Here is a 53,895-nt window from a genome sequence, read left to right as displayed (position 1 = left end):
CATCGTGCTCGGCATCGCCATCCTCGGCAATGCCGTCAACCTGCTGCTCTTCACCGGTGGCCGGCTGACGCGCGGGGTGCCGCCGATCATTCCGGCGGGTCTCGAAACCTTGCCCGCAGGCGCGGCCAACCCGCTGCCGCAGGCCCTCATCCTGACGGCGATCGTCATCTCCTTCTCGTTCCTCGCCTTCCTGCTGGTGCTGACCTACCGCGCCTATCAGGACCTCGGCACCGACGACACCAACGACATGCGCGCCGCCGAGCCCGACGACCGGCCGCTGCCGCCATTGGGGTATTGAGGCGGATGCTGGTGCGGATGCTTGCCCTATGGCAAACCCTTTCTCGCGGTAGTGGAGGCGTCACCTGATGGCCGCCCCAACCACCGTCGATCTCTCCGATGCCCTGATTGCCGCCCCGGCGCCGCTCGCCCATTGGCTCGCCATCCTGCCGGTCGCCCATTGCATCACGCTCGGTGCGGTTCTGCTGATGCTCCGTGGCTATCCACGTGTGCAGGCCTGGCTTGCCATATCAGGGCTTGCGGGCCTGGCGCTGATCGATGCGGCGCTGCTCGCCAAGGTCGCAGCCGAAGGGCCGCTGACCATGGTCATGGGGCGCTGGCTGCCGCCCTTCGGCATCGCCTTCACCGTCGATCTCTTCGGTGCGCTGATGACCTTCACAGCAGCTCTTGCGGCGCTCGCCGGCGGCATCTATGCGCTGGCCGATATCGGTCAGAGCGGCCGGCGGTACGGCTTCTTCCCGCTGCTCATGCTGCTGATGGCCGGCGTCACCGGCGCCTTTCTCACAGGCGATATCTTCAATCTCTATGTCTGGTTCGAGGTGCTGCTGATCTCTTCCTTCGGGCTGATCATCCTCGGCTCCCAACGTGAACAGATCGACGGCGCGCTGAAATATGCGGTGCTCAATCTCATCGCCACGACGCTGTTCCTGATCGGCGTCGGCATCCTCTATGCTGCCTTCGGCACGCTCAACATGGCCGATATCGCCGCAAGAGCGAGGGATTTGCGCGGCACGGCACCGCTGATGACGCTGGCGAGCCTCTTCCTGCTCGCCTTCGGTATGAAGGCGGCCGCCTTCCCGGTGAATTTCTGGCTGCCCGCCGCCTATCATACGCCGCGCATCGCGGTCTCCGCGCTGTTTGCCGGCCTGCTCACCAAGGTCGGCATCTACGCGCTGATACGGGTGATCGTCATGCTGCTGCCGGTGGAACGCGCGGAACTGAGTCCGCTGATCGCGCTCGCCGCCGCCGCTACCATTGTCGTCGGCGCTCTCGGCGCTCTTGCCGAAAACGATATCCGCAGGCTGTTCGGCTATGTCGTCATATCGGGCATCGGCAACATGCTCGCCGGCGTCGCTCTCGGCGGCGTCAGCGGCCTTGGCGGCATCAGCGGCGCGGTCTTCTATGCGCTCCATTCCATGGTGCTGATGACCGCACTTTATCTTGCCGCCGGCGAGATCGCCCGGCGCGGCGGCGGCTTTTCACTGTCAGCCCTCGGCGGGCTCTACCGGCAAAGCGGCGGCTTCACCGCGCTCTCCCTGGTGCTCTTCCTGGCTGCCTGCGGCTTGCCGCCCTTTTCCGGCTTCTGGCCGAAAGTCATGCTCGTCAAGGCCTCGCTCGATAGCGGCGCCTGGTGGCTGGCGGCGGCGATTCTCGTCGGCGGTTTTTTGACGACGATCGCCTTCGGCCGCCTCTTCCTGCTCGTCTATTGGCGCCCGGCGGCGATGGTGCTCGCTCCGTCGAGGGCGAACTGGCGCACCGGCCTGCCGCTCGCCGCGCTGACGGCGCTGGTCATCGGCTTCGGCATCCTGCCGGAACGGCTGCTGGCGCTGTCGCAATCGGCGGCCGCCGGCCTTGTCGAACCAGGGGCCTATCTTCATTCGGTCTTCCCGGGAGGCGCGCGGTGATCGCCTTCCTCTTCAACCTGCTGCTGGCCATTGCCTGGGTCGCCGTCACCGGCAGCGCCTCGCTGCACAATCTCGTCTTCGGCTTCCTGCTTGGGGCCCTGGCGCTGGTCGTCATCCGCGACTCTTTCGGCGGCAAGGGGGGGCATATCCCTCGCGTCGGCCCGCTGCTCTCGCTCGCCGCTTTGTTCCTGAAGGAATTGACGCTGTCGGCCTGGAAGGTCACGGTCACCGTGCTCTCGCCCGATATGAAGCTGAAGCCCGGCATCTTCGCCTTCCCTTTGACGGTGACGAGCGATTTCGAGATCACCTTGCTCGCAAACCTCATCACCCTGACGCCCGGCACGCTTTCGGTCGACGTCTCCACAGATCGCCGCACGCTTTATGTCCACGCGCTCGATTGTTCCGATCCGGAGGCGAGCAAGCGTGACATCGCCAACGGTTTTGAACGCAAGATCATGGAGGCCTTCCGGTGATCACACCTGCCGCCATCGTCGCGGTCGCATCCTCGGCCGCACTCGTCATCCTCGGCCTGGCGCTGATTCTGACGGTCTGGCGCGTCGTCGCCGGGCCGACATTGCCGGATCGTATCCTGGCGCTCGACATGCTGACCGGCATCGCCATCGGTTTCATCGCCGTCATCGCGGTCAAAACCGGCTTTTCGCTCTATATCGATATCGCCATCTCGCTCGGTCTCGTCGGCTTCCTGGCGACGGTCGCCTTCGCCCGATTCGTGCTGGCGCGCGGCAACATCAAATCGCCGCCTTCCGCAGCTGCAGCAAAGGGTGGCGGGAATAAGCGCCGGGCAGGGGGCAAGACGCGATGATGGATTATCTCGTGGCTGCGATCACCGCTGCGTTGCTGATTGCCGGGGCGTTCTTTACGCTGGCGGCGGCGATCGGCCTGATCAGATTGCCCGATCTCTACATGCGCATGCACTCGGCCTCGAAGGCCGGTACGGTCGGCTCAGGCCTGCTGCTGCTTGCCGCCGGCCTCTATTCGCAAGATCTGGCGATTCTCGCCCGCGCCATTGCCGGCTTCGTCTTCTTCCTGCTGACGGCGCCGGTGTCTGCCCATCTGCTTGCCAGAGCTGCCCATCATTCGGGATATGATCTGGCTGCACTCTCGGTTCGTGACGATATGCCGGATCGCTGAGCCTGTGCTGTTTGGCGACTTTACCAGATTTATGCAAAACTTATGCACAGGAAGCTGTGAGTAAAGCTTGCCGGAAAGCCCTTCAATTCTTCATCTGTCATTTTTTCTCAAGAAAAACGACAAATAATAATTGGCCTTTTGGCCAAACGATGGTATTTGAAAATGCAAGTAGAGTTCTGATTGTGAATTGCAATCGTACTGCTTCCAAGTCCCTCAGTTTTGATTTTTAATGTCTAAACTGAGGCCGTCGCGTGGAGCATGACGTAGTGGTTTCCAGTCAGGCAGTATAAGAATAGGTATCGGTCTTCGGAATCTAGGGGTGGATTTCGCGTTTTTCGAAACAGAAGGTCGCTTCCTGTACTTTTGCTGTTCGCTTCTACGAGGCGGGTCTTTGACGTGTCAGTCAAAGACCGTTTGAGCATGCTAACAGGAGAAAGAATATGACGGATATAGCGACCGGCAATGCGCCGGAGCTGCTTGTGGAACTGACGGCCGACATCGTCGCGGCTTATGTCAGCAACCATGTTGTACCGGTCAGCGACTTGGCCAATCTGATTTCCGACGTGCATTCGGCACTGAGCAACACGTCCGTTCCGCAGCCTGCTGCGGCGATCGTCGAAAAGCAGAAGCCTGCAGTTTCTGTCCGCAAGTCCGTACAGGACGAGCAGATCACGTGTTTGGAATGCGGCGGCAACTTCAAGTCCCTCAAGCGTCACCTGATGACGCATCACAGCCTCTCGCCGGAAGAATACCGCGAGAAGTGGGACCTGCCGACCGATTACCCGATGGTAGCGCCCGCCTATGCCGAAGCGCGTTCGCGCCTGGCAAAGGAAATGGGCCTGGGTCAGCGCCGCAAGCGCGGCCGCGGCTGAGCTTTTTCGAAAGCGTCGACGACAAGAGCCGGGCCTAGTGCCCGGCTTTTCAATTTGTGGAACTTCGCTCTCGACACGGCGTCATGCCGTTGCTGTCCGGTTCGCGCAGGCGCGGCATCACCTTCGCCCCGTTTACGGGGGCCGAAGGATGGGTCGATACCCTGTGGCTCGAACCCGGTAGGTTAGAGTGAGGGGCTGGTCTCATGTTTTTGTGTGCCGTTTCAAGGCGAGGAAAATAATCTTTCCAGTATTTCGAGCTTGCGCAAATGATTCGTGCGGATGTCCAGAGAGCGTGCGCGATCCCGTCTTATGCTTTGCCGGCGGACTTAGAATGTATTCCTATACTATGAGAAAGTGTGAATATACTGGATTCACCAGAGCGGGCGCTTGCGAATCCACCGCCTGTTTGCTTCAAAGCCGATCGGCCATGATCGCGTTCAAGCCGCGACGCGGACTTTCGCCTCTTCGCGGATCCGGTTCACCATCGAGCGCAGTCCGTTCGAGCGCTGCGATGACAGGTTCTCCACCAGGCCAATCTTCGAGAAAATCTCGAAGGCATCGAGCCCGGCAATTTCCGATGCCGGCTTGCCGGAATAGGTGGCCAGCACGATGGCGACGAGACCGCGCACGATATGGGCGTCGGAATCACCCTCGAAACTCATGACCGGGTTGTCGGGATCGCCTGTCGTATGCGTCACCAGCCAGACCTGGCTGGCGCAGCCCATCACCTTGTTCTCGGAGGTGCGCTTCTCCTCGGCCAGGTCGGGCAGCGCCTTGCCGAGTTCGATGACATAGCGGTAGCGGTCTTCCCAATCGTCCAGGAAAGCGAAGTCGTCGATGATCTGGTCGAGGGATGCCATGGAGAAGCCTTTCACTGTTAAAGCAGTTCCAGCAAAAGTGCGCAGCGGTTTTGCGTCCGGAATGCGTGAGGAAATGCTCTAGATGTGCATATAGGTGAAAGACCGGCAGTTTTGAACCACTAAAGCAATTCCAGGAAAAGTGTGAAGCGGTTTTCCCAGGCAAAGCGCGAAGCGGTTTGGCCAGGAATTGCGCAAACAATAGAAAAAACGCCGTGAGGGATGGGCATCCTCACGACGCAGCAACATGCTGAATTAAACAGGGCAGGCACGTCAGGCATGGGGCATCTCCGCGTCATGCGGACCACCGATGCAAGCTGTAAAACCGAAAGGCACTGCGGGCGGGTGCCCGCGAAATTTCGTCAGATCGCCGGCTTTGGCGTCGGCAGCGGAATCGCGCCCGTTACCACCGTCTCGGCTGCGGCATCATCCTCGACGGGCGGGCGGTAAGGCATCGGCTGGTTGAGCGCGGCCTTTGCCTCGCGCACCTTTTCCTGGATGGTGGGTGCTGCCAGCGAAGGCATGTTGAGTGCGACCGGCGTCTGCGGTTCGCCAAGCTTAGCGGTCGCCGGCGCCTCGTCCTTGAACTGGCTGTCGAGAAGTTCATAGGCGACGCGGGCGCCCTCGCGGGCCCGGTAACCGAGTGCGGTGAGGGTTTCGCCGCCCTTGGCGCAGACCTCGGGTTTTTCCGAGCACATGCCGGTGAGATAGTCATAGGCGCCGCTGGCCGCGGTGAAGGCGTCAGAAAGCTGCAATTGCGGGCCGCTGGCGAACTTGTCGGAACTCTCCGTGCTGAAGACGGAGAGAAGCACGAGCACAAGGCCAAACCAGAAGGATCCTTTGATCAGAAACCACATTGTCGTTGCCCATCCTGTTTCCCGTCCGGTTCTTGTCGCCGAATCAGGCCGGTTGTCCGGTGTGTTTTCACCCTACCGCCAAGTTGCGAATGCCGCTTTTCGAAACTCACGCGCATTTGCGGCAAATTTAGTTCAAATTTTAGCGAACGGCATTTGAGGGACATTTTAGTCGAATGCGAGCGATCGGCGTTAAGCATCAGGGCAGGACCTCCTTGCAATTGCAGGGCTTTTGCCGGCTCGCCTTGCCACAGGAGTTAACGCAATGCTGAAATATGAGGAAAATCCGTCGCTTACCTGCTATTAACCACAAAAGGCAAAGACGCTTCCAGATGCCTCAAAACGGGAAATTCGGTCGTTTCAGGCTGTGAACTGCGCTTTTGCCTTATCCTTTCTTTAAGTCGCCAAGGCCTATTGTCCGGATCGATAGACAGCCTTTTGGGCGGGTATTGCGTGCGTGTATTGAGTAACATTGGCGGCTGGGTGACGGCCCTCGTAGACCGGGCAGCGACAAGCTGGCTCTCCCGGACCGGGGGCGGTGAAGCCGTGCGTCAACGCGAGCTCGCGATCCTGCGCCGCCTCGTGCTGTTCTCGTCGGTCGCTCTTGTCGCCGCGCCCATCGGTCTTTCGGCGGTCACCAGTCCGGCTGTCGCGCTGCCGGCCGGTGTCGCCATGGTCTGCGCCGCCTTTCTCTTTTCCGCCGTCGGCAGCATCGCGCTCGCCCGTCAGGGTTCGTCTGCCGGTATCGCCACGCAGTCGGCCGAGGATTTCTTCCTTGCCGCCACTCCCGGCCTCGTCTTCTTCCTCGACCCGCACGGCAGTGTGGCGACCGTCGGCGGCCGCGACCGGCGCGATTTCCTCGCCTGGATGCGCGATCCCAAGGGCAGGGGCTTTCTGGAGCAGGTGCATGTCTCCGACCGCATTCTTTTCCTGCAGGCGCTCGATGACATGCGCCGGGGCGAGGATGCGGCAAGCGTCGATCTGCGCCTCGATCGGCCCTCGGTCTCGCGCGATCAGCGCCAGTTCGCTTATCTTAGAATGGACATGACGGCCCGGCGCGATGCCGACGGCGAACTTGCCGCCATCATTGCCCAGCTGCGCGATGTCTCCGTCGAGCAGCAGCTGCGTGACGAAGCCCAGAACCGCGCGGCCGATGCCGAATCGGCAAACGACGCCAAATCGCGCTTCCTCGCCGCCGTCAGCCATGAGCTGCGCACGCCGCTGAACGCCATTCTCGGTTTTTCCGATATCCTGATCGGCGAATATTTCGGCAAGTTCGAAAACGACCGCCAGCGCGAATATGTCGGTCTGGTTCGCGAATCCGGCGCGCATTTGCTGTCCGTCGTCAACACCATGCTCGACATGAGCAAGATCGAAGCCGGTCGCTATGAGCTGATCCTCGAAGCCTTCGATATTTCGAGCTCCGTCAAATCTTGCGAATCGATGCTGGCATTGCAGGCCAAGACCAAAGGCCTCACGCTGACCAGCCGTATCCAGCGCGGCCTCGGCGAAATCGTCGCCGATCAGCGCGCCATCCAGCAGATCCTCATCAATCTCGTCGGCAATGCCATAAAGTTCACCGAGGCCGGCGGCGTCGTCTCGGTCGATGCGGCGGCGCGCGACGGCATCCTCAAGCTGACGGTCAGCGATACCGGCATCGGCATCCCGGCCGACAAGCTGGCCTCGCTCGGCCAGCCCTTCGTCCAGATCCAGAACGACTATACCCGGCGGTTCGAAGGCTCCGGCCTCGGCCTTTCCCTGGTCAAGGGACTGGTGGCGCTGCATGGCGGACATTTCGCCATCGCCAGCCAGCCGGGCGAAGGCACGATTATCACCATCGAGATCGCGGTGGACGGCTCGGGCGCCAAACACGCCGAAGACGCCGGCCATGGTGCGACTGTCGAGTTTCCGCCGCGGCTGAAGGGCGCGGTCAATACAGGTGCAGAACTGGAAGAGGGGCGCTTCGATGGCCGCGCGCAAGCGAAAATCGCCTAAGGGAAAAAGGGGACGGCAGCAGCCGGGCCTACTGATGTCAGGCGCCGCCGCCCTCGGCGGGCTCAGCCTGCAGGGCGCATCCGCGCTCGGCGGCGTCATCGGCCGCAATCCGTCGGTCGCCGGTGGCACGATCACCTTCGTCGTTATCTTCTCCTTCGTCGCCGCCAATGCGCTCTGGTATCAGCCGGGTCTGCATCCGCACCCGATCTTCCGCACCCGCGATCCCCAATCTCCAGCCGTGCTCGGCGCCCGCCGCCTGGCCGAGGAGCAACAGGGCGACGTCACCACCTTCCGGATCGAACGGCCGGAGGATGCCGCCACCACCAACGCGACGCCAGCGCCGGCGGCACCCGGTCAGCAGCCGAGCCAGCTCGTCATGGAGATCCAGCAGCAGCTGGTGCGCCGCGGCCTCTATAACGGCACCCCCGACGGCATCATCGGTCCGCGCACCAGTGCAGCCATCCTCTTCTTCGAGGAGACCGTCGGCATGGCCCAGACCGGCGATCCGACGCCGGAGGTGCTGGCGGCGCTGAAGACCGATGCATCAGGCCCTTCGACCGTGCCCGCCGAAAAGCCGGCCGAGGATGTGAGCTCGAAGGCGGCGGCGGAAGACCCGGTGGCAGCCGCGATCCGCAGCGCCGAAAAGACGGTCAAAACGTCTCCATCGGCCGCAAAGCAGGTTCCCTCTGGCGGACTCACCAATGTCGATCTGGTACTGAAGATCCAAAAGGGCCTTTCCAACATGGCCTATGCCAATGTCGGCGTCGACGGCGTCGCCGGCGAGCAGACCCGCGCAGCCATCCGGCATTTCCAGAAGCACTACAACCTGCCCGAAAACGGTGAGCCGACCGAGGCGGTGCTGAAGAAGCTCAAGGAAATTGGCGCGATCTAGCGGCTCCGCAGTTACCGAGTGGGCCTTCTCTCTACAACCTAAGTCTAAGGTGCGGCCGCTGTTTGCAACTTGTTAACCATGTTGCCTGAAGCTTTTCTGATTGAGGCGGGGGAGCGTCGGCATGCATGCGCTGAAGGCGATAGACGATCTGGCCGGAGAACCGGCGGTCGAAGCGGAAGGCCCTGATCCCGAGGCGTTGCGCCATATCCTGCTGCGCCTTGCCGAAGAGGCTTCCACCCTTGGCATCGATCTCGTCGATATCGCCGGCGCCATACAGGATATGGCGGGAATGTCGGCTCGGCATGCCTCCGCCTTCGATGATGTCACCCGTACCGCGCTTTCGATCGCCGAGACCAACCGCTCGGTCGCCGTATCGTTGCGCGAAACCGACCGCACGGCGGCAGAGGCTCGTCACATGTTGAAGGAATCGGCCGACCGTCTGACGGGCTCGGTCGCCGAGATCGGCCACATGGTTCAGTCCTCGAACGAGATCGGCACTGAGATCGCCGGCTTCTCCAAGTCGCTTGCCGATGTCGACAACATCGCCGAGGAGATCAGTACCATCGCCCGCCAGACCAACCTGCTGGCGCTGAACGCCGCGATCGAGGCGGCGCGCGCCGGCGATGCCGGCAAGGGTTTTGCGGTCGTTGCCGCCGAGGTCCGGGCGCTGTCGCTGCAGACATCGAAGGCGACCGGCTCCATCCAGCAGACGCTCGACGAACTGCGTGTGAAGATCGACCGGCTGTCGGCCGTCGGCAGCGATGCGCGCGACAGTGCGGCCGGTGTGCGCGACAAGTCGGAGGCGATGCGCGGGGTCTTCGAAAGCATGGAACATGTCATCACCCGCATCCTCGACAGTTCGACTGTCATGGCCAACACCACTGAGGCTGTCGATCTGCAATGCGCCGGCTTCGTCGGGAAACTCGGCGAGATGTCGGCCGAGGTCGCCGGTTCGAATGTCAGGTTGCAGCAGGCGGCAAAACGCGTCGACAGCGTCGTCGGCCTCTCGGAAACCCTGATCCAGCTGACGGCGAGCGCCGGCGTCAAGACCGCCGACAGCCATTGGATCGAGGAGGCGCAGTCGGTGGCGAGGCAGATTTCCGCCGCCTTCGAACGCGCCGTTGCCGAGGGACAGATCGGGCTCGATGCTCTGTTCGACCGGCGTTATCGGCCGATACCGGGCTCGGATCCGGCCCAGGTGATGGCCGCCTTCACGGAACTCACCGATCGCCTGCTGCCACCGATCCAGGAACCCGCGGCAGCTTCGGACGAGCGTATCGCCTTCTGCGCGGCAATCGACGAGAACGGCTATCTGCCGACCCACAACCGCAAATTCTCGCAGCCGCAGCGCCCCGGCGACGTCGTCTGGAACACCGCCAATTGCCGCAATCGCCGTATTTTTGCCGATCGCGTCGGCCTTGCCGCCGGCCGCAGCACCGCGCCCTTCCTCGTCCAGACCTATCGGCGTGACATGGGCGGCGGCAATTTCGTGATGATGAAGGATATCTCCGCTCCGATCACCGTCCGCGGACGGCATTGGGGTGGATTGCGGCTCGCAGTCAAAGTCTGACCCTCGTCAAACCCTGACTCCATGGGTCAAACACTGACCCTGCATTGCCGCCGCCGGCGCGCCGGTCTATACCGCGCCGATGAGATTACGCGCCGACATCTTCGTTTCCGCCCTCCTGCGTCGCGTCTTCGCTAGCGGCGATTTTGCCGCCGTCGAGAAAAAGGGGGCGGAGGAGGCGGGTGCGATCTTCATCCGCCAGCATTTTCGCGACGGCCTGGAAACGCTCTATGCGCCGGCGCCGCAGACCGCCTTCGACGAAGGCCAGGCCGGCGACCGGCTGTTCGAGATCCGCCTGTTGCGAGCCGAGCCGGAAGCGGTGCGCGCCATGCTGGAGCGTGAACGCAGGTTCGATCCCGATCTCTGGATCGTCGAGCTGGAGGCGGAGGAATTGGCAGACGTGATCCCGCTTGCCAAGGACGGCTGACAGCCGCCCCCTCGTCGGCTCAGCGATACCGCCGTCCCATGACGCGCATGTCGCGTTGCGGCGGCGTCTGGCGGATGAAGCGGTGGTTCGGCGTTTCCTGAGGGGGCGTCACATTCGGCGCCTCCGGCTTATAGGTGTAGCGATCGGCGCGCCGCCAGGCGTCCACACGGTCGTGGCATTCTTCCGGATCAAGTGCATCGAGCACCATCCAGCCGCGTGTGACGTTGTGCTGCTGTTCGGCAAGATGCGGAAAGAGCCTTTCGAGCACGAAGACGGCATCAAGAAAACCCATGCCGAGGCTGGTCAGCGTCGTGGCGAGCTGTTGGCCGGAAAGATCAAGCATGATGCGCTCGGCAAGCCAGCGGCTGGCCGACAGCGCATCGGCAAGGGCTGTTGCGAAATGCGCCGCCTCGCGGGAGCGGGCGAAGCGCACCAGCAACGCCTCCTGAATGTCGGTGAGCGTGCGCAGGCCGAGCCTGTCCTCGTCGGCACGGCCGAGATGACCGGCAAGCCCGAGAAGGCGCTCGCGCAACGCCTCTTCGTTGGCCACCCGCTGTTCCTCCAGCGCATCCGCCTCATTGGTTTCGGTGGGCGTCGGCGAAAGCGGGACTGCCGGCGATTCCGTGATCGGCGCCGAGGCGGCGGCCGATCGCGGCTGGGTCTGGCGCAGCGCCACCAGCGCATCGATGACCTTCGGCGAGAGTGAATCGCGGTTGACGATCGCCTTGACATGCGCAGCACCCTGCATGCGCGCGATGGTGATCAGCGTATCGTCGGCAATTGCCTTTGAGGCGGCAAGAAAAGGGGCGGCGATCTCGATCGGCTGATTGCCGATGAACAGCGCCACGGCGGCCGGCATGTTCTCGCATTGGGACAGGGCTGCGACCGCCTGGCGCTTGGCCTCGTCGGAGGAGGCTTGGAACAGCGGCATGAAAAGCTCGGCAAATTGGCGCAGTTCGGACCGTGTCGGATGCGACAGGTTCTCAAAACTGCTGACAGTCGCCATCAATACCACGTCCTTTTTCCTGACGGCCAAGGGGCCTTCTAGGTCTCGAAACCGGTCACGCACAACAATACCCCGAAAACGCAGAATAAGGGGACCACAGGCCGATATGCGCTGGCGGAACGCATGTCGGGCCATACGGTTATGAATAAATCCTACACCGGTACGGTTAATGCATGCTGAAGATTTTATTAAAATGTAACAGAAATATACACGCAACGCGTGTCGCGGCACGGTTGGCCGGCAATATCAGAACGCGCGGTTTGAAAGGGCGTTGGGCCGCCTGCGTATCGCCGCTGTGATTGCGGAAAAGTTCAGGCGATCCTGTGATCGCGCAGCGCGTGCAGCAGCTTTTCGCGGCTGTCGTAACCGGCTTGATAGAGGTCGAGTGCGGTGGATGCCGCAAACTGCGCCTCGACGCTTCTGATGTCGATGCGCCGTTCCGCGCACCAGTCGTCGAGCGCACTGCGCAGCACGTCGAGATCATCAGGCGAGAAAGAAGAATTCACCAGCAAAGACACCGCTTGCACTCCGCATTCCGGCAAGAGCGTGGATGATCCGCGATCGATCGGGGCCCGGAAACGTATGATCGATGAGAGCAACAATACGCGCATCTCAGTCGCTCGCAATTAAATATTTTCATGAAGCATTTTTGCAACACCGCCTTTTTCCGCGCGTGTAAGCTTGCCGCCTCAATGTCAACTATATGAATTGTTTCTAATTTTACGCGTCGATCTCCAACCCGGTCTTTCCGTGGGCGGCGTGAAACCAAATCAACTCTTCGCGCGTTACAGAGGAAGTGAGGTGAACTGTGTTTGGCATCCGCCGAATATTAGTAAACTGTTAACTGTCATCTGTCTCAATTCGGATAGGAACGACGCGATTTGAGTGTTTGGATCGTTGAAACTCCGCATCACGGTATTTCAATCAGGTGCCGTGGGAAAGGCGCGAATGCCCTCGGTCCGGTCATCCCGGTTCCGCAGGACGCGCCGGCCCGCACATTGGCGGGCAGGGTGAAATCCATCGCAAGTTCATCCGTCTCGGGCAGTGCATGGAGACGAGAATGGCAATAGTAGTCGCATTGGCGGATCGGCGGCCGCGGGCGCCGCGTCGTCCGGACAAAGAGCCCCGCGAAGCCAAGATCCTCTGGTTCACCGGCGTTCGCTACGAGCGCTTGGCCGAGAGCCCGAAACATCGTCCGGCGCCCGCGCCGCGCGTCAACAAGAAGTAACCGCTTGTTCAACCTCAGCGAGCGGTGAATTGCTCGCAGCCGGCTTCCGTGAGAAAGTTGCGCGCGGCCTCATTAAAGCTCGCCTGCGGCGCCAGCGTCCGCAGCACGGCATAGCCGTCCGGCCGTGCCATTTCCACCAGGATCGCCTGCTGCAATTCCTGCGGCAGGTTCTTGCGCAGGTCCGTCAACTGGATCGGACCGCCGGCCAGCACATCGAGCGCCCCGCCGACCGACGTCCTGTCGTTCATGCTGAAGACCTCATTGGAGGCGCTGTCATAGATCGCGATCGACCAGAAGGGCACATTGCCCTTGGCGGTGAAATGCACCGGCCCATCTTCGATGTCGAAGGAGCAGACAGCGGTGCGCACGAAGGGGTCGCCATTGGCAAGGCCGGCCTCGTCATACCGGTCGGCGAGCAGATAGAAATTGTTGAGGTCGCCCTCCGCCTCCACACGGGTCGCCGCATCCCTGCCGGTGAAATGCGGCAGCGACAGGATGATGACCAGATGCAGCAGGGCTGCGCCGAAAAGACCGGTGAGGATAGCGAAGAATATCCTAAGCATTGCCGCATCCGGTCTTGGTGAGCTTCGGCATGGCGAGGTCGATCACGCCGGAGCTGCCGGCGGTCGGGGTGTCGAACAGCGTCAGCACCAGCCGGAAGGTGCCGGCTTCCGGCAAGGCCAGCCAGTTGCCCGGTTGCGCGACGGCTGCGATCTCGATCGAGAAGCTGCTGTCCGGCTGGCGCAGCACCGTCCAGGAATTCAGCGCCGAGGGATGCCCGGTCTTCACCGCCGCCGGATTGCCGCCATTGTCGGCGGTAAAGAGGGTCCAGAGCCGGGCAGGCGGCGTCTGCCCGCTGATGCGGTAGCGGCAGTTGGCATTCAGCCGGCCGCCCTCGTCGTCGACGCTCGCCGTAAAGGTCAGGCCCTCGGCGCTGCCATAGAGCAGCTTGCCGGCGCGCGCCCGGTGCGACTTGGCGTAAGGGTCGGCTTCGACCGTCTGCAGCGCCGGAAACGCCTCCCAGGCGCCGAGCTTGATCGCCCCGAAACCCTGCGTCGCATCCAGCGCATAAAGCGAAATCATGATCCCGCCGCCGAAGGCGACGATCAGCGTGATCGCGATAAAGAGGGGGAATCGAAACACGTCAAGACCTTGGAAACCATATCGGATGAAAGGGTTACCACTGATTCTGGCGGGGTGGAATGGCGCGCCGCGACATAGGCGCCGATTGATCCCCGGTTGGTGGCGGCAGCCGGATGAGGGGCAGGCACCGAAGATCTGCCGGGTCGAGGATTTCTGAATCCGCGCGTGATGCCGCCAACTACTCCGCGCTCGCCACCTTCGCAGGCGCGAGCGGAGCGGCATTCTTCAGCTTCTCGCCGAGCTTCTTGAGGATGTCGGTCGATTGAACCGAGAGCATGCGCGGCCGGATTAGCTGCGGCAAACCGTCCTGCGGCTTGGCGGCGGCGGTTTTGGCGAGGTCCTTTTCCGAGGGCAGGGGGTTTTCGATGCCGGGAATGGCGCGCAGCGTCACACCCTGATGGGCATAGTCCATAGCGCGCTTGAAGGTCATCGCCGGCAGCGAGCCGCCGGTCATCTCGTTGGTCGAGGTATAGTCGTCATTGCCGAACCAGACGGCGCAGGTGTAGTTGCCGGTGTAGCCGACGAACCAGGCGTCGCGATAGGCCTGGGTCGTACCGGTCTTGCCGGCGGTCACAATGCCGTTGTCGAGGGCTGCCTTGCGCGCCGTGCCGACATAGGGAACGCGCGACAGCATCTGGTTCATATAGGCGTCGGCCTGTTCCGAGAGCACACGTTTCGGCGCCGGCTCGTCGCGGTCGAAATCATAGAGCACGTCGCCGTCGTAATCGAGGATCTGGGTGATGCCGTGGCGGCGCGACTGGTAGCCGCCGGCCGGGAAGGTGGCATAGGCCGTCGCCTGGTCGAGCACCGTCACCTCGGAGGTGCCGATCGGGATGGTGACGTCGTCGCGGATCGGCGTTTCGACGCCGAGGTTCTTCGCCATCGCCCGGATCGGCTGAATGCCGAGTTTTTCCTTGGCGAGCCGCACCGGCACGGTGTTGATCGACTGGGCGATCGCGGTCTCGAGCGTGATGCGGCCGGCATAGCGGTTGGCATAATTATGCGGGCTCCAATTGCCCCAGGAGATCGGCGCGTCGACGATCGTCGTCTGCGGCGTCATCCCGCTCTCCATCGCCACCGAATAGGTGTAGACCTTGAAGGAGGAGCCCGGCTGGCGCAGTGCCCTGGTGGCGCGGTTGAACTGGCTCTCGCCATAATCCCGGCCGCCGACCATGGCGCGCACGGCGCCGCCGTTTTCGATCATCACCATGGCACCCTGCTTGGCGTGATAGGCCTCGCCATATTCGCGCAGCGACGTTTCGACCGAATCCTCGGCCGCCTGCTGGATGCCCATGTCGATCGTCGTGCGCACGATCAGCGAATGCTGGTGGAAACGCGGTGAAAGCCGCTGCACCTCGTCGAAAGCCCAGTCGAGGAAGAAGTCAGGCGATTCCACTTCGTTGCGGTCGACGACGGTCGCCGGATTGCGCCGGGCGGCGATCACCTGGCCTTCGGTCATCAGTCCGCTCTGCACCAGATTGGTCAGCACTTCGTTGGCGCGGGCACGCGCTGCCGGCAGGTTGACATGCGGCGCATATTTCGCCGGCGCCTTGAACAGGCCGGCAAGCATGGCGGATTCGGCAAGGTTCACATCGGTGATGTTTTTGCCGAAATAGAACTGTGCCGCCGCGGCGGCGCCAAACGTACCGCCGCCCATATAGGCCCGGTCGAGATAGGTGGAGAGGATTTCCTTCTTGGAAAGGTTCGCCTCGAGCCACAGCGCCAGGAAGGCCTCGGTGACCTTGCGGTCGATCGAGCGTTCGTTAGACAGGAACAGGTTCTTGGCGAGCTGCTGGGTCAGCGTCGAGCCGCCCTGGACGACTTCGCCGGCGCGCGCATTCTCGCTCATGGCCCGGAAGAGGCCGATGAAATCGATGCCGAAATGGTCGAAGAAGCGCCGGTCCTCGGTGGCGATCACCGATTTGATCAGCGAATCCGGCAGCTCGTCGATCGGCACGGAATTCTGGTGGATGACGCCGCGATGGCCGATGACGTTGCCGTAGCGGTCGGTGAAGGTGACAGCGAAATCGCCGCGATTGCGCCAGTCCTCCTTGGTCGCCTCGAAGGCGGGCTGGGCGAGCAGCAGCATCAGCACCGAGCCGGCCGCTCCGAGCGTCAGCCCTTCGCCGGCAAGTTCGAAGACCATGCGCTTCCAGCCGCGCACGCGGAAGCGGCGGAAGAAGATGGTGATGTCTTCCCAGATCTCGGCGGCGCGGAAGCCGGCGTTCCAGACGGTCGAATCGATCCAGGAATCGATGCGCAACAGGATGTGACGGCTCTTCCTAGGCCGCTTGTCCGCCGCCCCGTTCGCCACTTTTCCGGGCTCGTTGTCTGGCCCGTTTTCTGGGTTGTCCGGATCCTGCACGTCCTGTATTCCCGCCTGATCGTGCTTCGGTCATCTCCGACGAAAGCGCAAGGCCCGCATATGGCCGCAAAGCTCTCCGATACCAGGAGAGAATTCTCCGAGTACCAGGAGTATATTGAAGAATTGATTGATTTTGCGGCTGATAACAAGAGAGATGCATGAGGGTCACGCGAATTTGCGGGCCGCTGTTGCAAGAAACGAACGATGAACGATCTGCCCTTCTGGAAGAGCAAGACGCTGGCCGAAATGACCGTCGCCGAGTGGGAAAGCCTCTGCGATGGCTGCGGCCTCTGTTGTCTCAACAAGATCGAGGAATGGGACAGCGGCGATATCTATTTCACCTCGGTGAGCTGCAAGCTGCTCGACGGCGAAAGCTGTCGCTGCTCCAGCTATGAGAACCGCTGGGACTTCGTGCCGGATTGTGTGCAGCTGACCAAGGAGAACGTGCCCGATATCGCCTGGCTGCCGCCCACCTGCGGCTACCGGCTGGTCAATGAAGGCCATGACCTCTACTGGTGGCACCCGCTCGTCTCCGGTGACCCGGAAACCGTTCATGCCGCCGGCATTTCCGCGCGAGGCCGCACGATCAGCGAAAACGAGATCGATATCGACGATCTCGAGGACTACGTCGTCGACTGGCCGCTGACCGTGGGTGAGGTAAAGGACGATGAGGAAGCCTGAGGCGGCCGGCGCTCCCGGCTTTCTGTTGCGGGGCGAGTGACGCATTCGCACTGCCGCCTCCCGTGCGAGATATAAAATTGGCGCCGGCCGCTGCTTGATTATTGAAAAGTGAGACCCCACTTGCGGTGCGACCCGCTGGTCCGGGCCCCTCTGGCGAGAGCTTCGGCACTCTTGCGATGTCGGACCTCTTCTCCGACAACCAGTGCCGACAGGGGACTATCCTTGAATCTCTCTTTTTTGTTCGTCGAGTGGCTGGGAACGCCGCTCTGGATGTGGTCGAGCTTTTTCGCCCTCGTCATCGCCATTCTGTCGTTCGATCTCGGTATTCTTCATAAGCAGAACAAGGAAATCGGCGTCGGCGAAAGCGTCAGGCTTTCCGCCCTCTATATCGCGCTCGGCCTCGCCTTCGGTGGTTGGGTATGGTGGTATCTCGGATCCGAGGCGGGCCTTGCCTATCTGACCGGCTTCGTCGTCGAAAAGACGTTGGCCCTCGACAATGTCTTCGTCATTGCCCTGATCTTCTCCTTCTTTGCCGTGCCGCGCATCTACCAGCACCGGGTGCTCTTCTGGGGCATTCTGGGCGTCATCCTGTTGCGCGCCATCATGATCGGCGTCGGCGCCACGCTGGTCGCCGAATTCGCCTGGCTTCTCTATATCTTTGCCGCGTTCCTGATCGTCACCGGCATCAAGATGCTGTTCGTCAAGGAGGCCGAGCCTGATGTCTCGAAGAACGTCCTCGTCCGCTTCATGCGCAGCCGCTTTAACGTCACCGACGAACATCACGGCGAGCGGTTCTTCGTCAGAAAGGCAAACCCCAAAACGGGAGGGATGACCTGGTTCATCACTCCGCTCTTCATGGCGCTCGTGATGGTCGAAGTGGCAGACGTCATCTTCGCCGTGGATTCGGTGCCTGCGATCTTCGCGATCACCACCGATCCGTTCATCGTCTACACCTCGAACATCTTCGCGATTCTCGGCCTTCGCGCCCTCTATTTCGCGCTGGCGGCGATGATTCATCGCTTCCGCTATCTGAAGCCCGCGCTTGCCATCGTGCTGATCTTCATCGGCTCGAAGATCTTCCTCGCCGATCTGCTGGGCCTGGAAAAATTCCCGGCCGCGCTCTCGCTCAGCATCACTTTCACGATCATCGCCGCCGGCGTGGTCTGGAGCCTTCTGAAGACGCGGGATCCGCAGCAGCCCGCCTGAGCGGGCTCTGCACACGCAAACGCTAACAAAGGAAGGAACCGGATATGATTTCGAATTTCATCGGCTGGATTTTTGCCCTCCTCGTCGTCGGTCCGCTGCAGGCTGAGATACAGGAGCAGGCTGAGCGCGCCCGGCTTCCCGTGGAGATCGTCCGCCAGTCCCAGGCCTGCCTGGCATCCCAGGGGCCGCAGCTCATCGAGCGCGCCGCCGGCGACTACGGCTGGGCGGCGGCCACAGTCGTCAGCATAGCGATCGGCTATACTGCGCCGGCAGAACTTCTCGACGGCAGCGACCCACAATGCGCAGCCCTTGCCAGCGCCCTGAAGGGAGCCGGCGAGGGTGCGTGACCGCGACCAGCTGAAAATGGACCGTGTGATTGATCACGACGGAAATAGACGACCGCGCGGTGTGGCCACCGCGCGGCTTCGGGAGATGCTGGAACTCGCCCGGGCGAAAGGCGGACTCTCCATCGGCGAGGCTCTGGAGGCGATGGGCCCGACCAGCATCGCCTTCACCATCCTGTTCCTGGCAATCCCGGCTCTAACCCCGATCCCCGGGCCGTTCGGAATGGTTTTCGGCACCGCGCTTGCGCTGGTCTCCCTCCAGATCGTCGCGGGTGGCCGGAAGGTCTGGTTGCCCGCTATCATCAGGGATCGCCGGGTTTCGTCCGTGGCGCTTGATCTTATCGTGGGTCACGCGGTCCCTGTGATCGCCCGGGTGGAAAAGCTCGTGCGCGCCGGCCGGCTGCAGGCCCTCACCGGCCGAACGGTACAGGCGCTTCTCGGCATTCCTGTCTTTCTGCTCGCCGTCGTGATCGCGCTGCCGATCCCCTTCGGCAATATTCTGCCGGTGTTGTCGCTGGTGGTGCTCGCCGTTGCCCTGATGGAGCGGGATGGTCTCGTCACCCTGATCGGACTGCTGCTCACATCGGCGACGATCGTCGCGACCGCCGCCTTGCTTTATTTTATCAAGGCGATGATCTTCACGGCCTCCTAGGCTGAATGGACAGGTACCGCGCCGAGGAAACGCCGCAACTCGGTCTCGACATAGGCAGCCACCGGCCCTTCGGCGCCAAAACCCCACCAGAGCAGCGAACCCTGCCATTGCGACAGCATCAGCCGGGCGATCGTCTCCGGCGCCTTCGCCGATCCGAAACATTGCGCGATATCAGCCATCAGCGCTGTTCCCCAGGCAGCACCCCGGGCGCGCAGCACCGGATCGCGGAAATCCTCGCGAAGCACCAGCAGTCCTTCGCCATAGGCGGCGGCATCGTCCCCGTAGTCCTGCGACAGGCCGACGAGCAACGCGACGGCGCCGTCCGGGGTTTTCGGCACGGTCCCGGCAAGTCGCGCCGTTTCCGCGTCAAGCCTGTCCCAGGCATAAAGCAATGCTGCGCGCAGCATCGCCGCCTTCGTTGCGAAACGCTGCACCAGCGTCGAGCCGGAAAGGCCGCTTGCTTTCGCCACCGCCGCAAAGGTCGCCGCATCCGGCCCCTGTGCCTGGATCAGCGCAAGCACCATGGCGAGAAGCTGTTCATCGGAAACTGTGCGGCGGCGCGGCATGAAATTCCTCTCGCATTCATGTTGAATGTAAACGATCATTCGTTTATATACAACCAACCCCGGAAACCCGGGGCGCTTTCCATTTCGGCGTGAGAGCCGTTTTAGCGTGGAGGATGGAGAAGTGACAGCGAACTTGCGGGAGAAAGTGGCGTTGGTGGCGGGAGCTACGCGCGGCGCCGGCCGGGGCATTGCGATGGAGCTCGGCGCCGCCGGCGCCACCGTCTATGTCACCGGGCGTACGACACGCGCGCAGCAATCCGAATATATGAGACCGGAGACGATCGAGGAGACGGCCGAGCTGGTGACCGCTGCCGGCGGCAGGGGCATTGCCGTGCAGGTGGACCACCTCGTCAATCAACAGGTCGAGGCGCTGGTCGCCCGCATTCGCGAGGAAGCCGGCCGGCTCGATATTCTCGTCAACGACATCTGGGGCTGCGAGAAGCTGTTCGAATGGGACAAATCAGTCTGGGAGCATTCGCTGGACAAGGGCCTGCACATGCTGCGGCTCGGCATCGAAACACATCTGATTACCGCCCACTACGCGCTGCCGCTGATGATCGAGCGGCCGGGTGGACTGCTGGTGGAAGTAACCGACGGAACGGCCGAATACAACGCCACGCATTACCGGCTTTCGCCCTTCTACGATCTCGTCAAGACAGGCGTCACCCGCATGGCCTGGGCGCATGCGCAGGATCTGGCGAAACACGGCGCCACCGCCGTGTCGATCACACCCGGCTGGCTGCGCTCCGAAATGATGCTGGATGCCTGCGGTGTGCGCGAGGAGAACTGGCGCGATGCGACGAAGATACAGCCGCATTTCGCCATTTCCGAAACCCCGCGTTTCCTCGGCCGCGCCGTTGCGGCGATTGCCGCCGATCCCGACCGCGGCCGCTGGAACGGCCAGTCGCTATCGAGTGGCGGCGTGGCGAAGACCTACGGCTTCGACGACATCGACGGTTCGCGGCCGGATTGCTGGCGCTACCTGGTGGAAGTGCAGGAGCCGGGCAGACCGGCGGATGTGGCGGGTTATCGCTAAAGCGAAACTGCGCGGGCTTTTGCGTCCGCAAAAGCCCGACCGATTCCAGGGAAACCGTCAACCGGTTTCCCTGGATTTTCGTAAAAACAAAAGGTCAGAGCGGTCTGCGCTTCAAAAGCGGAACCGCTCAGAGCCCGCCGGTTATCTTGCTGCGGCGAGCCGAGCTGCGTCGCGAAACGACACCAGCCGCTTCGCCTGTTCGTCCCACAGCACCAGTTTGACGCAGCGCAGGCTGTCCATCAGCGTGATGCGGCCGATATCGGCAAGCTCAGGATGGTCTCGCAGCACCTCCGGCAGCCGGTAGTAGGGCACCCGGCTCGACAGATGATGCACGTGGTGGATGCCGATATTGCCGGTGATCCAGCGCAGCACCGGCGGCAGGTCGTAATGCGAGGCACCGTGCAGGGCCGCATGCTGGAACTGCCAGTCCGGCTTCTTCGACCAATGTGTTTCCTCGAACTGGTGCTGGACGTAGAACAGCCAGACGCCGGCAGCGCCGGCCAGAAGCACGATCGGCAGATGCACCAGCAGAAAGGGGACGATCCCGACTGCCCAGATCAGCAGTGCGGCGGCCGCTGCGATGGCAAGATTGGTCGCCATGGTCGAGATCCAGGGCAGGGCGCCGGAGCGCATCATGCCGAAAGGCAGGCGCTGCTTGATGAGAAACAGCCATGCCGGTCCAATGCCGAACATCACGATCGGGTGCCGGTAGAGCCGGTAGCCGATCCGGCCCCAGCGCGACAGCGCGTTGTATTCGGCAATCGTCAGCGTCTCGATGTCGCCAACGCCGCGCTCGTCCAGGTTCCCGGCCGAGGCGTGGTGTTCTGCGTGCGCCCGGCGCCAATAGTCGTAAGGCGTCAACGTCAGGATGCCGATCGTGCGTCCAACCCAGTCGTCGACGCCGCGACGGGCGAAAAACGAGCCGTGGCCGCAATCATGCTGGATCATGAACAGCCGGAGCAGGAAAGCGGCGGCGGGAACGACGAGGATGAGACCTGGCCAGAAGCTGTAATGAACCGCCGCCCATGCGGCGGCCCAGAACAGCGCGAAGGGGACGACCGTGACGGCAAGCTCGAAGGCGCTGCGTCCGGCCCGTGGCTGGCGATATTGGGCAAGGATCTTCAACCAGCCCTTTTCGGTGAAAAGGGCGGTTTGATCTTCGGATCGCTTCGGGTTTTCGTCAGGCTCGCCCGAAGGGGCAACCCGGATTTCCTCGCACTCGCTGCGGCGCGCAGATTCGATCACAGAATAGCGCCGTGAAAGGCAGCGACAGTCGAAAAGCCGAGTGCAATCACCACGGCTGAGCGAATGAGGAATAGCGGATAGTCGAAGCGGTACATGGTATGAAGAGGGGTCATTTTGTGTGGCACCTTCCGTTTTCTTTAAAACACGTTCATGCGTGATCCCGTCACGCCAGAGCGCGGCGTGCCCGAAAGGGCACGCTGTGACTTTGAATCTGCGCATAATCCTTCCGCAAATCGATCTTGATTTGCGCTGTTATGCGCCATCGATGATGAGAGCCCCGTCCAGGGCTCGAGACGAGCCCCTATTTTTTTGGAGCACTGCCCTGCGGGGCGGCTTTGGTCGCCGTCTTCATCTGGTTGGCGAATGTGCTTTCCACTTTCGCAGCTTGCTTGTCCTTTTTTGGCTTCCGGACCTCGCGATTGCTTCTTACCTGTCCTTTTGCCATGGATGAGTCTCCCTTTGGATCGACATTAAAAACCGCGGCCTGCGTGGTATTCGCCCCGCTTGTCGGTCGCGACTGGAGATCGCGGGATCGTCATGAGGGGCAACCCGACAACACCGGGCCGCAGGGATGGAATGAAAATGATGCCTGCTGAAACCGCATCGCAGTCTGGAGGCGGATGACCGGAGAGGTCACCGAAAGCCAAACCCGACGTTGAGACGGGACGTCACCATGCTTTCGCGATCGGGAAAATGGCGGGGCCGGAAAACCGGTCACCGCAAATGCCGCATCGGCCAAATCAGCGAGCCCTCTTCATAGAATAAAATTGAGGTGCCATTAAGGCCATCGCCGCAGGAAAGCCATATTTCCACAGGGCTTATTCATTTAATGGAAACAGCCGGATCAGCTTCGTTCTTTCCATCTCGGCCATGCCTGATGCCGACATGATGCCGCGAGCCAAACAGAGTTCGATATCCCGCCCGATATCGAGTGGCACCCGCATGCCGCCGGCCTTGAGAAGGCGGTCGGTCAGCGACAGAAGCAGATCCACTTTCGCCTGGCAGCCGTCGATCTCAAGGAGCGCCACCCGGCGCTCCTTGTCGATGTCTGCAAGATCCTTGTCCTGCTGCCGTTGCTGGTAAGCTCCGAATTGCACCCATCCGAAATAGGCGGCCGCTGCGACTGAGATACAAAGCAAGAGGGTTTTCCGCACAATAATCCTTCGGAGCCGGGCGGCTGGCTAGCCGGCGGCACGTCTTTCGCGGGGCAATCCCTGTATCGCATATCGGTTACAGACAGGAGTTACCACTTTCGGCGGGGCCTTCGGCTTGCCGAAATGGTGTTCGAGCGCCCGTGAGAGCATGGCCGGCGAGGTGACGCCCTCTTGGAACAGCCTGATCAGCAGGATGGCCGCGACGTTGAAAACCCGTTCGTCATCGATCAGGATTCTGGCGTCGTAGCCGGCGTCGTCGAGCACGCCCTGAAGCATGTCGAGATCGGACGAGGTCAGATGCGGCTTTTCTGAGGTGGAAGACATCGGTCCTCCTTTCGTCGGGGCGAGGGTATAAAAACCCTCAGTCGGCAGCGCCCGTGCGATGGCTGCCGAAGGCGGGACCATGCGCCTTTCGCTGAGGCAACGCAACGGGAATCTTGCTGCGGATATCGCACCGGTTGATGGGCAGCCCGCACCGGTCAGGGTGCGGGCCGAGATGGTTATTCCGCCGCCTGATAGCTGGGTCTCCGGGCGGCCGATGTCCGCGGACCGGCGGCTGCAAGCAGGGTGATGGCGATGGCAAGCAACGCCACGAAAGCGATGCCGGCGACATAAGGGTCCCAGCCGAAATGCGGCGCGGCGCCGAAGACCGCCGAGGCGGCCGCAAGCACGATGCCGCCGCCGATCTGGAAGGAGGCAAAGAGCAGTCCCGAGGCGAGTCCAGCCTTGTCGTCCTCCACGTCGGAAAGGGCCGCGACCTGCACCGAGGGGTAGGTCAGGGCGTAACCGAGGCCGAGCGGGATCTGCGAGAACAGAACGAGCAGGATCGGGTCGACATGTCCGAGCGCGGTCACCCAGAAGATGTAGCTGAAGGCTTGCAGGCCGACACCCACCGCCATCAGCCCGGTGGCGCCGCGATTTTGCGCGAGTGTGGCAAAACGTGGCGCCAGGAACATCACGAAGACACCGCCAAGCGCAAAGCAGAAGCCGGTGGTGAAGGCCGACCAGCCTATGACGTTCTGATAGTGGAGCGTCGCCAGGAACTGGAAGCCGACATAGGCGCCCTGGAAGAGGGCGGCAATCGCATTGGCATGCCGAAGCTTGGCCCGACGGAACATGCCGAGCGGCACCATCGGATCGGCATGGCGCGCTTCGACCGCGAGGAAGAGCAGGATCAGCACCAGCGACGCGATGAGCGAGCCCCAGGTCGGGAATGCCTGCCAGCCCGCTGCCGCAGCGTTGGTGATCCCGAAGACGAAGAGCAAGAGCCCGGGTGTGATGGTCAGCGCGCCGGCCCAGTCGAAGGCCGGCCGCGGTCCGGTTCTTTTCGGGTCGGCCGGCAGCACCAGCGGCGCAAGAAGGAGCGTCAGGATGGCGACCGGCGCGCCCATGACAAGCGTCGCCCGCCAGCTGAAGATCGTCGCAGCACCGCCGATCACCATGCCGAGCACGAAGCCGGCGGCGCCGGTGGAGGAGAAGACGCCGAGCGCCTTTGCCCGCGCCGCTCCCTCGCCGAAGACGGAGAGCAGCAGCGCCAGGGCGGCCGGCGCGGTGAAGGCGGCGGCAATGCCCTTGATCAATCGGGCGGCGATCAGCGTCGGGCCGCTGTCGACGAAGCCGCCGGCGATGCTGGCGGCGGCAAAAATTGCCAGCGACCAGAGGAAGACGCGGCGATGGCCGAAGACGTCGGCGACCCGGCCGCCGAGCAGCAGGAAGCCGCCATAGCCGAGCACATAGGCGCTGACGGCCCATTGCAGCGAGGTCGCCTCCATGCCGAGTTCGGCCTGGATGGCAGGCAGCGCGACGCCGATGGTGGAGACATCCATGGCGTCGAGAAAATTGGCGGCGCAGAGCAGCAGCAATGCCAGTCCCGCCCCGTTTCGCGATTTGGAAAGAGTCATCGAAATCGTTCCTTCTTTGCTGCCGCCTCATCGGGGGAGGTTGCCGGGCGGCAGGGAACGAGAAAATGTACAGCTTCCTTTCCTATTGCAAATTGATAGTAGCCATGCCAGGTATTACTGGTGATGATGAATGATGCCACTCTTCGCAAGATCGACCTCAATCTGCTGCTGGCCTTTTCGGTGCTGATGCAGGAACGCAATGTCAGTCGCGCCGCAGAGCGGCTGCTGCTTGGCCAGCCCGGTCTTTCGGCCGCTTTGCGGCGCCTGCGCGAGGCACTGGATGACGAATTGTTCGTGCGCGTCGGCCGCGGCCTGCAGCCGACGCCGCGGGCCCTTTCCATCGCCCCGGCGATCGAGGATGCGCTGTCGGGCATCGAGCGTGCCATCCGCCCGCAGGCCGAATTCGATCCGGCCAGCTGGCAGGGCGAGTTCCGCATCGGCATGTGCGACAATCTTGAATCGGCCTTCTTCGGCCCGCTTGCCGCCCGTCTTCTCCAGCTCTCACCCGGCGCCCGGCTGATCGGCATCGCTTCCGACAAACGCGATGCCGCGCGCCGGCTGGACGAGGGCGTCTTCGACTTCAGCGTCTCGGTGCACGAAGAGCCGGCCTCCTGGCACATCCGCGCGCCGCTGTTCGATCAGGCCTCGATCTGCATCTACGATGAAGCCCAGCTCCGGCTGAAGGCGCCGTTGAGCCTCAAGGATTTCGCCAATGTCGCCCATGTCACCGTTTCGTTCGAAGGCAATGCCGCGACCAGCATCGATAGCGCGCTGAGCCGCACTGGCCACGTCAGGCAGGTGGTGGCGACGGTGCCGCGTTTTTCCGCCTTGCCGACGGCGCTCATGGCCATGCCGGCCATCGCCACCGTGCCGGAATCGATCGGTCGCTGCATGGCGCAATTGCATGGGCTGACGATCTGCCAGCCGCCGCTTTCCCTGCCGGCCGATCCCGTGACCATGCTCTATCGCCGCGTCGACCAGGCGGACGGCCGGGCGCGCTGGTTCCGCGGCCTGTTCCTTGACGTCGCCAGCGTGGCGCTCGAAGCCTCCGGCTGCCGCGTATCGATATCGAGAGCTGCGGCTTGACTCAGGGGTGATTGCATCGAGATTGTCGCCCCGGCCGCCGTCTATTCAATGACCGATTTGAACCACGTACAGAAGGCTGAAATTGATTTTTGGGGGGAAGCCCTGCAGATCAGAAAATAGCTCTCCTGTGCGAGAATCGCGATGTCCGAGAGCACGATCAGGTCGCCATTCTCGATTTCGCGGCGGCATAACTCGACCGGGCAAAGTGCCACGCCATGACCGGCAATGGCGGCGGTTGCGAGCAAATTGAAGTCTTGAAACACCGGCCCCCTTAGCGTTGGCGTCAACGGCACGCCCGCCTTGTCGAGCCACTGCGCCCAATGCGCTGTGGTCTCGTCGTGGAGCAGGTCTGCCGTTGCGATCTGTGTCGCGTGGTCGATGCTGCCCTTTCTTTCAAGATAGCGCGGACTGGCGACAGGTTGAGTGGCGCGGGAGAAAAGCTGGTGGCAAACGACGCCTTCGAAGGTGTCGGCGCCAAGCGTAATCAGTACATCGCAGCCGGTTTCACGCAGACGCTGTTCGGCCATGGCGTAGACCACCTTTATTGTGACATCCGGATGCTTCGCCAGGAAATCGCTGAGCGATGGTATCAGCCATCGCGTCGCGATGGACGGGATGCAGCCGACGGTGATCTCGGATCTCGTCCTGAGCTTCAATAATTCCGCTTCTGCGGAAATTCTTTCAAGACTGCTCGATAGGGTTTCGGCAAAGCTTTTGGCCTCGGGTGCGAGCCGCACGCCGCGTTTTTCACGCAGAAACAAGGCACGTCCGAACCATTCCTCCAAATGACGGATCTGATGGCTGATCGCGGCATGCGTGACGCGCAATTCGTCGCCGGCGCGTGAGAAACTTGAAAGACGCGCTGCCGCTTCGAAGGCTCTCAATGCGCCGAATGGAAGTGTCATCTGTAAGTTTTCCTCAGCTATCCGATAGAAATCATCATTTGTCAGAATATGGAGATCACCAGTATGGCTGAAGGAAGCGGATCTGAACAGTATCGCTGACGTGTCAAATTTTCTTACACCAGGAGAGCGAAATGTACGTGCGCAGCCTGAAGGATGTCGAAGCAACCGACTATTTTGTGGAATGGGGCAATGGGACGAGCCACCGTTTGCTGACGGAAAAGGACGGGATGGGTTTTACCGTGTGTCATACGATCGTGCGCGCCAACACCGTTTCGCTTCTCGAATACCGGCAGCATCTCGAAGCCTGCTATTGCATCGCCGGCGAGGGCGAGGTGGAGGATATGGACGGCACCGTCTTTCCGATCCGTCAAGGCGATATCTATGTGCTCGACAAGCATGACAAGCATCTGCTGCGCGGCGGCCGTGACCAGGATATGATCCTCGTCAGCGTCTTCAATCCGCCGCTCGAGGGATCCGAGCGCCATAATCTGAACGACCCCTCGGGATCGGCTTATTGAGATCAGCCTATAAGGGAAAGTGCGCGGTTTTCTGACGGTCAGTCGGCCTGTTACAGCTCGCCTTTATGAAAATAGGCTTCGAGCCGGTAGCCGTCCGGGTCGATGATGAAGGCGGCGTAATAGAATTGTCCGTAATCCGGCCGGATCCCCGGTTCGCCATTATCCGTGCCGCCGGAGGCGACGGCCGCCGCGTGAAAGGCATCGACCGCAGCCTCGTTCGGGGCGACGAAGCAGAAATGCAGCCCGGATCGCAGATCGGCAACAACGGGGTGTTCGACCTGCATCACCCAGAGGCCGACCCTTTCCGGGCCGTAGCCGATCATCGTGTCGGAATTGGACAGCCGCTCATATCCGAGCGGCGCCAGCGCCGCGTCGTAGAAACGGCGGGCTCTTTCGATGTCCTTTACGCCGATGGAGACATGATCGAACATGGACGCAAACTCCCTGACTTCCCTTGGTCTCCGAAGGACGGCTCATCCCTCAAGATGGCACGACGCCAACATCTTTCAACCGCGGTCCGAAGTCAACGAAAGGGCGTCGTTCAAAAAGGCTGGCGATCCGCTCGAGCGTCCTGGCGAAGAAATCGGCGCGCCGAAATTACCGCTGTTCAGCGCAAGTTCTGCGACGCTGTCACTTGATTTGGGGGAAGGGCGGAGTAGGGTCCGGATCCTAGCGCCACGGGTGAGCCGGCGGGGTGTCCCGAGCGATCTGCGCAGCGTCGGATAGCCTGAGCCATTCCTTCCGGTATCCGATGTTGAGAAGATTGAAGGACAGCATGTCTCTCCCGGCCTGCGAACGGCTCGCGCCGATCACGGCATGGTCCGCGTGCGTCGGAACGCTCGCGTGATAGACGGTCCACGAACGGGCGGGTTCGATCCGGCGGTCGCGTCCAATGTCCACGGCGTAGTGGCCGGCCGCGCCGCCCTTGTTATTACCGACAGCAAAGGCGTTCGGTCTTCCTTCGTCTTCATGGCTGTTCACGATGTCAACCTTCCGTCATTCGGGCCGTGGCCAAACGTTGTCTCGATCAGTGTTGCGCCGCTGCCGGGCGATAGGTTTACCGGCTCCAGGCTGTCTTCCGTCGTGACCCGCTCGTGACGTTCGTCGTCGCTGCGGATGCGGTATTGCAGCAGATTGCCTCTCGGAGGCAGCGTGGCGGTAATGCGGTATGTGTCGGAGAGCTTGGAAGGCACGATCAGGAACCCGTCCTTCAGCCGGACGGTCTGCCCAACCTTGAAGATATGTGTTGCTGGCTCGCGTCGGACCGAACGTCCATTGCGTTGCGGAGTGCGCGTAGCGGTCATGACGGTTTGTGGTCCTTTTCGAGCGCGGTTTCGAGATCTGACGGATGGATAGGCATCATCTGCAGTGTCGAACTCTGTGCGGCGATCGCCGGCAGGTGGATGAAGGCGCCGATCCGTCGCCAGGCAAGCCTGGAAACGCCATCGATCAATTCCTCGTCATAATCGACGCGATATTCCCCTGCTGGCTGTGCCCCGTCGAAACCTGGCAGGCGGAAAGGAGATGAAAAGTGGACGACGGTTTGTGTGGTGCGACTTGTCATGACTGAAGCCTCCGCAGGAAACACCGATGCATTTCCTGTATCGTTGAGATCCGAACCGGACGAACTCGACGCTGCCGGTACATCCGCGGTCAGCGCCAAGCTCATTCCGGATCGAATACGCGAAATGCACGCCGGAACGACGTCATATATTCGCTATCGAGAATTCGGTGGTGTATGGCGGGTCGTAGGTCTCTGACACCGCGAAGCCAAGTCGGCCAAATCGACGAGGCTTATCGTTACGCCTGGATTACGTTTAAATCAAGATAAATTCGGATTTATCTATAAAAAACGCCAAATTAACTCCGTGGTCACGCAAATAAAATGGAGCGTAATGGCTCAAGAAATTCTATTCAATTCATAATTATTACAAAACATCCCGCCGAAATGATTTCCTGATTTTTCATGCGTGAATAATATTTATTGGCACTCCTATCAATCGAGTGCCACGGGTGCTATTTATGTGTTGCAGCCGCCATATGCGCCGGCAGCAGAAAGACCTCTATGAAATTCCGTTCACTTCACGACCGCGTCGTCATTCGACGTGCGGAAGGCGATGTCAAATCCAAGGGCGGGATCATCATTCCAGACGCCGCCAAGGAAAAGCCGCAGGAAGGCGACGTGGTCGCAGTCGGCCCGGGCCTGCGCGACAACAACGGTAATCTGATCCCGCTCGACGTTAAGGTCGGTGATCGCATTCTGTTCGGAAAATGGTCGGGGGCAGAGGTCACGATCGAGGGCGAGATCCTTCTGATCATGAAGGAGACCGACATCATGGGCATCGTCGAAAAGATCGGAGTGGCCTCTCAAAAGGCCGCCTGATCGACCGCATTCCGATCCGTATCTCAAGACCGAACTGGACCAATATTATGTCTGCCAAGGAAATCAGATTCTCCACCGATGCACGCGATCGCCTGCTGCGCGGCGTCGAATTGCTCAACAATGCCGTCAAGGTCACGCTTGGCCCCAAGGGCCGCAACGTCGTCATCGACAAGGCCTATGGCGCACCGCGTATCACCAAGGATGGCGTCACTGTCGCCAAGGAAGTCGAGCTAGCCGACAAGTTCGAGAACATGGGCGCGCAAATGGTGCGCGAGGTGGCGTCGAAGACCAATGATCTTGCCGGCGACGGCACGACGACGGCGACGGTGCTCGCGGCCTCCATCTTTCGTGAAGGCGCAAAGCTCGTCGCTGCCGGCATGAATCCCATGGATCTCAGGCGCGGCATCGATCTCGGCGTCGTTGCGGTGGTCAAGGAGATCCAGGCGCGGGCGAGGAAAGTCAAATCGTCAGGCGAGATCGCCCAGGTCGGCACCATTGCCGCCAATGGCGACGTCAGCGTCGGCGAGATGATCGCCAAGGCGATGGACAAGGTCGGCAATGAGGGCGTCATCACCGTTGAGGAGGCGCGCACCGCCGAGACCGAACTCGACGTCGTCGAGGGCATGCAGTTCGACCGTGGCTACCTCTCACCCTATTTCGTTACCAATGCCGAGAAGATGCGCGTGGAACTGGAGGACCCCTATATCCTCCTTCACGAGAAGAAACTCGGCAGCCTTCAGGCGATGCTGCCAATTTTGGAAGCCGTCGTGCAGACCGGCAAACCGCTTCTGCTCATCTCCGAGGATGTCGAAGGCGAGGCGTTGGCGACGCTGGTCGTCAACAAGCTGCGCGGCGGCCTGAAGGTCGCGGCCGTCAAGGCGCCGGGCTTCGGCGACCGCCGCAAGGCCATGCTGGAAGATATTGCCGTGCTGACATCAGGCCAGATGATTTCCGAGGATCTCGGCATCAAGCTCGAAAACGTCACGCTCGATATGCTCGGCCGCGCCAAGCGCGTGCTGATCGAGAAGGAGAGCACCACGATCATCGACGGTTCCGGCGAGAAGGCGGCCATCCAGGCGCGCATCCAGCAGATCAAGGCGCAGATCGAGGAGACCACCTCCGACTACGACAAGGAAAAGCTGCAGGAACGCCTGGCGAAACTGGCCGGCGGCGTCGCAGTCATCCGTGTCGGCGGTGCGACCGAGACGGAGGTCAAGGAAAAGAAGGACCGCATCGACGACGCGCTGAACGCGACCCGTGCGGCGGTCGAAGAGGGCATCGTGCCGGGCGGCGGCGTGGCACTGTTGCGCGCGAAGTCGGCGCTGACGGGTTTGACCGGCGAGAACGCCGACGTGACGGCCGGCATCTCGATCGTGCTCAGGGCGCTTGAAGCCCCGATCCGGCAGATCGCCGACAATGCCGGGTTCGAAGGCTCCATCGTCGTCGGAAAACTCGCCGGCAGCAATGATCACAATCAGGGCTTCGACGCACAGACGGAGACCTATGTCGATATGATCGAGGCCGGCATCGTCGATCCGGCCAAGGTCGTACGCACCGCTCTGCAGGACGCCGGCTCGATTGCGGCGCTTCTGATCACCGCCGAGGTGATGATCGCCGACATTCCCGCAAGAGACTCTGCCCCGGCAGCCGGAAATGGCGGCATGGGCGATATGGGATACTGAGGCCAGCCTGAACCGGTCCGGCGTCGCCGGACGGCGCAACCCGAACAGTAGACAGGGAGAATTCCAATGTCCGTGCAGAGCAGCAGCAAGACATCGATTACCCAGCGTTTCGACAATTACCAGCCATCCAAGACGCTTCTCGTCTGGGCCTGCGTCGTCACGGCGATCGCCACGATGATCATCGGCTTCAGCTGGGGAGGCTGGGTCACAGGCGGCACGTCAAGCAAAGCGGCAGCCGCCGCCGGCGATACCGCACGCGGAGAATTGGCGTCGGCCATTTGCGTCGAGCGCTTCAAGGCGGCGCCGGATGCGAGCGCTAAACTGATCGAGTTCAAAGCGCTTAACGATGGCTACAAGCAGCGTCAGTTTGTCGAGGCGGGCGGCTGGGCAACCATGCCTGGGCAGACCTCGTCCGACAGCCGAAGTGTTCAAGGCTGCGCCACTGCGCTTGCCGTCTGACACCGTTCTTCCAGAGCGCTCCGATATATCTGCGGAGCGCTCCCACTGTTGAAGCAGGAAATGACCCATGATCCGCTTTGAAAAAAAGAGCGACCCGCAGCCAGCCGCAGACGACGCCGGCGGCGAAAGCCTCAAGAAAGTCCCTGAGGCATCAGCCGACGGGCAGAAAAAAGCCGCCAACGACAGCACGCGTCGTCGCGCGCCGCGGGCGGCGGAAGATGACGACCGGCTTATCTGAGCATAGCGTCACACCGCGGTTGACGGCCTAGCGATAATCCAGCCAGACCCCGCCGGCGTCGGCGGACTGCACGCAGTTTTCCACCCAGCGCACCCCTTCCAGCCCGGCATCGACATCGGGAAAGACCAGATCTTCAATGCCCGCCGGCGCGAGGCCGCGCGCTCTGTTGATGGCAAAGCCGAAGCGACGGTAGAGGTTTGCCCAGGCTTCGAAAAGGCCTTCCGGATGGCCGCCGCCGATGCGGTCGTCGATCCTGGCCTCGGGATAGAGATAGTCCATGCCGCGCTCGAGAATGCGGGCGGGTTCCCCCTGGATCTCGTAGGAGAGTTGGTTCGGCCGCTCATCCCACCATTCGATGCTGGCCTTCGAGCCGACGATGCGGATCTTCTGGCCGTGCATGGAGCCGGCATTGACGGCGCTCGACCAGATGGTGGCGATCGCGCCATTGTCGTATTCCATCAGGGTCACCGCATTGTCCTCCAGCGGCGCGCGGCTTTTGACGAAGCTCTGGCGGGTGCAGAGGAGGCGGCTGATCTTGAGGTGCGGCAGAATGACCTTGGCAATGTAGAGCGGATGGGTTCCGACGTCGCCGAGGACATAGCTGGGGCCCGCGAATTTCGGATCGACACGCCAGCGCGTCGACGGGTTCTGCTCCTCGACCGCAGCACTGTGGAAGCCGTGGGCAAATTGCAGGTTGACGATGCGGATCTCACCGAGATCGCCATTCCTGACCATGGCGCGCGCCTGCTCGATCATCTGATGGCCGGCATAGCCATAGGTCACGCCGACGATCCGACCGCGCGCTTTTGACAGCGCCTTCAACTCCTCGGCTTCGGCGATGGTAAAGCAGAGCGGCTTTTCGCAGATCACATGCAGATCATGTTCGAGAGCTGCCTTGCAGATCGCGAAATGGGTATTGTTGGGAGTTGCGATCGACACCGCTTCGATACCGTCGGCGCGTGCGGCTTCGGCGGCAAACATCGTCGCATAGTCCGGGTAGCTGCGGGCTGCGTCGAGCCCGAGATCGAGACCGAAGGCGCGCCCGCGCTCGGGATCGATATCGAAGGCACCCGCCGCAAGGGCAAAGACGTCGTCGCGATGCGCCGCCGAGCGATGAATATAGCCGATCTGGCTGCCTTTGCCGCCGCCGACCATGCCCCAGCGGATCGGCTTTCGCCTGTCATTCGTCATAGTGTTTTCCCTAAAAACCAACGGACCTGAGGTAATCGCGGCTTTGCTTCACATCGTCGAGGCTGCCGGCGACATTCCTCGGATCGCGCTCCTGCTCGACGGTGATGAAGCCGTGATAACCGATCTCCTCGAGCGTCCGCTTGACGGCGGGGTAGTCGATGATGCCGCGGCCGATCGGGCACATCACGCCCTGTCCGCAGGCCTCGAAGAAGCGGATCCTTTCACCGAGCACGCGGTCGAAGACGGCCTGGTCGATATCCTTGAAATGGACGTAGTCGAGCCGGTCGGCATAGCGGCGCAGCGTCTCCACCGGGTCCATGCCGGCATAATAAGTATGGCCGGTGTCAAGGCAGAATCCTGCGACTGCCTGCGGAATGTCGTTCGCCACCCGCTCGATCTCGTCGGCGAATTCGATATAGCCGCCCGCATGCGGATGGATGACGGCGCGAACGCCGTATTTGCGCTGAGCAAGTTCGGCGATCGCCGTGATGTTGGCGATCATCCCGGCCCAGGCCTTGTCGTCGAGGCGCGGCGCACGATCGGAATGGCCGGCGGCATAGTCTCGCTCGTCATGGCCCCAGTCCATGACCGTGAGATAGGGCGTCCTGAACCGCTGGCCCGCCACCTGTTCCGGCTGCGGCAGCCGGGTGATCACGGCGCAGATTTCGTCGGTCTGCCGCAGCAATGTCTCCCGATTGTCGGCGGAGACCAGATCGTCGAAGATCGTGCCGGCGACGATGAACAGATTGCGTTCGGCAAGCGCCTTGGCGACCAGCGCATCATCGAGCGGCACGTAGCCGTAGGGCCCGAGCTCAAGGCCGCCATAGCCGGCGGCGGCGGCCTCGTCGAAGACGCGCTCCCAGGCGGGAAGGTTTGGATTGTTGACGTCATCAACGCCCCAGCAGCAGGGGGCCGTCGTAATCGTGATGGTCACGGTTCTGTTCCTGATAGTGGTGATCTCGAGGGTCAGCCGCGTTTCCCGGGCCAGTATTTGTCGACATATTTCTGGATTTCGGCGCGCATGAAGCGGCCGGATTCATCGGCGCGGTCTTCCCAGCCGAAGACGCAGGCGGTGATGATGCCGTCGAAGCCGACAGCGGCGAGCGAGGAGAAGAACACATCCCAGTTGATCTCGCCCTGGTACATATCCATGTGCTGATGGATCGTCACCTTGGCGCCCGGCGGGTTGATGATGTAGCGCAGCCCTGACGACGCCTTGTGATTATAGGTATCGGCCACATGCACATGGGCGATCAGCGGGCCGGCATCGCGGATCATCCGCGCCATGTCGTCACCGAAATAGAAAGTATGCGGCGCGCAATAGAGGAACTTGACGTTCTTCGAGCCGATGGTCTTCAGCATGTCGATCGCCGGATGCAGCGTTTCGCACCAGTCTTCCGGATGCGGCTCCATGTTGAGCGTGACACCCTCGCGCTCGAACACCGGAACGAGTTCTTCCATCGAGCGCCACCAGGCTGCCTCGCTGTGCTCGTGGGTGTGCATGCCGCCGCAGCAGTTGGAGCGGTGGCTGCGATCCGGTGACGGGCCGCGGCCGAATTCCGAGTTCATCGTATCGCAGCCCATTTCGGCCGCGATTTCGATCGCTTCCTTCCAGTAGCGCACCGCCGCCTGCCGCTCATCCTCATGCGGGCTCGCCCAACGATACATCGGCAGCAGCGAGGCGAGCTGGACGCCATGATCCTTCAGCGCAGCCTTGAATTCCGCGATGCGTTCCTTGTGTGCCCGCGGGCGCACCCACCAGGGCAGAAAATCGTCACGCGGCGAAAGCTCGATATGCTCATAGCCGAGCTCCGCCGCCTTGCGGCAGAGGTCGTTGAGGTTGAGGTGACGGTGCATATGCGGGTCGAGTGCGATCTTCATCTGGTTCCTCCGTCATCCCCAGCCATCGCCGGCGGACGCTCCTTGATCTCGTTTCATGCTTCCGGTGCTCCTCCCGGATTGCCGCCACGATACTGCCGCGGCGCCTCGATATTCCAATGCTTCGATGATCAAATTTGATCATTGACCGTGCGAAGCGCGGATGCTCTGCTGTGTCAGCTTTGGGAGTTAATAAGCCTGTGACGAAGGTGACTTTGAAGGATGTGGCCCGGGAAGCCGGCGTCGGCACCGCGACGGTGGAGCGCGTCCTCAATAATCGCGGCGGCGTTCGGCCGGAGACGGTGGAGAAGGTGTTTCTAGCGGCAAGACGGCTTGAATACCGGCAAAGCCTGCCGGTCGCCCATCGCGGCCTGATCCGGATCGAGGTGATCCTGGTTCGCCCGGAGACCAGCTTCTATTCGCGCCTGAACCGGGCGTTCGAGCGCATCGCCGCCTCGCTCGACGACAGCATCGTCGTTCACCGCACCTTCGTGCGCGAGAACGAGCCGGCGCAATTTGCCCGCTATATCGCCAACCCGACGGCCCGCCGGTCGGCGCTGATCGTGGTCGCGCCCGACCATGCCGATGTCGTCACCAGCGTGCGGAAGGCGGCCGGTCTCGGCATTCCCGTCGTCCAGATCATGACCCGTCCGGCCCCCGAACTGCCCTATGTCGGTATCGACAATTACGCCGCCGGCCGCACCGCCGCCCATTACATGTCGGGCATGCTGGCGCAGCGCCCCGGCTCCTTCGTCGCTCTCTGCCATAGCGGCGCCTATGAGAACCATAAGGAGCGGATCCGTGGCTTCTCCGCCTATCTCTCGGACCATGCTTCAAACGAGCATCGTTTCATCGAAGTCATGTTCGATCTCGACGACGAGCACAATGCCATCGAACTGCTGCAAGCGGCGTTGAGGCGGGAGCCCGGCATCATCGGCGTCTATAGCGCCGGCGGCGACAACAAGGGCGTTGCCAGGGTGCTCGCGGCCAACAAGGCCGGGCGGCCCTTCTGGGTCGGCCACGAATTGACCGGGCAGACGCAGGACTATCTCCGCCGTGGTATCATGTCGATCGTGCTCGATCAGGCGCCGGAGGTCCAGGCGAGGCGTTCGATAGACCTTGCCCTGAACAGGCTTGGTCTCATCGAGGTGGAAGTCAGCGCCGAGCCAGTGCGCTTCCTGACGATCACGCGGGAAAATCTTTGAGGTGGATGTAATCGGCGTTTTGGGGCGCCGGCGCGCCCCTATTGCAACTGAGGCTTCTTGAGAAAGCTGTTGCGGTCGGCGGACTTGATGCGCAGCCAGGCTTCCCGGCCGTTCCTGAGGACCCGCATGGGGATCTCGGCGCCGGCGGGACCGCTGCTCCATAGCTTGCGGTAGAAATCGGCCAGGCCGTCGACCTCCTCGTCGCGGATCTCCGAGATGATATCGCCCTGCCGCAGGCCCGCCTGGGCGGCCGGACCGCCTTCGGCCACGCTCATCACCACCACGCCGCCATTGCTCTCGGCGGAGAAGGCACCGAGCCAGGGCCGCGGCGGCTTGTTGACCTGGCCCCGGTTCAACAGATCGTCGAGGATCGGCGGTAAAAGGTCGATCGGCACGACCATGTTGATATCGGCGACCTCGTCGCCCTGGCTCATCTGCAGGCGAAGCGAACCGATGCCGAGAAGTTTGCCGTCCGAACCGATCAATGCGGCACCGCCCCACGAGGGATGGGCCGGTGCCGTGAAAATCGCCTCGTCCAGCAGATATTCCCAGTAGCCGGCAAATTCCTGCCGGGCGACGATGTTTGCCTGGACGAATTCTCCGATCCCATCGGCGAGCACGACAGAATCGCCGGGCTTGGCCGTGGCCGCGTCGCCGAGATCCACCGCCGGCGCATTCAGCGGGCCAAGCGCCTGCACCAGGCCGAAGCCGCTCTCCTGATCGTAGGCAAGCGCATGCGCGGGAACGACGCGCCCGTCATGGGTCGTGAGCCATACTTCTTCAGCCTCGGTGATGAGATAACCGATGGTCAGCACCAGCCCGTTGTCGCGAATGACCACGCCGCTGCCCTCCCGGACAGTGCCCAGCGTCTGCGCTGTGAAGGCATCTTCCGGAATGGAGGAACGGACGGCCACGACTGACCGCAGAATCGGATCGATATTCATGCTTTTATCCCGATGGGCGCCGGAGCATTCTTCCTTGAATAGGTAAGAGAATGAACGGCGGGTGCAAGGCCGTATCGGACGGAATTTCGGCAGGCCAACGCTGATGCCTGCACCAATCAAGGTTTCACTGAGCGCCGAGACTATCTCGCATGGCCCCGGGCGGTTGAGCGCGACCATATTGCCGCGGCGAGCATCCCATCACTCTCTTGAAAGCAGTGCTGAATGCGCTTTCGGATTCATAGCCGAGCGACAGGGCGACACCGGCGATTGCTTCAGCCGAGTTCGTCAATCGGTCACCTGCGAGAAGCATGCGCCAGCGCGTCAAATAATCCATCGGGGCAAGCCCGACCTTTTCCTTGAAGTGAAGAGCAAAACTCGACCGGGACATCGAGGCCCGTTCAGCCAGCGACTGCAAGGTCCACTTGCGGGCCGGATCGGCGTGCACCGCACGGATAGCCGCACCGATCCGCCGGTCGGCAAGCGCGAAAAGCCAGCCGACGCCGCGCGCATTCGGCGATGCGATATGGAGGCGCAATACCTGCATGAGCATGACATGAGCAAAATGCTCCGCCATCAGAAAGCCACCCGGCTGCTGGTCACGCAATTCGCGCGTCATCCGATCGAGACACCAGCGCAGCACGGCGGCGTGATCGGAATCCTTCTTCACATGGACGATCGGCGGCAGGATTCCGAGAAGGATGTCCGAATTTCCCCCCGAAAAGGAAAAACGGCTGCCGATCAGGAAGAAATCGCCGCCGCCGCCGCAAGTCGCAATCCCATCGCGGGCGATCGAATAGATCGCGTCGGACGGGATCGCTTCGAGAGTCGGATCGCTGGCGAGACGAAAGGCTCGGCGGCTCGTCAGCAGAAAGCAGTCGCTTTCCTCGAGGCGGACAGCTTCGGGGACGCCATCGACGCTCAGCCAGCACGCGCCTGACATCACCGCGTTGAACTTGATGCCATCAGGGGGCGGAAAATCGATCGCCCACGCACCGCCAGCGTCAAGCCCAGCGGAAACATAGCTGCGCGGTTTGAGCAGTGCGAGAACATCGGATAATGGGTCCATAAGAAATCCGGACGATGGCGAAGAGATGACGGACTTTAGCGCATAGATCGTCTGGAGGCCACGCCTTATTCTCGCGGTCGTCGTGCCGAGCGACGGCAACACGGAACAAGGGTAGTTATCATGAATGACAAACAAGTCCCCATCGGCTCCGGATTTGGAGCCTACACGACTGCCGACGAGGTTCTGGCCGGTCTCGATCTTTCCGGCAAGCGCGCCATCGTCACCGGTGGCCATTCCGGCCTCGGGCTCGAGACCACACGGGCTCTGGCGGGCGCGGGCGCTAAGGTGATCATCGGCGCAAGGAGCATCGAGGCGGCGCGCAGCGCGGTCGCCGGCATCGATGGCGTAGAGATTGATCGGATCGACCTTTCCGACCTCGAAAGCGTTCGCGTCTTTGCCGAGCAGTTCGTCGCGTCTGGCCGCAGCATCGATATGGTGATCAACAGCGCCGGCATCATGGCCTGCCCGGAAACGCGCGTCGGCGACGGATGGGAGGCACAATTCGCGACCAACCATCTCGGCCATTTTGCCTTGGTCAATCGCCTTTGGCCGGCAATCTCGCGCGGCGCTCGCATCGTTTCGGTTTCCTCCGGGGGCCATCGCAACTCCGCCATACGATGGGAGGATATGCAATTCGAGACCGGTTACGACAAATGGCGGGCCTACGGCCAGTCGAAGACTGCCAACGCACTTTTCGCCGTGCATCTGGACAGGCTCGGGCGCGACAGCGGCATCCGCGCCTTCTCGCTGCACCCGGGCAAGATTTTTACCCCCTTGCAGCGCCATCTCGCAAAGGAGGAAATGGTCAGTGCCGGCTGGATCGATGCGGACGGCAATCCGATGGATCCGACGTTCAAGACGCCATCCCAGGGGGCCGCCACGCAGGTCTGGGCGGCGACCTCGCCGCAACTCGACGGTATGGGAGGCCTCTATTGCGAGGACTGCGATATCGCCATCCGCGCAACGGATGGAGAACCCGGCGGTGTCAGCGACCATGCAGCCGATCCAAAGGAGGCAGCGCGCCTATGGATCCTGTCGGCAAGGTTGACCGGCATTGACGCTTTCGCGGCGGCCCGAAGCCATAGCTCGCGGCAAACCCTCGTCAATGCGTGCTGAGACGCTGCCGATTGTCTTGCCGTCCTCGTGGCTCACCCGGGCCTGCTCGGGTGAAAGCCCGATCAACTCGATCCGCAGCGCCTCGCCGGGGCGGATGTTGCCGGAAAAGAGATCCCGCGGTGGATGACGGCTGACGTGCCAGATTGTATTTGCGCAAATAGCAGTCAAATCCGGCGACAATCCGTCATTAAAACGTATCAAGGAGTGCGCAAAAGCTGCGCCATACCGGCCAGCGTCGCTTCCCCAACTTGGCGCGCGACATTTTTCGTGACAGCGGCATTGTGCAACAATATACCGTCAATCTCATCAGGAATCAGACTGACACGGATCACGACATGAAAGACTGGCATCCCGATCTCAGCCGCAGCAGCAGTCCTCGTTATATGGCGATCGCCGACGTGATCGAAATGGATTTGCGCAGCGGGCATCTGGTGGTTGGGGACCGGCTGCCGCCGCAACGTGAACTCGCCAAGCGGCTGAATGTCGATTTCACGACGGTAGCCAGAGGTTATGTCGAGGCGCAGAAGCGCGGGCTGGTGGATTCGCATGTCGGCCGCGGCACCTTCGTCACCGGTGGCGCCGACAAGGAGCGCCAGGGTTTTGCGCCCGACGCCGCGCCCGATCCCCGCCGCGCCTCCGTCGTCGATTTCTCGATGAACATGCCGCCGGAGCCGGATGACCCGGAACTGATTGCCCGCATGCGCGAGGGCATGTCGGCAGTAGTGGCGAGCCTCATTCCGCTGCTGCGCTATCAGGGTTTCGGCGGCTCCAGCATGGACAAGGAGGCTGCAGCCTCCTGGCTCAGCCGTCGCGGGCTGGTGCCGTCGCAGGAGCGGATCTTCGTCACGCCAGGCGCCCATCCGGCCCTGCTGGCGATTTTTGGTCTGCTGGCAAAACCCGGCGAAACCGTGCTTTCGGAAGTCATCACCTATCCCGGCATGCGCTCGATCGCCGCCCAGCTGCGGCTCAATCTGACCGGCCTGCCGATGGACGAGGACGGTATCCTGCCCGACGCCTTTGCCGAGGCCTGCGAGAGATTGAAGCCGAAGGCGCTTTATCTCAATCCGACGCTGCAGAACCCGACGACGCTGACCATCCCGGTCAGGCGGCGCGAGGAAATCTGCGCCGTTGCCCGCAAATATCACGTGCCGATTGTCGAAGACGATGCCTACGGCTTCATTCCGCAGCAAGGTCCGGCGCCGCTCGCGGCAACAGCGCCTGATCTGACCTGGCATATTGGCGGACTGGCAAAATGCATCGGTGCGGGCCTGCGCCTTGCCTATGTCGTGGCGCCCGACAGCAAGGCCGTATGGCCCTTCGTCAGCGCGATGCGCGCCAACAACGTCATGGCCTCGCCGCTGACCGTGGCGCTCGCCACCCGCTGGATCGAGGATGGCACCGCCGATACGATCCTGCGCTTCATCCGTGCCGAGGCCGCCGCCCGCCAGCAGATGGTCGCCACCATCCTGCCTGCCGGCAGCTACCGCGCCGATCCGATCAGTTTCAACATCTGGCTGCCGCTTTCCAACGGCTGGACCCGCTCCACCTTCGGCAGCCATACCCGCTCCTCCGGCATCGGCGTCGTCGCAAGCGATGCCTTCACGGTGGAGGGCACGGCGCCCGAGGCGGTGCGCGTCTGCCTCGGCGGACCGATCACCCGGGAGAAGTTGCAGGGCGCGCTGGAATTCATGGCCCATGCGCTGGAAGGCCCGCCCGAGATGGCGGCCTCGTTCTTCTGACGTTCAAGCGTTGCGGCTGAACCTACCGGGCGCATCCGAAAGCCGGAAGGGTCACCCATCAAATCCGCCGCGACTCGAACCGTTCGGGATGGCCGAATGCGGCCGCCGCATTCGGTGCGCTCCCGTTATGGCGCCGCTTTGATCTCCATTTTCATGTTTGCCGTTGATCAGCCCCGGCCAGCCGGCAGGAAACCTGCGGCATTCTGACGAGTTGACTGGTAATGCATTTGCAATGTAACTATATTGAATGCATTCAATGTGCGGAATTGATGGAATCAATGTTCCGCGCCAGATAGGACGAGGTCATCATGGACACCGAATATCCGCCACTTCCTCCGATACAGACCGGCATCAGGGGACGCTGCCCGCGTTGCGGCGAGGGGCATATGTTCAACGGCTTTCTGACGCTGCAGCCGCAATGCGAGGTCTGCGGCCTCGATTATTCCTTTGCCGATCCGGCTGACGGCCCGGCCTTCTTCGTCATCTGCTTCGCCTGCATTCCGAGCGTGCTGCTTGGCGTCTGGCTGGAGGTGGCCTTTTCGGCGCCGATCTGGGTGCAGCTTCTGGTCACCGGCCCCTTCATGCTCGCCACCTGCATTCCGCCGCTGCGGCCACTGAAGGGCTGGCTGGTCGCCAGCCAGTATTTCTACAAGGCGGAGGAGGGCAAGCTCGCCTGAGACTTGTTCAGCGTCGCGCGCAGCCGCGGCGTTGCGAAATCGAGCAGCGCCCGCAATTTCAGCGGCACCAGCCCCTGCGCGGGATAGACGAGATGCACCGGCGCCGGCGGCGGTTCGAAATCCTGGAGCAGCGGCACCAGCAGCCCGGCCATTTCGGCGCGTGCGGCCTGGTAGGAGAGCACGCGGGTGATGCCGAGACCGGCGACGGCCGCATCGACCGCGGCTTCGGCGGTGTTGACGGCAAGCCGCGAATGGATCGGCACGGTGAGATCGCGTTTCCCTTCAGTGAAGGTCCAGCTCAGCGCCGAGGCCATGCCCTCGAAGGTGACGCAGTCATGCGAGACGAGATCGCCTGGATGCCGGGGCAGGGCGTGCCGCAAGAGATAATCGGGGCTGGCATAGACCGTGCGGCGGATCGCGCCGAGCCTTGTGGCGATCAGGTTGCTGTCCGGCAGGTTGCCGATCCGGAGCGCCACGTCGATATGATCCTCGACGAGGTTCGACAGCCTGTCGCCGAGCATCAGCTGCAGATTGATATCGGGATAGGCTTTCAGGAAATCCACCACGACGGGCAGGACATGCAGTCGCCCGAAGACGATCGGCGCGGTCATCGTCAACTCGCCTTTCGGCGCACTGTATTCGCCGGCAGCAGTCCGTTCCGCTTCTTCCACCCGGTCGAGAATTTCCCGCGCCGCCTCGACATAGGAGCGGCCCGCTTCTGTCAGCGTGATCTTCCGGTTGCTTCTCTGCAGTAGCTGGGCGTTGAGATGGGCTTCCAGGTCCGAAACCTTGCGACTGACGGTTGCGAGCGGGGATCGCAGATGCCGTGAGGCGGCCGACAGGCTGCCCTGTTCGACAACGGCGAGAAGCACGGTCATGGCGTCGAGGCGGTCCATCCTATCCTTCCATGAATTGGGAGTATGCCTTCCAGATTAGCATTCTACTGTAGTCAGATGGAAGGCAGTAAATTGGCCGCAGATGGTTTCGAAACGGCCATCGCAATCGCGTCCCGTCGATCAGGAAGACCAAAGGAACCATCATGAAACTCTACCATCACCCGCTTTCCGGCCATTCGCACCGGGTCCATTTGTTCCTGTCGCTGCTTGGCGTACCCTATGAACTGGTCGAGGTCGACATGGCGGCGGGCGCCCACAAGGCGCCGGGCTTCCTGAAGCTCAATCCCTTTGGCCAGGTGCCGGTCCTTGACGACAATGGCACGGTCATTGCCGATTCCTCTGCCATTCTCGTCTATCTCGCACGCAAATACGGCCGCACTGACTGGCTGCCGGAAGAGGCGGTGGCCGCGGCGCGGATACAGAAATGGCTCTCGGTTGCGGCAGGCGAGATCGCCTACGGGCCATGTGCTGCACGCCTGGTCACCGTCTTCGGCGCCGACTTCCGCACCGACGAGGTGATCGCCCGGGCGCATCGCATTCTGGCGCTGATCGAGGCGGAACTCGACGGCCGCAATTTCCTGCTCGGCGGCAATCCCGTGATCGCGGACATCGCGCTCTACAGCTACATTGCCAATGCGCCGGAGGGCAATGTCGATATCTCGGCCTATCCAAACGTCCGTGCCTGGCTTGCGCGCATCGAGGCGCTGCCGGGCTTCGTCGGCTTTCGCAAGACCAAGATCGGCCTTGCCGCATAAGATCCTCCGGGGCGGATCACCGTCCCGGTTTCCCGAACCATGCCCGCAAGGAGACCCGTGATGCTGGAGCAGACAAGACAGGACGCGCCGTCACCCTGGCATGAAGGTGAACTCGCCATGCAGCGCAGCGTCGGCGTCGTCGAGCGCATGGACGGGCCGGGACGCAATTTCCTCCGCAAGGCCATGCCGGAGCAGCACCGCGCCTTCTTTCCGATGCTGCCCTTTATCGTGCTCGGCGCGGTCGATGCCAAGGGCGAGGTCTGGGCGACGGTGCGGGCCGGCCACCCGGGTTTCTTGGTCTCGCCGGAGCCGGAGATCCTTGATGTCAGCCTGGCGCGCGACCCGGCCGATCCTGCCGACGCCGGCATGGAGGATGGCGATGCGATCGCGATGCTCGGCATCCAGCTCGAGACCCGGCGGCGCAATCGGCTGAACGGTGTGATCCGCAGGGCGGATGCCGGAACTTTCCACGTGCGCGTCGGCCAGAGTTTCGGCAATTGCCCGCAATATATCCAGCCTCGCTCTTCCGCCTTTGTCCGCGATCCCGATCTGGCCACAGCGATACCGCCGCTTCATTCCGGCGAGCTCGACGATCGGGCGCGGCGGATGGTCGAGGGAGCCGATACGTTCTTTGTCGCCTCCTATGTCGATCGCAACAATGGTGAACGGCAGGTGGACGTGTCGCATCGCGGCGGCTACGCCGGCTTTATCGATGTCGGCGCCGATGGCGTGCTGACCATTCCCGATTTTCCCGGCAATCGGTTCTTCAACACGCTCGGCAATTTCCTCGTCAATCCGAAGGCGGGGTTGGCCTTCGTCGATTTCGCAACCGGCGACATGCTGCAGATGACGGGAAGAGCCGAGGTGCTGCTGGAGTCCCCTGAGATTACCGCCTTTCCACGGGCGGAACGGCTGTGGCGTTTCACCCCCGAAGCGGTCGTGTTCCGCCCGGATGCCCTGCCGCTGCGCTGGAGCCTGCCTCGCGACCTATGAGGGGAAACACCGTTTCGCCCCACCTTGCCAATCATTGTACCGATCGGTACAATGAAACCATTCAGTACCGGAGAGCTCCTTGTCCAGGAGAACCCCTTGTCCAGGAGAACCTATGTCCAGCCTCGTCCCGCCCTTCACCCTTGAGACCGCCACCCAGAAAGTCCGTCTCGCCGAGGACGGCTGGAACAGCCGTGATCCCGAGCGCGTCTCGCTTGTCTACACGCCGGACAGCCGCTGGCGGAACCGCGCCGAGTTCATCACCGGCCGCGCCGAGATCGTCGCCTTCCTCACCCGCAAATGGGCAAAGGAGCTGGATTACCGGCTGATCAAGGAGATATGGGCCTTCACCGATCATCGCATCGCCGTGCGCTTTGCCTATGAATGGCATGACGACAGCGGCAACTGGTTCCGCTCCTATGGCAACGAGAACTGGGAGTTCGACGCCGCCGGCCTGATGCAGCGCCGCTTCGCCTGCATCAACGATCTGCCGATCCGGGAATCGGAACGCAAATATCATTGGCCGCTCGGCCGACGGCCGGACGACCATCCGGGCCTGAGCGAACTCGGTCTCTAGAGCGAACCAGGAAAGCCCGCCGGTGAAGACCCTCTACGAACGCGCCGACATCGTACCGCTGCTCGCCGAAATCTTCCGCGAGCTCGGCTATGAGGGCACGTCGCTCAGCCGCATCACCGAACGCACCGGCATCGGCAAGGGAAGCCTTTATCACTTCTTTCCCGGCGGCAAGGAGGAGATGGCGGGCGCCGTGCTCACCGAGGTCGATGCCTGGTTCGAACATGCGATCTATCGGCCGCTGAGAGAGGACGACGCCCATCAGGCGATCGCGGCGATGTGGGCGAATGTGAACGATTATTTCCGCTCCGGCCGCCGCATCTGCCTCGTCGGCGCCTTTGCGCTTGATGAGACCCGGGAACGGTTTTCAGCAGCGATCGGCAACTATTTCATCCGCTGGGTCGGCGCCTTGCGCTCGGCGCTGATGCGGGCAGGCTGTCCGGAGGAGGAGGCGTTGGCGCTCGCCGAGGAGGCCGTCGCGGGCATTCAAGGCGCGCTGGTGCTGTCGCGCGCGCTTGATGATACAGCAGTTTTCACCCGATCGCTGGAAACGCTGGCGAAACGGCTTGATGCTGTGCTGTGATGAGTCAGGCCATCGGGACGTTATGGCAACTGTGAAAATTCGCCCGGCCACGATTGACTGGCCGGGGCATTGATCGGGCGCGGGTGGCGCTCGAGCTTACATCGGTATCGCTTTGCGTATATCAGCGTTGTTGTTGAGGCTGTTGGGCCGGGCGCGTATTTTCCCGTTCAGGGCGAATCTGGCGCCATTCGTTTTCCATCTGGTCGACAACGTGCTGGGGAATGGTGGTCGGGGCATTGGCGGGCATCTGCATCGGAAGTCTCCTCTTTTCGTGGTAAGGCTTCAGGGCAAGAAGATGCATTGCACAAGACAAAAGGTGTGTAAATCAGTGGCTTAAACACTTTAAACGATTAAATAGATTTTAATCGATTAAGACGGTTTTAACCATGAAATTTATGGGAAGCGCGGAATGGTTGTCCACATGGATCGAGCCTTCTTTTTCGATACTGTGCGGCGCGAACTCTTCAAGGGAGAGCTGACGCAGCCTCAGGTAGTGGGCATCACGGCGATTCTCGACGCCTGGGAAAGGCGGTTTGCCGATGCCGACTGGCGCTGGCTTGCCTATATCCTCGCAACCGCTTACCACGAGACCGCCTACACGATGCAGCCGGTCCGGGAGACGCTGGCCGAAAGCGATGGGCGCGCAGTCGAAATCCTGGAGACGGCCTTTGCCGCCGGCCGGCTTTCCTGGGTAAAGACGCCCTATTGGCGGCCGGATGAGGGTGGCCGCAGCTGGCTCGGTCGCGGCCTGGTGCAACTCACCCATAAGCGGAATTATCAGGCGATGAGCGTGCTGACCGGTATCGACCTCGTTGCCGATCCCGACCGCGCGATGGAGATGGACGCGGCAGTGACGATCCTGATCGAAGGCATGCTGCAGGGCAGTTTTACCGGCCACAAGCTTGCCGATCACCTGAACGCGACGACCGCTGACTGGGTGAATGCGCGCCGCATCGTCAATGGTACCGACCGGGCGGAAAAGCTCGCAGCCTATGCCATGGCCTTCGATGCGGCGATACGTCCCGATGCTGCGCATGGCATGCGCGCGCGGTTGAAGGCCTGGGGCGCGCGTGTTATCGCCCGGCTGAGATCTGGAGCGCCGCGCGTCTGATAGGATGCGCCAAGGTCGCTGCATCATTTTGACAAATCTGACAGGAGCTTGCGCGTGATCCGCCATATCGTCTTCTTCACCGTGCAGGAGGAACATCTGCAGGAGGTGAGGGCCGGGCTTTCCATACTGACCGGCATTCCGCATGCGCGGCTTTTGGAAATCGGCACCAATGTGAAGACCGATCAGCTGGGCACCGAGATCGATCTCGTGGTCTACGGCGAATTCGACGACGAGGCGGCCCTTGCCGCCTACAAGGCCCATCCCGATTATCAGCTCTCGATCGATCGCGTGCGGCCGCTCCGGGAAAAGCGCATTGCCGCCGACTACGACAGCCGCACGGCGGTGACGCGGCCGCTCTGATTTCCCCAGGCAGCCGGCGGCCGAGCCACATTTCGTTGAAATTTCAAGTGGATGAGAAGCCATCCGGATTCGCATCGCCCTGAATCTGAATCAACTTCTGAGCCACCGGATTCAATTTTCGAAAAGGCGACGGCAACCGATTCAAAAGATTCGCCAAAAGCGGCGGCCGGTTCATCGCCAGATCGCTGCAGCGGTCGCGTTGGGTGGACGCAAAGGTGCTCTCGTCCCGATGTCGATGATAATCAAGACAGATTAAGAATGGCTGATTTTACGGGCTGGGCTCTCACGGAGCGACCGGACTTGGCTGCGATGCGTGGGCGCCGCGCACCAGCCCCATCAGCATCAATATGAAGGCCAGTGACAATGCCGCGAGAGCGGCGCAGGCAAAAAGGGCCGGGCCGGTGCCGGCGCGGTCGAGGATGGCGGTGAAGACGACGGGGGCGATGGCATTGGCGAGGTTTTGCGGCAGCGACAGCCGGGCCGATTGCAGGCCATATTCGCCCGGCGAGAACAGCGCCAGCGGTAGAAGCGCGCGGGCGACGGTCATGACGCCGGCGCCGAAGCCGTAGAGCAGCACGAAGGTGATGAGCAGCGGCGCCGACGGACTGGCGACCAGCATCGTCAGGAAACTGATCAGCATCAGCCCGATGCCCATGACAGCGCTGAGCATGGGATTGCCGCGCCGGCCGAGCAGCATGTCGAGGAAACGCGCCGAGATGCCGAGAACGCCGCGCGCTGAGCCGAGTTGTAGCGCGAAGGCCGGTGAGGCGCCGGACTGGCGGAAGATTTCGAGCAGCGATGGCGAGATGCCGAAGGTGATGAAGGTCGTGATCGTCGTCGCCGCGGCAATCAGCAGGAAGGCCTTGCGCCGCGCCGCCCTGGTGAGCGGCACCGGAGCGATTTCGGCCGTGCTGCCTTCGGCCTGCGCTACGATCGGTTTCGGCAGGGCGAAAAGATGCAGCGGCAGGCAGACGAAGAATTGCAGCGCCGCGCAGACGAGAAAGGTGAGCCGCCAGCCGACCGCCTCGTTGAGCAGGCTGAGGATCGGCCAGAAGATGGCGCTCGATAGTCCGGTGAACAGCATCAGGATGGCGATGACGCGTTTGCCGTTTACCCCTTCGCGCTCGACGACGGCGGTATAGGCCGGCGCCGACAGGCCGAACGCGCCGCCGATGCCGATGACGACCCAGGCGCTGGCGTAGAGCACGATGCCGTTTGCGGCGGCAAGCAGCAGCAGGCCAAGCGCAAAGGTCAGCGAGGCGGCCGAAAGCACGCGGGCGGCGCCGTAGCGCCCGAGCCAGCGGCCGGTCACGGGGCCGGCAATGGCGCTGACCATCATCATGATCGTCAGGCCGGCAAACGCCACCTCGTTCGGCAGGCCGAGAGCAGGCGCCACGACGCGGCCCATGACACCCAGCATGTCGAATGTTGTGCCCCAGCCGATCAGCTGGGTAACGGCAAGCACGGTGACCGTCTGCGCCGAGCGGAAGCGGGAGGATTTGGGCATTGGTGCTGAGCGGCCTGAAATGGGGAGCAGCAAGGACATAACAGTTTCAACCAGTCGGCGAAAGCGGCGATCGGCATTCCGTCGCGCCATCTGCGCCTTTCCCCGATCGGGCGAAAAGATGGAATGATGAGATGAATGACACGAAACATCGGTACAATTTCAGGACGACCCGTTGCGGGCTGAAGCGCGCGGACATCGGCCGGTCTATACGGCTGCGGTCGGCCGGAATCGGAACGGCGTGGCCGATTCGCAGACAATGGCCGTGGGGTGGGGCCTGCCGGCTCCACGCCTTTGCGGGAGGTGATGAAGAATGCGTGGATACCAAGGCCGGAGGGCATCATTTTCAAGCGCCGGGCAAGGCCGTCGGAGCTTGCCGCGGCGGTGGTTTCCAGGCGCTGAAACCGGCTGTCCCGAACAGTCGAGTACAGTTCTAAACGCCCTGCATTACAGCGCATTCATTTGCCATTCAGGTCGCGTGAGTACATATTCGGGACAAGTTGGCATTACCTTGAAAGCATAACACATGGCCTTTCCTCTGAGCGTCGCAGCATTGGCCGCCGGACTGGTGGTATCGGCGCCCTCATCGGACGCCACGAGCACCCTTGTCCTGCGCGTGGCAGGCGATTGCAGCGCCGCCGCAGCCCAGGTCGTCGAGCAGACGGGCGGCCAGCTCCTGTCCGTGCAACCGGTGGGCGATACCTGCATCATCACCGTTCTTGTGCAGGGCAATGGGCAGCGTCCACGCAAAGTGACGGTAAAGGTTCCGATGTAAGCGGAATCGGCTTATTCAGGACATTGATGATTTCAAGCGGACGAAGGCGGACCGATGCGCATCCTGGTAGTCGAAGACGACGTTAATCTGAACCGGCAGCTGGCCGACACGCTGAAGGAGGCGGGCTATGTCGTCGACCAGGCGTTCGACGGCGAGGAGGGCCATTTCCTCGGCGACACCGAACCCTATGACGCCATCATCCTTGATATCGGCCTGCCGGAGATGGACGGGGTCACCGTTCTGGAAAAATGGCGCGGCGCCGGCCGCGGCGTGCCGGTGCTGATCCTGACGGCGCGCGACCGCTGGAGCGACAAGGTCGCCGGCATCGACGCCGGCGCCGACGACTACGTCACCAAGCCCTTCCATGTCGAGGAAGTGCTGGCCCGCATTCGGGCGCTGATCCGGCGTGCGGCCGGGCATTCCTCATCCGAGATCATCTGCGGCCCGGTGCGGCTCGATACCAAATCCTCGAAGGCGACGGTCAACGGCACGACGCTGAAGCTGACCTCGCACGAATATCGCCTGCTCGCCTATCTCATGCATCACATGGGCGAGGTCGTCTCGCGCACCGAGCTGGTCGAGCACATGTACGACCAGGATTTCGACCGCGATTCCAACACGATCGAAGTCTTCGTCGGCCGCCTGCGCAAGAAAATGGGCGTCGACCTGATCGAAACGGTGCGCGGTCTCGGCTACCGCATCCAAGCGCCGAAACATGCGAATTAAGTCGCTCACCGCACGTGTGTTGCTGCTGACCACGGTCTGGTCGACGGTGGCGCTCGTCGTGATCGGCCTGTTGATCTCCACCCTTTACCGCAAGAGCGCCGAACGCGGTTTTCAGGATCTGTTGCGGGCGCAGCTTTATAACGTCATCAATTCGGTGACGATTGGCGATCAGGGCGCGCTCAGCGGCAGCCCGCAGCTCGGCGATTTGCGTTTTGCCCAGCCGAAGACCGGCTGGTACTGGGTGGTGGAACCGCTTGGCACCTATACCACAGCACCGCTGGTGTCGCCGTCACTCGGCTCTGCGCTCATTCCGGTTCCCTCGGTGGTCGAAGCGCCCTTCGACAAGAATTACGAGCGCTACTACCAGGTGACGGATGCCTCCGGAAACCGCGTGCAGGTGGCCGAAACCGAAGTCGTGCTCGATACCGATGGGCGCGCCGCGCGCGTCCGCGTCACCGGCAATGTCGATGTCGTCGAGGACGACGTGCGCACCTTTTCCCATAGCCTCTATCTGGCGCTTGCCGGTTTCGGCGTCGGCAGCCTGATCGTCAACGCGCTGGCGATTCTCTACGGCCTGAAGCCGCTCGACAAGGCACGCGCCGCACTGGAGCGCATCCGTGCCGGCGAGAGCGAGCAGCTGAAAGGCGACTTCCCGCGCGAGATCCTGCCGCTCGCCAACGAGGTGAACGCGCTGATCGACAGCAACCGCCGCATCGTCGAGCGGGCCCGCATGCAGGTCGGCAATCTCGCCCATTCGCTGAAGACGCCGATCGCCGTGCTCTTGAACGAGGCGCGTGTCTTGGAAAAATCCCATGGCGAGCTGGTGCGCAGCCAGGCGGAATCGATGCAGGGGCAGGTGCAGTCCTATCTCAATCGGGCGCGCATCGCCGCGCAGCGCGAATCCGTGCTCGCCCGCACCGATGCCGAGCCGGCGCTGGAGCGGCTGGTGCGCGTTATGCGCCGGCTGAACGTCGATACCGAATTCGATCTCGTCGTCTCGCCGCCGCATCTGGCCGTCGCGATGGAGCAGCAGGATCTCGAGGAGACGGTCGGCAATCTCCTGGAGAATGCGGCGCGTTTTGCCAAAAGCAGGGTGCGGCTTTCGGCCGTCGAGGCCGGCGACGACGTCAAGGGAGCGGAGGCCAGCGCACGCCGCCACTGGGTGGAGCTCGCCGTCGAGGATGACGGGCCGGGCCTGGAGCCGGACCAGATCCGCGAGGCGCTGAAGCGCGGCCGCCGGCTCGACGAGAGCAAGCCCGGAACCGGGCTCGGGCTTTCGATCGTCACCGAGATTTCCAGCGAGTATCAGGGACGGCTCGAGCTTTCCCGCGGCGAATGGGGTGGGTTGAAGGCGAAGCTTATCCTGCCCGGCATCACAAAGGATGTTGCATGAGCAACTACTTGATGTCACAAAGATACTGGCAAATGTATAGCATGCTTTGCCTTAATGCTGACACGGGGACGCTGCACTTCGATCGGCTGAAATTGACCCCTGATCGTGGTTCGACGCAATGATTTTACGCTCGCAAGGCATGATCGTTTCCGCTCTTCTCGTCGCCGTCGCGCTGTCCGGCTGCACGACGACGAAGAGCGCTGCTTCGCGCGGCATTTTTTCAGGCAAACCCCCGGCATCGGCCACCTTCATCACCGCGCTGCAGGGCGGCATCGTCGGCCGCAGCGGGGTGAACTTGAACGATAGCGACAAGCAGCGGGCGCTCGAGGCGGAATATCGGGCGCTGGAAGGCGCCGCCGTCGGCCAACCGGTGCTGTGGACAGGCAAGGATGTCACCGGCAAGGTCGTCGCGGCCGCACCCTATCAGGTCGGTTCGCAGAACTGCCGGCAATATACCCATACGCTGACCGTCGACGGCAAGGACACCGTGGCGCGAGGCGCTGCCTGCCGCAACGAGGACGGCAGCTGGTCGCCGCTCTGAATTGCGGCTTATAGCCTCAAATCTTCGTCATTCCGGCTTTGGCAGTTGGAATGAAGGCGCGCTTCACGTATTTGGGCCGGTATGCTGTTCTGGATTCTCGTTGCCGTTTTGACGGCAGTCGTCGCCGTCATCCTGCTCTACCCCCTTCTGCGCGGAGCGAAGGCGGCGGAAAATATCCGTGCGGGCGAGGCGGCAGTCTATCGCGACCAGCTGCGTGAACTCGACCGGGATCTCAGTGGCGGGCTGATCACCCCGGAGGAGGCAGACTACGCCAGGGCGGAAATCGGCCGCCGGCTGATCGCCGTCTCTGCCGACGAACCGGTTGAGACGCCGAAACCCGCACGGCATCACCGTTTCACCGAGGCCTGCGTCCTCCTGGTTCTGCCGGTTCTCGGGCTCTGTCTTTACTTGGCGACGGGCAGGCCGGACCTGCCCTCGCAGCCGCTGGAAGCGCGGCTGGAAAACCCCGGCAACGATGTGGCGGTGCTGATCACCAAGGCCGAACGGCACCTGGCCGAGAAGCCCGATGACGGCAAGGGCTGGGACGTGCTGGCGCCGATCTATTTCCGCACGATGCGCGTCAACGATGCGCAAGTGGCCTACCGCAATGCCATCCGGCTTCTCGGCCCGAGCCCGGTCCGGCTCGACGGCCTTGCCGAGACGCTGATGGCGGTCTCCGACGGCGTGGTGACGGAGGAGGCGCGCCAGGTGCTGGAACAGTCGCTGACGCTGGAGCCTGACAATCCGCGCGCCCGCTTCTACATCGCTCTCAGCAGCGAGCAGGCGGGACGGCGCGACGAGGCGCGCCAGGCCTTCGAGGCGCTGGCGAAGCAATCGCCGCCCGATGCGCCGTGGCTGCCGCTGGTCAACCAACACATCGCCATGAATGGCGCCAATTCGGCTGCCCCGGGCGCCAATTCGGCTGCCCCGGGCGCCAATTCGGCTGCCCCGGGCGCCAATTCGGCTGCCCCGGGCAATCCCACGCAGCAGGATGTTGCAGCCGCCGAGACCATGAACGCCGGCGACCGGCAACAGATGATCCGCGGCATGGTCGAAAGCCTCGATGCCAAGCTCAGCGCGGATCCGAACAATTTCGAGGGATGGATGCGGCTCGTCCGCTCTTACGCCGTATTGAACGATAGGGATCGTGCTGCCGGCGCCCTGAAGCGCGGGCTTGCGGCCTTTCCGCCGGCCGGCGAACAGGGCAGGCAATTGCTGGCGCTTGCCCGGGAACTCGGCATAGCAACGGAAGGAATGGCGCAATGACGCGCAAGCAGAAGCGCCTGGCGGTGATCGCCGGCGGCATGGGCTTCATTGCCGCCGCCGTGCTGCTGGTGATGTTCGCCTTCAGCCAGTCGGTCGCCTATTTCTACATGCCGGCCGATCTGGCGAAGACGCCGGTGGCGCCGCAAACCCGCATCCGGCTCGGCGGCCTGGTCGGCGAGGGCAGCGTCGTGCGCGGCACCGGCTCGACCGTGGAATTTGCCGTCACCGACGCCAGCGCCAATGCCGTCAAGGTGAGATATACCGGCATC

At 62.3% G+C, this 53,895-nt stretch carries 63 protein-coding genes and 1 pseudogene (1 of these 64 only partly in view); 38 read left to right on the top strand and 26 right to left on the bottom strand.

Annotated elements, in window-relative coordinates; translation table 11 throughout:
* The 6 genes from ACMUVN_RS29115 to ACMUVN_RS29090 all read left to right on the top strand — a co-directional run.
* A protein-coding gene (locus ACMUVN_RS29115) for a Na+/H+ antiporter subunit C (protein WP_063476651.1) crosses the window boundary here: on the top strand, positions 1-298 show its 3' portion. It extends 80 nt beyond the left edge of the window; only the last 298 of its 378 coding nucleotides appear in the window; its start codon lies off the left edge, out of view; the stop codon is at positions 296-298.
* 67 nt (positions 299-365) lie between these two features.
* A complete protein-coding gene (locus tag ACMUVN_RS29110; protein WP_414815822.1) occupies positions 366-1,922 on the top strand; it encodes a Na+/H+ antiporter subunit D in 1,557 nt (518 codons plus the stop codon).
* Positions 1,919-2,395, top strand: a complete 477-nt coding sequence (locus ACMUVN_RS29105; RefSeq protein ID WP_414815821.1) for a Na+/H+ antiporter subunit E — start codon at positions 1,919-1,921, stop codon at positions 2,393-2,395. The genes ACMUVN_RS29110 and ACMUVN_RS29105 overlap by 4 nt, the downstream gene beginning before the upstream one ends.
* Positions 2,392-2,745 carry a cation:proton antiporter gene (locus ACMUVN_RS29100; protein WP_414815820.1) on the top strand — a complete coding sequence of 118 codons (354 nt, stop codon included), beginning with the start codon at positions 2,392-2,394 and terminating at the stop codon, positions 2,743-2,745. Before ACMUVN_RS29105 ends, ACMUVN_RS29100 begins: the two co-directional genes overlap by 4 nt.
* Positions 2,742-3,074, top strand: a complete 333-nt coding sequence (mnhG, locus tag ACMUVN_RS29095) for a monovalent cation/H(+) antiporter subunit G (RefSeq protein ID WP_168333876.1) — start codon at positions 2,742-2,744, stop codon at positions 3,072-3,074. Before ACMUVN_RS29100 ends, mnhG begins: the two co-directional genes overlap by 4 nt.
* 440 nt (positions 3,075-3,514) lie before the next feature.
* A complete protein-coding gene (locus ACMUVN_RS29090) occupies positions 3,515-3,946 on the top strand; it encodes a MucR family transcriptional regulator (protein ID WP_003557810.1) in 432 nt (143 codons plus the stop codon).
* Between the two features lie 437 nt (positions 3,947-4,383).
* Here ACMUVN_RS29090 and ACMUVN_RS29085 read toward each other — a convergent pair whose 3' ends face one another.
* Positions 4,384-4,806: a SufE family protein gene (locus ACMUVN_RS29085; RefSeq protein WP_028757571.1), complete on the bottom strand. Its 423-nt coding sequence runs from the start codon at positions 4,804-4,806 to the stop codon at positions 4,384-4,386.
* Positions 4,807-5,165: 359 nt separating this feature from the next.
* Complete coding sequence (locus tag ACMUVN_RS29080) at positions 5,166-5,660, bottom strand: DUF5330 domain-containing protein (RefSeq protein WP_028757572.1); 495 nt, start codon at positions 5,658-5,660, stop codon at positions 5,166-5,168.
* Between the two features lie 450 nt (positions 5,661-6,110).
* On the opposite strand from ACMUVN_RS29080, the gene ACMUVN_RS29075 reads away from it, so the two are divergent.
* The 4 genes from ACMUVN_RS29075 to ACMUVN_RS29060 all read left to right on the top strand — a co-directional run bounded on the left by ACMUVN_RS29075 (position 6,111) and on the right by ACMUVN_RS29060 (position 10,538).
* On the top strand, positions 6,111-7,652 hold the full coding sequence (locus ACMUVN_RS29075; RefSeq protein ID WP_048338354.1) for a sensor histidine kinase: 1,542 nt from the start codon (positions 6,111-6,113) through the stop codon (positions 7,650-7,652).
* Entirely contained in the window at positions 7,624-8,544 is a 921-nt protein-coding gene (locus ACMUVN_RS29070; RefSeq protein WP_097542704.1) for a peptidoglycan-binding protein, read from the top strand. The genes ACMUVN_RS29075 and ACMUVN_RS29070 overlap by 29 nt, the downstream gene beginning before the upstream one ends.
* A 121-nt stretch (positions 8,545-8,665) precedes the next feature.
* Positions 8,666-10,114: a methyl-accepting chemotaxis protein gene (locus ACMUVN_RS29065; RefSeq protein WP_414815819.1), complete on the top strand. Its 1,449-nt coding sequence runs from the start codon at positions 8,666-8,668 to the stop codon at positions 10,112-10,114.
* Between the two features lie 79 nt (positions 10,115-10,193).
* A complete protein-coding gene (locus tag ACMUVN_RS29060; protein WP_414815818.1) occupies positions 10,194-10,538 on the top strand; it encodes a DUF1491 family protein in 345 nt (114 codons plus the stop codon).
* 19 nt (positions 10,539-10,557) lie between these two features.
* Here ACMUVN_RS29060 and ACMUVN_RS29055 read toward each other — a convergent pair whose 3' ends face one another.
* On the bottom strand, positions 10,558-11,607 hold the full coding sequence (locus ACMUVN_RS29055) for a DUF2336 domain-containing protein (protein WP_414815817.1): 1,050 nt from the start codon (positions 11,605-11,607) through the stop codon (positions 10,558-10,560).
* A 248-nt stretch (positions 11,608-11,855) separates the two neighbouring features.
* Positions 11,856-12,062, bottom strand: coding sequence for a hypothetical protein (locus tag ACMUVN_RS29050; protein ID WP_063476709.1), 207 nt, complete (start codon positions 12,060-12,062; stop codon positions 11,856-11,858).
* 542 nt (positions 12,063-12,604) lie between these two features.
* Here ACMUVN_RS29050 and ACMUVN_RS29045 point away from each other — a divergent pair.
* Positions 12,605-12,772 carry a hypothetical protein gene (locus ACMUVN_RS29045; protein WP_003546657.1) on the top strand — a complete coding sequence of 56 codons (168 nt, stop codon included), beginning with the start codon at positions 12,605-12,607 and terminating at the stop codon, positions 12,770-12,772.
* 14 nt (positions 12,773-12,786) lie between these two features.
* On the opposite strand, the gene ACMUVN_RS29040 is transcribed toward ACMUVN_RS29045, so the two are convergent.
* From ACMUVN_RS29040 to ACMUVN_RS29030, 3 genes are all read right to left on the bottom strand, one after another.
* A complete protein-coding gene (locus ACMUVN_RS29040) occupies positions 12,787-13,335 on the bottom strand; it encodes a membrane protein (RefSeq protein ID WP_047614314.1) in 549 nt (182 codons plus the stop codon).
* Positions 13,328-13,915, bottom strand: coding sequence for a DUF1214 domain-containing protein (locus ACMUVN_RS29035; RefSeq protein ID WP_048338358.1), 588 nt, complete (start codon positions 13,913-13,915; stop codon positions 13,328-13,330). Before ACMUVN_RS29035 ends, ACMUVN_RS29040 begins: the two co-directional genes overlap by 8 nt.
* 178 nt (positions 13,916-14,093) lie before the next feature.
* Positions 14,094-16,280 (bottom strand): transglycosylase domain-containing protein, encoded by a 2,187-nt coding sequence (locus tag ACMUVN_RS29030; protein WP_063476661.1) that lies wholly within the window; start codon positions 16,278-16,280, stop codon positions 14,094-14,096.
* A 204-nt stretch (positions 16,281-16,484) separates the two neighbouring features.
* On the opposite strand from ACMUVN_RS29030, the gene ACMUVN_RS29025 reads away from it, so the two are divergent.
* The 4 genes from ACMUVN_RS29025 (at position 16,485) to ACMUVN_RS29010 (ending at position 19,163) form a co-directional block, all read left to right on the top strand.
* Positions 16,485-16,961 carry a YcgN family cysteine cluster protein gene (locus ACMUVN_RS29025; protein ID WP_048338360.1) on the top strand — a complete coding sequence of 159 codons (477 nt, stop codon included), beginning with the start codon at positions 16,485-16,487 and terminating at the stop codon, positions 16,959-16,961.
* A 222-nt stretch (positions 16,962-17,183) separates the two neighbouring features.
* Entirely contained in the window at positions 17,184-18,167 is a 984-nt protein-coding gene (locus ACMUVN_RS29020) for a TerC family protein (protein WP_127430385.1), read from the top strand.
* A gap of 44 nt (positions 18,168-18,211) precedes the next feature.
* Entirely contained in the window at positions 18,212-18,514 is a 303-nt protein-coding gene (locus tag ACMUVN_RS29015; protein ID WP_127430384.1) for a hypothetical protein, read from the top strand.
* A gap of 25 nt (positions 18,515-18,539) precedes the next feature.
* Positions 18,540-19,163, top strand: coding sequence for an exopolysaccharide biosynthesis protein (locus tag ACMUVN_RS29010; RefSeq protein WP_063476710.1), 624 nt, complete (start codon positions 18,540-18,542; stop codon positions 19,161-19,163).
* Here ACMUVN_RS29010 and ACMUVN_RS29005 read toward each other — a convergent pair.
* Positions 19,160-19,729: a TetR family transcriptional regulator gene (locus ACMUVN_RS29005; protein ID WP_063476662.1), complete on the bottom strand. Its 570-nt coding sequence runs from the start codon at positions 19,727-19,729 to the stop codon at positions 19,160-19,162. The two genes, ACMUVN_RS29010 and ACMUVN_RS29005, sit on opposite strands and share 4 nt — an antisense overlap.
* A gap of 121 nt (positions 19,730-19,850) precedes the next feature.
* Between ACMUVN_RS29005 and ACMUVN_RS29000 the strand changes: the two genes are divergently transcribed.
* On the top strand, positions 19,851-20,765 hold the full coding sequence (locus ACMUVN_RS29000) for an SDR family oxidoreductase (protein ID WP_414815816.1): 915 nt from the start codon (positions 19,851-19,853) through the stop codon (positions 20,763-20,765).
* Positions 20,766-20,906: 141 nt separating this feature from the next.
* Here the strand turns inward: ACMUVN_RS29000 and ACMUVN_RS28995 are convergent, their stop codons facing one another.
* From ACMUVN_RS28995 to ACMUVN_RS28975, 5 genes are all read right to left on the bottom strand, one after another.
* The gene (locus tag ACMUVN_RS28995) at positions 20,907-22,010 is read right to left on the bottom strand and encodes a fatty acid desaturase (RefSeq protein ID WP_047614325.1); all 1,104 of its coding nucleotides are present in this window, start codon (positions 22,008-22,010) and stop codon (positions 20,907-20,909) included.
* 301 nt (positions 22,011-22,311) lie between these two features.
* A complete protein-coding gene (locus tag ACMUVN_RS28990; RefSeq protein ID WP_164735919.1) occupies positions 22,312-22,455 on the bottom strand; it encodes a hypothetical protein in 144 nt (47 codons plus the stop codon).
* A gap of 373 nt (positions 22,456-22,828) precedes the next feature.
* Positions 22,829-23,164 (bottom strand): hypothetical protein, encoded by a 336-nt coding sequence (locus ACMUVN_RS28985; RefSeq protein ID WP_414815815.1) that lies wholly within the window; start codon positions 23,162-23,164, stop codon positions 22,829-22,831.
* 27 nt (positions 23,165-23,191) lie between these two features.
* Positions 23,192-23,569 carry a hypothetical protein gene (locus ACMUVN_RS28980; protein WP_174824448.1) on the bottom strand — a complete coding sequence of 126 codons (378 nt, stop codon included), beginning with the start codon at positions 23,567-23,569 and terminating at the stop codon, positions 23,192-23,194.
* A 95-nt stretch (positions 23,570-23,664) separates the two neighbouring features.
* A complete protein-coding gene (locus ACMUVN_RS28975; protein ID WP_414815814.1) occupies positions 23,665-25,065 on the bottom strand; it encodes an MFS transporter in 1,401 nt (466 codons plus the stop codon).
* 123 nt (positions 25,066-25,188) lie between these two features.
* Between ACMUVN_RS28975 and ACMUVN_RS28970 the strand changes: the two genes are divergently transcribed.
* Positions 25,189-26,151, top strand: coding sequence for a LysR family transcriptional regulator (locus ACMUVN_RS28970; RefSeq protein WP_414815862.1), 963 nt, complete (start codon positions 25,189-25,191; stop codon positions 26,149-26,151).
* Positions 26,152-26,192: 41 nt separating this feature from the next.
* Here the strand turns inward: ACMUVN_RS28970 and ACMUVN_RS28965 are convergent, their stop codons facing one another.
* Complete coding sequence (locus ACMUVN_RS28965; RefSeq protein WP_097542696.1) at positions 26,193-27,056, bottom strand: LysR substrate-binding domain-containing protein; 864 nt, start codon at positions 27,054-27,056, stop codon at positions 26,193-26,195.
* A gap of 131 nt (positions 27,057-27,187) precedes the next feature.
* Between ACMUVN_RS28965 and ACMUVN_RS28960 the strand changes: the two genes are divergently transcribed.
* Positions 27,188-27,574, top strand: a complete 387-nt coding sequence (locus tag ACMUVN_RS28960; RefSeq protein WP_048338366.1) for an ectoine synthase — start codon at positions 27,188-27,190, stop codon at positions 27,572-27,574.
* A gap of 50 nt (positions 27,575-27,624) precedes the next feature.
* Here ACMUVN_RS28960 and ACMUVN_RS28955 read toward each other — a convergent pair whose 3' ends face one another.
* The 4 genes from ACMUVN_RS28955 to ACMUVN_RS28940 form a co-directional block, all read right to left on the bottom strand.
* A complete protein-coding gene (locus ACMUVN_RS28955; protein WP_047614333.1) occupies positions 27,625-28,005 on the bottom strand; it encodes a VOC family protein in 381 nt (126 codons plus the stop codon).
* A 238-nt stretch (positions 28,006-28,243) separates the two neighbouring features.
* Positions 28,244-28,555 carry a hypothetical protein gene (locus ACMUVN_RS28950; protein WP_414815813.1) on the bottom strand — a complete coding sequence of 104 codons (312 nt, stop codon included), beginning with the start codon at positions 28,553-28,555 and terminating at the stop codon, positions 28,244-28,246.
* Positions 28,552-28,878 carry a hypothetical protein gene (locus tag ACMUVN_RS28945; protein WP_414815812.1) on the bottom strand — a complete coding sequence of 109 codons (327 nt, stop codon included), beginning with the start codon at positions 28,876-28,878 and terminating at the stop codon, positions 28,552-28,554. The genes ACMUVN_RS28950 and ACMUVN_RS28945 overlap by 4 nt, the downstream gene beginning before the upstream one ends.
* The gene (locus tag ACMUVN_RS28940; RefSeq protein WP_183606222.1) at positions 28,875-29,138 is read right to left on the bottom strand and encodes a hypothetical protein; all 264 of its coding nucleotides are present in this window, start codon (positions 29,136-29,138) and stop codon (positions 28,875-28,877) included. Before ACMUVN_RS28940 ends, ACMUVN_RS28945 begins: the two co-directional genes overlap by 4 nt.
* 501 nt (positions 29,139-29,639) lie before the next feature.
* Between ACMUVN_RS28940 and groES the strand changes: the two genes are divergently transcribed.
* The 4 genes from groES to ACMUVN_RS28920 all read left to right on the top strand — a co-directional run bounded on the left by groES (position 29,640) and on the right by ACMUVN_RS28920 (position 32,336).
* Positions 29,640-29,957, top strand: coding sequence for a co-chaperone GroES (groES, locus tag ACMUVN_RS28935; protein WP_097623208.1), 318 nt, complete (start codon positions 29,640-29,642; stop codon positions 29,955-29,957).
* A gap of 47 nt (positions 29,958-30,004) precedes the next feature.
* Entirely contained in the window at positions 30,005-31,639 is a 1,635-nt protein-coding gene (groL, locus tag ACMUVN_RS28930; RefSeq protein ID WP_097623207.1) for a chaperonin GroEL, read from the top strand.
* Between the two features lie 66 nt (positions 31,640-31,705).
* On the top strand, positions 31,706-32,098 hold the full coding sequence (locus ACMUVN_RS28925; RefSeq protein WP_047614341.1) for a hypothetical protein: 393 nt from the start codon (positions 31,706-31,708) through the stop codon (positions 32,096-32,098).
* A 67-nt stretch (positions 32,099-32,165) separates the two neighbouring features.
* Positions 32,166-32,336, top strand: coding sequence for a hypothetical protein (locus ACMUVN_RS28920; protein WP_176707420.1), 171 nt, complete (start codon positions 32,166-32,168; stop codon positions 32,334-32,336).
* A 27-nt stretch (positions 32,337-32,363) separates the two neighbouring features.
* On the opposite strand, the gene ACMUVN_RS28915 is transcribed toward ACMUVN_RS28920, so the two are convergent.
* The 3 genes from ACMUVN_RS28915 to ACMUVN_RS28905 are packed head-to-tail and all read right to left on the bottom strand — an operon-like array spanning position 32,364 to position 35,408.
* Positions 32,364-33,527, bottom strand: a complete 1,164-nt coding sequence (locus ACMUVN_RS28915) for a Gfo/Idh/MocA family protein (protein WP_414815811.1) — start codon at positions 33,525-33,527, stop codon at positions 32,364-32,366.
* Between the two features lie 10 nt (positions 33,528-33,537).
* Complete coding sequence (locus ACMUVN_RS28910) at positions 33,538-34,461, bottom strand: TIM barrel protein (protein ID WP_127430378.1); 924 nt, start codon at positions 34,459-34,461, stop codon at positions 33,538-33,540.
* Between the two features lie 32 nt (positions 34,462-34,493).
* Positions 34,494-35,408 (bottom strand): sugar phosphate isomerase/epimerase family protein, encoded by a 915-nt coding sequence (locus ACMUVN_RS28905; RefSeq protein ID WP_047614347.1) that lies wholly within the window; start codon positions 35,406-35,408, stop codon positions 34,494-34,496.
* Between the two features lie 197 nt (positions 35,409-35,605).
* Here ACMUVN_RS28905 and ACMUVN_RS28900 point away from each other — a divergent pair, with 197 nt between their 5' ends.
* Positions 35,606-36,610, top strand: a complete 1,005-nt coding sequence (locus ACMUVN_RS28900) for a LacI family DNA-binding transcriptional regulator (RefSeq protein ID WP_097595718.1) — start codon at positions 35,606-35,608, stop codon at positions 36,608-36,610.
* A 38-nt stretch (positions 36,611-36,648) separates the two neighbouring features.
* On the opposite strand, the gene ACMUVN_RS28895 is transcribed toward ACMUVN_RS28900, so the two are convergent.
* Together ACMUVN_RS28895 and ACMUVN_RS28890 are read right to left on the bottom strand one after the other, a co-directional pair.
* Positions 36,649-37,554 carry a S1C family serine protease gene (locus ACMUVN_RS28895; RefSeq protein ID WP_097595717.1) on the bottom strand — a complete coding sequence of 302 codons (906 nt, stop codon included), beginning with the start codon at positions 37,552-37,554 and terminating at the stop codon, positions 36,649-36,651.
* 124 nt (positions 37,555-37,678) lie between these two features.
* Entirely contained in the window at positions 37,679-38,620 is a 942-nt protein-coding gene (locus tag ACMUVN_RS28890) for an AraC family transcriptional regulator (RefSeq protein ID WP_127430376.1), read from the bottom strand.
* A 120-nt stretch (positions 38,621-38,740) separates the two neighbouring features.
* Between ACMUVN_RS28890 and ACMUVN_RS28885 the strand changes: the two genes are divergently transcribed.
* The 3 genes from ACMUVN_RS28885 (at position 38,741) to ACMUVN_RS28875 (ending at position 42,152) form a co-directional block, all read left to right on the top strand.
* The gene (locus ACMUVN_RS28885) at positions 38,741-39,736 is read left to right on the top strand and encodes an SDR family NAD(P)-dependent oxidoreductase (protein ID WP_414815810.1); all 996 of its coding nucleotides are present in this window, start codon (positions 38,741-38,743) and stop codon (positions 39,734-39,736) included.
* 335 nt (positions 39,737-40,071) lie between these two features.
* A complete protein-coding gene (locus tag ACMUVN_RS28880) occupies positions 40,072-41,475 on the top strand; it encodes a PLP-dependent aminotransferase family protein (protein WP_127430375.1) in 1,404 nt (467 codons plus the stop codon).
* Positions 41,476-41,783: 308 nt separating this feature from the next.
* Positions 41,784-42,152 carry a DUF983 domain-containing protein gene (locus tag ACMUVN_RS28875; protein ID WP_414815809.1) on the top strand — a complete coding sequence of 123 codons (369 nt, stop codon included), beginning with the start codon at positions 41,784-41,786 and terminating at the stop codon, positions 42,150-42,152.
* Here the strand turns inward: ACMUVN_RS28875 and ACMUVN_RS28870 are convergent.
* Positions 42,122-43,048, bottom strand: coding sequence for a LysR family transcriptional regulator (locus ACMUVN_RS28870; RefSeq protein WP_414815808.1), 927 nt, complete (start codon positions 43,046-43,048; stop codon positions 42,122-42,124). The genes ACMUVN_RS28875 and ACMUVN_RS28870 overlap by 31 nt on opposite strands.
* A gap of 143 nt (positions 43,049-43,191) precedes the next feature.
* Between ACMUVN_RS28870 and ACMUVN_RS28865 the strand changes: the two genes are divergently transcribed.
* The 4 genes from ACMUVN_RS28865 (at position 43,192) to ACMUVN_RS28850 (ending at position 45,950) form a co-directional block, all read left to right on the top strand.
* On the top strand, positions 43,192-43,803 hold the full coding sequence (locus tag ACMUVN_RS28865; protein WP_025554897.1) for a glutathione S-transferase family protein: 612 nt from the start codon (positions 43,192-43,194) through the stop codon (positions 43,801-43,803).
* A 60-nt stretch (positions 43,804-43,863) separates the two neighbouring features.
* Positions 43,864-44,796, top strand: coding sequence for a pyridoxamine 5'-phosphate oxidase family protein (locus ACMUVN_RS28860; protein WP_183909371.1), 933 nt, complete (start codon positions 43,864-43,866; stop codon positions 44,794-44,796).
* Positions 44,797-44,908: 112 nt separating this feature from the next.
* Positions 44,909-45,370 carry a DUF1348 family protein gene (locus tag ACMUVN_RS28855; RefSeq protein WP_025554821.1) on the top strand — a complete coding sequence of 154 codons (462 nt, stop codon included), beginning with the start codon at positions 44,909-44,911 and terminating at the stop codon, positions 45,368-45,370.
* A 22-nt stretch (positions 45,371-45,392) separates the two neighbouring features.
* Positions 45,393-45,950 carry a TetR family transcriptional regulator gene (locus ACMUVN_RS28850; protein ID WP_168333891.1) on the top strand — a complete coding sequence of 186 codons (558 nt, stop codon included), beginning with the start codon at positions 45,393-45,395 and terminating at the stop codon, positions 45,948-45,950.
* Between the two features lie 121 nt (positions 45,951-46,071).
* Here ACMUVN_RS28850 and ACMUVN_RS28845 read toward each other — a convergent pair whose 3' ends face one another.
* A complete protein-coding gene (locus tag ACMUVN_RS28845; RefSeq protein ID WP_280178068.1) occupies positions 46,072-46,203 on the bottom strand; it encodes a hypothetical protein in 132 nt (43 codons plus the stop codon).
* A gap of 156 nt (positions 46,204-46,359) precedes the next feature.
* On the opposite strand from ACMUVN_RS28845, the gene ACMUVN_RS28840 reads away from it, so the two are divergent.
* Together ACMUVN_RS28840 and ACMUVN_RS28835 are read left to right on the top strand one after the other, a co-directional pair.
* Positions 46,360-47,061, top strand: coding sequence for a hypothetical protein (locus ACMUVN_RS28840; protein ID WP_127430372.1), 702 nt, complete (start codon positions 46,360-46,362; stop codon positions 47,059-47,061).
* Positions 47,062-47,115: 54 nt separating this feature from the next.
* Positions 47,116-47,421, top strand: coding sequence for a Dabb family protein (locus ACMUVN_RS28835; protein WP_003546748.1), 306 nt, complete (start codon positions 47,116-47,118; stop codon positions 47,419-47,421).
* A gap of 283 nt (positions 47,422-47,704) precedes the next feature.
* Here the strand turns inward: ACMUVN_RS28835 and ACMUVN_RS28830 are convergent, their stop codons facing one another.
* Entirely contained in the window at positions 47,705-48,928 is a 1,224-nt protein-coding gene (locus tag ACMUVN_RS28830) for an MFS transporter (protein ID WP_414815807.1), read from the bottom strand.
* Positions 48,929-49,451: 523 nt separating this feature from the next.
* On the opposite strand from ACMUVN_RS28830, the gene ACMUVN_RS28825 reads away from it, so the two are divergent.
* The 6 genes and pseudogenes from ACMUVN_RS28825 to ACMUVN_RS28800 form a co-directional block, all read left to right on the top strand.
* Positions 49,452-49,700: a hypothetical protein gene (locus ACMUVN_RS28825; RefSeq protein WP_025554677.1), complete on the top strand. Its 249-nt coding sequence runs from the start codon at positions 49,452-49,454 to the stop codon at positions 49,698-49,700.
* A gap of 54 nt (positions 49,701-49,754) precedes the next feature.
* Positions 49,755-50,426 (top strand): response regulator transcription factor, encoded by a 672-nt coding sequence (locus ACMUVN_RS28820; RefSeq protein ID WP_018241306.1) that lies wholly within the window; start codon positions 49,755-49,757, stop codon positions 50,424-50,426.
* The gene (locus ACMUVN_RS28815) at positions 50,416-51,819 is read left to right on the top strand and encodes a sensor histidine kinase (RefSeq protein WP_025554680.1); all 1,404 of its coding nucleotides are present in this window, start codon (positions 50,416-50,418) and stop codon (positions 51,817-51,819) included. Before ACMUVN_RS28820 ends, ACMUVN_RS28815 begins: the two co-directional genes overlap by 11 nt.
* 118 nt (positions 51,820-51,937) lie before the next feature.
* Positions 51,938-52,360: a membrane protein gene (locus tag ACMUVN_RS28810; RefSeq protein WP_025554682.1), complete on the top strand. Its 423-nt coding sequence runs from the start codon at positions 51,938-51,940 to the stop codon at positions 52,358-52,360.
* Between the two features lie 50 nt (positions 52,361-52,410).
* Positions 52,411-53,626 (top strand): annotated as a pseudogene (gene ccmI / locus ACMUVN_RS28805) (c-type cytochrome biogenesis protein CcmI).
* Positions 53,623-53,895, top strand: a 273-nt coding sequence (locus tag ACMUVN_RS28800) for a cytochrome c maturation protein CcmE (protein ID WP_414815447.1), incomplete at its 3' end; no start/stop codon positions are given. The pseudogene ccmI and the gene ACMUVN_RS28800, both read left to right, overlap by 4 nt.

Origin of the sequence: Rhizobium sp. IY2, from assembly GCF_047532935.1 — a bacterium.
In the GTDB taxonomy this organism is placed as follows: Bacteria; Pseudomonadota; Alphaproteobacteria; order Rhizobiales; family Rhizobiaceae; genus Rhizobium; species Rhizobium anhuiense.
Note: the sequence above shows the minus strand (reverse complement) of the source record. Positions and strands in the feature narration are given on the sequence as shown.

What these genes read in the sequence shown, in the direction of transcription:
- ACMUVN_RS29110 (WP_414815822.1), top strand. Translation starts at nt 366, where the DNA reads ATGGCCGCCCCAACCACCGTCGATCTCTCCGATGCCCTGATTGCCGCC.
- mnhG (WP_168333876.1), top strand. Translation starts at nt 2,742, where the DNA reads ATGATGGATTATCTCGTGGCTGCGATCACCGCTGCGTTGCTGATTGCC.
- ACMUVN_RS29090 (WP_003557810.1), top strand. Translation starts at nt 3,515, where the DNA reads ATGACGGATATAGCGACCGGCAATGCGCCGGAGCTGCTTGTGGAACTG.
- ACMUVN_RS29085 (WP_028757571.1), bottom strand. Translation starts at nt 4,806, where the DNA reads ATGGCATCCCTCGACCAGATCATCGACGACTTCGCTTTCCTGGACGAT.
- ACMUVN_RS29080 (WP_028757572.1), bottom strand. Translation starts at nt 5,660, where the DNA reads ATGTGGTTTCTGATCAAAGGATCCTTCTGGTTTGGCCTTGTGCTCGTG.
- ACMUVN_RS29070 (WP_097542704.1), top strand. Translation starts at nt 7,624, where the DNA reads ATGGCCGCGCGCAAGCGAAAATCGCCTAAGGGAAAAAGGGGACGGCAG.
- ACMUVN_RS29065 (WP_414815819.1), top strand. Translation starts at nt 8,666, where the DNA reads ATGCATGCGCTGAAGGCGATAGACGATCTGGCCGGAGAACCGGCGGTC.
- ACMUVN_RS29060 (WP_414815818.1), top strand. Translation starts at nt 10,194, where the DNA reads ATGAGATTACGCGCCGACATCTTCGTTTCCGCCCTCCTGCGTCGCGTC.
- ACMUVN_RS29045 (WP_003546657.1), top strand. Translation starts at nt 12,605, where the DNA reads ATGGCAATAGTAGTCGCATTGGCGGATCGGCGGCCGCGGGCGCCGCGT.
- ACMUVN_RS29040 (WP_047614314.1), bottom strand. Translation starts at nt 13,335, where the DNA reads ATGCTTAGGATATTCTTCGCTATCCTCACCGGTCTTTTCGGCGCAGCC.
- ACMUVN_RS29025 (WP_048338360.1), top strand. Translation starts at nt 16,485, where the DNA reads ATGAACGATCTGCCCTTCTGGAAGAGCAAGACGCTGGCCGAAATGACC.
- ACMUVN_RS29015 (WP_127430384.1), top strand. Translation starts at nt 18,212, where the DNA reads ATGATTTCGAATTTCATCGGCTGGATTTTTGCCCTCCTCGTCGTCGGT.
- ACMUVN_RS29005 (WP_063476662.1), bottom strand. Translation starts at nt 19,729, where the DNA reads ATGCCGCGCCGCCGCACAGTTTCCGATGAACAGCTTCTCGCCATGGTG.
- ACMUVN_RS28990 (WP_164735919.1), bottom strand. Translation starts at nt 22,455, where the DNA reads ATGGCAAAAGGACAGGTAAGAAGCAATCGCGAGGTCCGGAAGCCAAAA.
- ACMUVN_RS28980 (WP_174824448.1), bottom strand. Translation starts at nt 23,569, where the DNA reads ATGGTCCCGCCTTCGGCAGCCATCGCACGGGCGCTGCCGACTGAGGGT.
- ACMUVN_RS28975 (WP_414815814.1), bottom strand. Translation starts at nt 25,065, where the DNA reads ATGACTCTTTCCAAATCGCGAAACGGGGCGGGACTGGCATTGCTGCTG.
- ACMUVN_RS28970 (WP_414815862.1), top strand. Translation starts at nt 25,189, where the DNA reads ATGATGAATGATGCCACTCTTCGCAAGATCGACCTCAATCTGCTGCTG.
- ACMUVN_RS28965 (WP_097542696.1), bottom strand. Translation starts at nt 27,056, where the DNA reads ATGACACTTCCATTCGGCGCATTGAGAGCCTTCGAAGCGGCAGCGCGT.
- ACMUVN_RS28960 (WP_048338366.1), top strand. Translation starts at nt 27,188, where the DNA reads ATGTACGTGCGCAGCCTGAAGGATGTCGAAGCAACCGACTATTTTGTG.
- ACMUVN_RS28955 (WP_047614333.1), bottom strand. Translation starts at nt 28,005, where the DNA reads ATGTTCGATCATGTCTCCATCGGCGTAAAGGACATCGAAAGAGCCCGC.
- ACMUVN_RS28945 (WP_414815812.1), bottom strand. Translation starts at nt 28,878, where the DNA reads ATGACCGCTACGCGCACTCCGCAACGCAATGGACGTTCGGTCCGACGC.
- ACMUVN_RS28940 (WP_183606222.1), bottom strand. Translation starts at nt 29,138, where the DNA reads ATGACAAGTCGCACCACACAAACCGTCGTCCACTTTTCATCTCCTTTC.
- groES (WP_097623208.1), top strand. Translation starts at nt 29,640, where the DNA reads ATGAAATTCCGTTCACTTCACGACCGCGTCGTCATTCGACGTGCGGAA.
- groL (WP_097623207.1), top strand. Translation starts at nt 30,005, where the DNA reads ATGTCTGCCAAGGAAATCAGATTCTCCACCGATGCACGCGATCGCCTG.
- ACMUVN_RS28925 (WP_047614341.1), top strand. Translation starts at nt 31,706, where the DNA reads ATGTCCGTGCAGAGCAGCAGCAAGACATCGATTACCCAGCGTTTCGAC.
- ACMUVN_RS28920 (WP_176707420.1), top strand. Translation starts at nt 32,166, where the DNA reads ATGATCCGCTTTGAAAAAAAGAGCGACCCGCAGCCAGCCGCAGACGAC.
- ACMUVN_RS28915 (WP_414815811.1), bottom strand. Translation starts at nt 33,527, where the DNA reads ATGACGAATGACAGGCGAAAGCCGATCCGCTGGGGCATGGTCGGCGGC.
- ACMUVN_RS28905 (WP_047614347.1), bottom strand. Translation starts at nt 35,408, where the DNA reads ATGAAGATCGCACTCGACCCGCATATGCACCGTCACCTCAACCTCAAC.
- ACMUVN_RS28895 (WP_097595717.1), bottom strand. Translation starts at nt 37,554, where the DNA reads ATGAATATCGATCCGATTCTGCGGTCAGTCGTGGCCGTCCGTTCCTCC.
- ACMUVN_RS28890 (WP_127430376.1), bottom strand. Translation starts at nt 38,620, where the DNA reads ATGGACCCATTATCCGATGTTCTCGCACTGCTCAAACCGCGCAGCTAT.
- ACMUVN_RS28885 (WP_414815810.1), top strand. Translation starts at nt 38,741, where the DNA reads ATGAATGACAAACAAGTCCCCATCGGCTCCGGATTTGGAGCCTACACG.
- ACMUVN_RS28880 (WP_127430375.1), top strand. Translation starts at nt 40,072, where the DNA reads ATGAAAGACTGGCATCCCGATCTCAGCCGCAGCAGCAGTCCTCGTTAT.
- ACMUVN_RS28875 (WP_414815809.1), top strand. Translation starts at nt 41,784, where the DNA reads ATGGACACCGAATATCCGCCACTTCCTCCGATACAGACCGGCATCAGG.
- ACMUVN_RS28870 (WP_414815808.1), bottom strand. Translation starts at nt 43,048, where the DNA reads ATGGACCGCCTCGACGCCATGACCGTGCTTCTCGCCGTTGTCGAACAG.
- ACMUVN_RS28865 (WP_025554897.1), top strand. Translation starts at nt 43,192, where the DNA reads ATGAAACTCTACCATCACCCGCTTTCCGGCCATTCGCACCGGGTCCAT.
- ACMUVN_RS28860 (WP_183909371.1), top strand. Translation starts at nt 43,864, where the DNA reads ATGCTGGAGCAGACAAGACAGGACGCGCCGTCACCCTGGCATGAAGGT.
- ACMUVN_RS28855 (WP_025554821.1), top strand. Translation starts at nt 44,909, where the DNA reads ATGTCCAGCCTCGTCCCGCCCTTCACCCTTGAGACCGCCACCCAGAAA.
- ACMUVN_RS28845 (WP_280178068.1), bottom strand. Translation starts at nt 46,203, where the DNA reads ATGCAGATGCCCGCCAATGCCCCGACCACCATTCCCCAGCACGTTGTC.
- ACMUVN_RS28840 (WP_127430372.1), top strand. Translation starts at nt 46,360, where the DNA reads ATGGTTGTCCACATGGATCGAGCCTTCTTTTTCGATACTGTGCGGCGC.
- ACMUVN_RS28830 (WP_414815807.1), bottom strand. Translation starts at nt 48,928, where the DNA reads ATGCCCAAATCCTCCCGCTTCCGCTCGGCGCAGACGGTCACCGTGCTT.
- ACMUVN_RS28825 (WP_025554677.1), top strand. Translation starts at nt 49,452, where the DNA reads ATGGCCTTTCCTCTGAGCGTCGCAGCATTGGCCGCCGGACTGGTGGTA.
- ACMUVN_RS28820 (WP_018241306.1), top strand. Translation starts at nt 49,755, where the DNA reads ATGCGCATCCTGGTAGTCGAAGACGACGTTAATCTGAACCGGCAGCTG.
- ACMUVN_RS28815 (WP_025554680.1), top strand. Translation starts at nt 50,416, where the DNA reads ATGCGAATTAAGTCGCTCACCGCACGTGTGTTGCTGCTGACCACGGTC.
- ACMUVN_RS28810 (WP_025554682.1), top strand. Translation starts at nt 51,938, where the DNA reads ATGATTTTACGCTCGCAAGGCATGATCGTTTCCGCTCTTCTCGTCGCC.